Origin of the sequence: Clostridium sp. (assembly GCF_036569345.1) — a bacterium.
In the GTDB taxonomy this organism is placed as follows: domain Bacteria; phylum Bacillota; class Clostridia; order Clostridiales; family Clostridiaceae; genus Clostridium_AD.
The window spans coordinates 1-57,671 of sequence record NZ_DATCQT010000142.1; the positions used below are offsets into that span (position 1 = coordinate 1).

The 57,671-nt window shown below is 30.9% G+C and carries 56 protein-coding genes, 1 pseudogene and 2 riboswitches (1 of these 59 running past the window's edge); of the genes and pseudogenes, 13 read left to right on the top strand and 44 right to left on the bottom strand.

Annotated features, from left to right (window positions below):
- Positions 1 to 157: 157 nt before the first annotated feature.
- From VIM70_RS13640 to VIM70_RS13710, 15 genes are all read right to left on the bottom strand, one after another.
- Positions 158 to 568 (bottom strand): hypothetical protein, encoded by a 411-nt coding sequence (locus VIM70_RS13640; protein WP_331946314.1) that lies wholly within the window; start codon positions 566 to 568, stop codon positions 158 to 160.
- A 30-nt stretch (positions 569 to 598) separates the two neighbouring features.
- The gene (locus VIM70_RS13645; RefSeq protein ID WP_331946315.1) at positions 599 to 1,264 is read right to left on the bottom strand and encodes a DnaJ domain-containing protein; all 666 of its coding nucleotides are present in this window, start codon (positions 1,262 to 1,264) and stop codon (positions 599 to 601) included.
- Positions 1,264 to 2,091: a DUF5685 family protein gene (locus VIM70_RS13650; RefSeq protein WP_331946316.1), complete on the bottom strand. Its 828-nt coding sequence runs from the start codon at positions 2,089 to 2,091 to the stop codon at positions 1,264 to 1,266. Before VIM70_RS13650 ends, VIM70_RS13645 begins: the two co-directional genes overlap by 1 nt.
- A 31-nt stretch (positions 2,092 to 2,122) precedes the next feature.
- Positions 2,123 to 3,883 (bottom strand): molecular chaperone DnaK, encoded by a 1,761-nt coding sequence (gene dnaK / locus VIM70_RS13655; protein ID WP_331946317.1) that lies wholly within the window; start codon positions 3,881 to 3,883, stop codon positions 2,123 to 2,125.
- A gap of 326 nt (positions 3,884 to 4,209) precedes the next feature.
- On the bottom strand, positions 4,210 to 4,905 hold the full coding sequence (locus VIM70_RS13660) for an ABC transporter permease (RefSeq protein ID WP_331946318.1): 696 nt from the start codon (positions 4,903 to 4,905) through the stop codon (positions 4,210 to 4,212).
- Positions 4,898 to 5,821, bottom strand: a complete 924-nt coding sequence (locus tag VIM70_RS13665; protein WP_331946320.1) for an ABC transporter ATP-binding protein — start codon at positions 5,819 to 5,821, stop codon at positions 4,898 to 4,900. Before VIM70_RS13665 ends, VIM70_RS13660 begins: the two co-directional genes overlap by 8 nt.
- Before the next feature lie 134 nt (positions 5,822 to 5,955).
- Complete coding sequence (locus VIM70_RS13670) at positions 5,956 to 6,891, bottom strand: sensor histidine kinase (RefSeq protein WP_331946321.1); 936 nt, start codon at positions 6,889 to 6,891, stop codon at positions 5,956 to 5,958.
- Complete coding sequence (locus tag VIM70_RS13675; protein ID WP_331946322.1) at positions 6,892 to 7,590, bottom strand: response regulator transcription factor; 699 nt, start codon at positions 7,588 to 7,590, stop codon at positions 6,892 to 6,894.
- 365 nt (positions 7,591 to 7,955) lie between these two features.
- Positions 7,956 to 8,162, bottom strand: coding sequence for a heavy-metal-associated domain-containing protein (locus VIM70_RS13680; RefSeq protein ID WP_331946323.1), 207 nt, complete (start codon positions 8,160 to 8,162; stop codon positions 7,956 to 7,958).
- 312 nt (positions 8,163 to 8,474) lie between these two features.
- Positions 8,475 to 9,251 (bottom strand): ABC transporter permease, encoded by a 777-nt coding sequence (locus VIM70_RS13685; protein ID WP_331946324.1) that lies wholly within the window; start codon positions 9,249 to 9,251, stop codon positions 8,475 to 8,477.
- On the bottom strand, positions 9,251 to 10,201 hold the full coding sequence (locus VIM70_RS13690) for an ATP-binding cassette domain-containing protein (protein WP_331946325.1): 951 nt from the start codon (positions 10,199 to 10,201) through the stop codon (positions 9,251 to 9,253). The genes VIM70_RS13685 and VIM70_RS13690 overlap by 1 nt, the downstream gene beginning before the upstream one ends.
- A 99-nt stretch (positions 10,202 to 10,300) precedes the next feature.
- On the bottom strand, positions 10,301 to 11,035 hold the full coding sequence (locus VIM70_RS13695; RefSeq protein WP_331946326.1) for a polymer-forming cytoskeletal protein: 735 nt from the start codon (positions 11,033 to 11,035) through the stop codon (positions 10,301 to 10,303).
- A gap of 36 nt (positions 11,036 to 11,071) precedes the next feature.
- Complete coding sequence (locus VIM70_RS13700; RefSeq protein ID WP_331946327.1) at positions 11,072 to 11,692, bottom strand: YhbD family protein; 621 nt, start codon at positions 11,690 to 11,692, stop codon at positions 11,072 to 11,074.
- Between the two features lie 276 nt (positions 11,693 to 11,968).
- Positions 11,969 to 12,805: a pentapeptide repeat-containing protein gene (locus VIM70_RS13705; protein WP_331946328.1), complete on the bottom strand. Its 837-nt coding sequence runs from the start codon at positions 12,803 to 12,805 to the stop codon at positions 11,969 to 11,971.
- 19 nt (positions 12,806 to 12,824) lie between these two features.
- Positions 12,825 to 13,154 (bottom strand): PadR family transcriptional regulator, encoded by a 330-nt coding sequence (locus VIM70_RS13710; protein WP_331946329.1) that lies wholly within the window; start codon positions 13,152 to 13,154, stop codon positions 12,825 to 12,827.
- A 295-nt stretch (positions 13,155 to 13,449) separates the two neighbouring features.
- Between VIM70_RS13710 and VIM70_RS13715 the strand changes: the two genes are divergently transcribed.
- From VIM70_RS13715 to VIM70_RS13740, 5 genes are all read left to right on the top strand, one after another.
- Positions 13,450 to 14,544 (top strand): lysylphosphatidylglycerol synthase transmembrane domain-containing protein, encoded by a 1,095-nt coding sequence (locus tag VIM70_RS13715; RefSeq protein WP_331946330.1) that lies wholly within the window; start codon positions 13,450 to 13,452, stop codon positions 14,542 to 14,544.
- A 26-nt stretch (positions 14,545 to 14,570) separates the two neighbouring features.
- Entirely contained in the window at positions 14,571 to 16,850 is a 2,280-nt protein-coding gene (locus VIM70_RS13720; protein ID WP_331946331.1) for a glycosyltransferase, read from the top strand.
- Positions 16,843 to 17,457 (top strand): lysophospholipid acyltransferase family protein, encoded by a 615-nt coding sequence (locus tag VIM70_RS13725; protein WP_331946332.1) that lies wholly within the window; start codon positions 16,843 to 16,845, stop codon positions 17,455 to 17,457. The genes VIM70_RS13720 and VIM70_RS13725 overlap by 8 nt, the downstream gene beginning before the upstream one ends.
- Positions 17,458 to 17,542: 85 nt before the next feature.
- Positions 17,543 to 18,172, top strand: a complete 630-nt coding sequence (gene ytaF / locus VIM70_RS13730; protein WP_331946333.1) for a sporulation membrane protein YtaF — start codon at positions 17,543 to 17,545, stop codon at positions 18,170 to 18,172.
- 632 nt (positions 18,173 to 18,804) lie between these two features.
- Positions 18,805 to 19,053 carry a hypothetical protein gene (locus VIM70_RS13740; protein ID WP_331946334.1) on the top strand — a complete coding sequence of 83 codons (249 nt, stop codon included), beginning with the start codon at positions 18,805 to 18,807 and terminating at the stop codon, positions 19,051 to 19,053.
- A gap of 200 nt (positions 19,054 to 19,253) precedes the next feature.
- Here the strand turns inward: VIM70_RS13740 and VIM70_RS13745 are convergent, their stop codons facing one another.
- The 17 genes from VIM70_RS13745 to VIM70_RS13825 form a co-directional block, all read right to left on the bottom strand.
- Positions 19,254 to 20,171 carry a sugar phosphate isomerase/epimerase gene (locus VIM70_RS13745; RefSeq protein ID WP_331946335.1) on the bottom strand — a complete coding sequence of 306 codons (918 nt, stop codon included), beginning with the start codon at positions 20,169 to 20,171 and terminating at the stop codon, positions 19,254 to 19,256.
- Between the two features lie 234 nt (positions 20,172 to 20,405).
- Entirely contained in the window at positions 20,406 to 21,254 is an 849-nt protein-coding gene (locus tag VIM70_RS13750; protein ID WP_331946336.1) for a class II fructose-bisphosphate aldolase, read from the bottom strand.
- Positions 21,255 to 21,525: 271 nt separating this feature from the next.
- On the bottom strand, positions 21,526 to 22,437 hold the full coding sequence (locus tag VIM70_RS13755) for a sugar phosphate isomerase/epimerase family protein (RefSeq protein ID WP_331946337.1): 912 nt from the start codon (positions 22,435 to 22,437) through the stop codon (positions 21,526 to 21,528).
- A gap of 129 nt (positions 22,438 to 22,566) precedes the next feature.
- Positions 22,567 to 23,337 carry a triose-phosphate isomerase gene (locus VIM70_RS13760; protein WP_331946338.1) on the bottom strand — a complete coding sequence of 257 codons (771 nt, stop codon included), beginning with the start codon at positions 23,335 to 23,337 and terminating at the stop codon, positions 22,567 to 22,569.
- On the bottom strand, positions 23,337 to 23,798 hold the full coding sequence (rpiB, locus tag VIM70_RS13765; RefSeq protein WP_331946339.1) for a ribose 5-phosphate isomerase B: 462 nt from the start codon (positions 23,796 to 23,798) through the stop codon (positions 23,337 to 23,339). Before rpiB ends, VIM70_RS13760 begins: the two co-directional genes overlap by 1 nt.
- 25 nt (positions 23,799 to 23,823) lie before the next feature.
- The gene (gene dhaL / locus VIM70_RS13770) at positions 23,824 to 24,459 is read right to left on the bottom strand and encodes a dihydroxyacetone kinase subunit DhaL (RefSeq protein ID WP_331946340.1); all 636 of its coding nucleotides are present in this window, start codon (positions 24,457 to 24,459) and stop codon (positions 23,824 to 23,826) included.
- On the bottom strand, positions 24,459 to 25,463 hold the full coding sequence (locus VIM70_RS13775) for a dihydroxyacetone kinase subunit DhaK (RefSeq protein ID WP_331946341.1): 1,005 nt from the start codon (positions 25,461 to 25,463) through the stop codon (positions 24,459 to 24,461). Before VIM70_RS13775 ends, dhaL begins: the two co-directional genes overlap by 1 nt.
- A gap of 162 nt (positions 25,464 to 25,625) precedes the next feature.
- Complete coding sequence (locus VIM70_RS13780; protein ID WP_331946342.1) at positions 25,626 to 26,543, bottom strand: dihydrodipicolinate synthase family protein; 918 nt, start codon at positions 26,541 to 26,543, stop codon at positions 25,626 to 25,628.
- Between the two features lie 12 nt (positions 26,544 to 26,555).
- Positions 26,556 to 27,866, bottom strand: coding sequence for an MFS transporter (locus VIM70_RS13785; protein WP_331946343.1), 1,311 nt, complete (start codon positions 27,864 to 27,866; stop codon positions 26,556 to 26,558).
- Positions 27,867 to 28,558: 692 nt separating this feature from the next.
- Positions 28,559 to 29,596 (bottom strand): hypothetical protein, encoded by a 1,038-nt coding sequence (locus VIM70_RS13790; RefSeq protein ID WP_331946344.1) that lies wholly within the window; start codon positions 29,594 to 29,596, stop codon positions 28,559 to 28,561.
- Positions 29,597 to 29,946: 350 nt separating this feature from the next.
- On the bottom strand, positions 29,947 to 30,726 hold the full coding sequence (locus VIM70_RS13795) for an IclR family transcriptional regulator (protein ID WP_331946382.1): 780 nt from the start codon (positions 30,724 to 30,726) through the stop codon (positions 29,947 to 29,949).
- Positions 30,727 to 31,186: 460 nt separating this feature from the next.
- Positions 31,187 to 31,360 carry a hypothetical protein gene (locus VIM70_RS13800; protein WP_331946345.1) on the bottom strand — a complete coding sequence of 58 codons (174 nt, stop codon included), beginning with the start codon at positions 31,358 to 31,360 and terminating at the stop codon, positions 31,187 to 31,189.
- Between the two features lie 2 nt (positions 31,361 to 31,362).
- Positions 31,363 to 31,698, bottom strand: coding sequence for a YnfA family protein (locus VIM70_RS13805; protein WP_331946346.1), 336 nt, complete (start codon positions 31,696 to 31,698; stop codon positions 31,363 to 31,365).
- Between the two features lie 29 nt (positions 31,699 to 31,727).
- Positions 31,728 to 33,107 (bottom strand): DUF445 domain-containing protein, encoded by a 1,380-nt coding sequence (locus VIM70_RS13810; protein WP_331946347.1) that lies wholly within the window; start codon positions 33,105 to 33,107, stop codon positions 31,728 to 31,730.
- Positions 33,108 to 33,109: 2 nt separating this feature from the next.
- On the bottom strand, positions 33,110 to 34,306 hold the full coding sequence (locus VIM70_RS13815) for a DUF445 domain-containing protein (protein WP_331946348.1): 1,197 nt from the start codon (positions 34,304 to 34,306) through the stop codon (positions 33,110 to 33,112).
- Positions 34,307 to 34,545: 239 nt separating this feature from the next.
- Positions 34,546 to 35,835, bottom strand: a complete 1,290-nt coding sequence (locus VIM70_RS13820) for an Nramp family divalent metal transporter (protein WP_331946349.1) — start codon at positions 35,833 to 35,835, stop codon at positions 34,546 to 34,548.
- 16 nt (positions 35,836 to 35,851) lie between these two features.
- A complete protein-coding gene (locus VIM70_RS13825; protein WP_331946350.1) occupies positions 35,852 to 37,078 on the bottom strand; it encodes a magnesium transporter in 1,227 nt (408 codons plus the stop codon).
- Between the two features lie 110 nt (positions 37,079 to 37,188).
- Positions 37,189 to 37,357, bottom strand: a riboswitch (M-box (ykoK) riboswitch).
- 231 nt (positions 37,358 to 37,588) lie between these two features.
- On the opposite strand from VIM70_RS13825, the gene VIM70_RS13830 reads away from it, so the two are divergent.
- Positions 37,589 to 38,452: a cation diffusion facilitator family transporter gene (locus VIM70_RS13830; RefSeq protein WP_331946351.1), complete on the top strand. Its 864-nt coding sequence runs from the start codon at positions 37,589 to 37,591 to the stop codon at positions 38,450 to 38,452.
- Between the two features lie 184 nt (positions 38,453 to 38,636).
- Here the strand turns inward: VIM70_RS13830 and VIM70_RS13835 are convergent, their stop codons facing one another.
- The 3 genes from VIM70_RS13835 to VIM70_RS13845 all read right to left on the bottom strand — a co-directional run bounded on the left by VIM70_RS13835 (position 38,637) and on the right by VIM70_RS13845 (position 40,309).
- Positions 38,637 to 39,080, bottom strand: a complete 444-nt coding sequence (locus VIM70_RS13835; RefSeq protein ID WP_331946352.1) for a cell wall hydrolase — start codon at positions 39,078 to 39,080, stop codon at positions 38,637 to 38,639.
- A gap of 138 nt (positions 39,081 to 39,218) precedes the next feature.
- Positions 39,219 to 39,584 (bottom strand): DUF4363 family protein, encoded by a 366-nt coding sequence (locus VIM70_RS13840; protein WP_331946353.1) that lies wholly within the window; start codon positions 39,582 to 39,584, stop codon positions 39,219 to 39,221.
- Positions 39,585 to 39,601: 17 nt separating this feature from the next.
- Entirely contained in the window at positions 39,602 to 40,309 is a 708-nt protein-coding gene (locus VIM70_RS13845) for a DUF421 domain-containing protein (RefSeq protein ID WP_331946354.1), read from the bottom strand.
- Positions 40,310 to 40,399: 90 nt separating this feature from the next.
- Here VIM70_RS13845 and VIM70_RS13850 point away from each other — a divergent pair.
- From VIM70_RS13850 to VIM70_RS13875, 6 genes and pseudogenes are all read left to right on the top strand, one after another.
- Positions 40,400 to 40,963 (top strand): annotated as a pseudogene (locus VIM70_RS13850) (stage V sporulation protein AD); the annotation flags it as partial.
- A gap of 20 nt (positions 40,964 to 40,983) precedes the next feature.
- Entirely contained in the window at positions 40,984 to 41,337 is a 354-nt protein-coding gene (gene spoVAE / locus VIM70_RS13855) for a stage V sporulation protein AE (protein WP_331946355.1), read from the top strand.
- A gap of 140 nt (positions 41,338 to 41,477) precedes the next feature.
- Positions 41,478 to 41,678, top strand: a complete 201-nt coding sequence (locus VIM70_RS13860; RefSeq protein WP_331946356.1) for a DUF1657 domain-containing protein — start codon at positions 41,478 to 41,480, stop codon at positions 41,676 to 41,678.
- 179 nt (positions 41,679 to 41,857) lie between these two features.
- Positions 41,858 to 42,619 (top strand): polysaccharide deacetylase family protein, encoded by a 762-nt coding sequence (locus tag VIM70_RS13865; RefSeq protein WP_331946357.1) that lies wholly within the window; start codon positions 41,858 to 41,860, stop codon positions 42,617 to 42,619.
- A 441-nt stretch (positions 42,620 to 43,060) separates the two neighbouring features.
- On the top strand, positions 43,061 to 44,281 hold the full coding sequence (locus tag VIM70_RS13870; protein ID WP_331946358.1) for an amidase domain-containing protein: 1,221 nt from the start codon (positions 43,061 to 43,063) through the stop codon (positions 44,279 to 44,281).
- Between the two features lie 243 nt (positions 44,282 to 44,524).
- Positions 44,525 to 44,950 (top strand): phosphodiester glycosidase family protein, encoded by a 426-nt coding sequence (locus tag VIM70_RS13875; RefSeq protein WP_331946383.1) that lies wholly within the window; start codon positions 44,525 to 44,527, stop codon positions 44,948 to 44,950.
- Between the two features lie 22 nt (positions 44,951 to 44,972).
- On the opposite strand, the gene VIM70_RS13880 is transcribed toward VIM70_RS13875, so the two are convergent.
- The 7 genes from VIM70_RS13880 to VIM70_RS13910 form a co-directional block, all read right to left on the bottom strand.
- Complete coding sequence (locus tag VIM70_RS13880) at positions 44,973 to 45,650, bottom strand: VTT domain-containing protein (protein ID WP_331946359.1); 678 nt, start codon at positions 45,648 to 45,650, stop codon at positions 44,973 to 44,975.
- A gap of 113 nt (positions 45,651 to 45,763) precedes the next feature.
- Positions 45,764 to 46,783 (bottom strand): lysylphosphatidylglycerol synthase transmembrane domain-containing protein, encoded by a 1,020-nt coding sequence (locus tag VIM70_RS13885; protein WP_331946360.1) that lies wholly within the window; start codon positions 46,781 to 46,783, stop codon positions 45,764 to 45,766.
- Between the two features lie 143 nt (positions 46,784 to 46,926).
- The gene (locus tag VIM70_RS13890) at positions 46,927 to 48,153 is read right to left on the bottom strand and encodes a magnesium transporter (RefSeq protein WP_331946361.1); all 1,227 of its coding nucleotides are present in this window, start codon (positions 48,151 to 48,153) and stop codon (positions 46,927 to 46,929) included.
- Between the two features lie 205 nt (positions 48,154 to 48,358).
- Positions 48,359 to 48,527, bottom strand: a riboswitch (M-box (ykoK) riboswitch).
- 155 nt (positions 48,528 to 48,682) lie between these two features.
- Positions 48,683 to 49,438 carry a protein-glutamine gamma-glutamyltransferase gene (locus tag VIM70_RS13895; protein WP_331946362.1) on the bottom strand — a complete coding sequence of 252 codons (756 nt, stop codon included), beginning with the start codon at positions 49,436 to 49,438 and terminating at the stop codon, positions 48,683 to 48,685.
- A gap of 48 nt (positions 49,439 to 49,486) precedes the next feature.
- Positions 49,487 to 50,245, bottom strand: coding sequence for a hypothetical protein (locus VIM70_RS13900; protein ID WP_331946363.1), 759 nt, complete (start codon positions 50,243 to 50,245; stop codon positions 49,487 to 49,489).
- Between the two features lie 184 nt (positions 50,246 to 50,429).
- Positions 50,430 to 50,669, bottom strand: coding sequence for a hypothetical protein (locus tag VIM70_RS13905; RefSeq protein WP_331946364.1), 240 nt, complete (start codon positions 50,667 to 50,669; stop codon positions 50,430 to 50,432).
- Positions 50,670 to 50,679: 10 nt separating this feature from the next.
- A complete protein-coding gene (locus VIM70_RS13910; protein WP_331946365.1) occupies positions 50,680 to 51,123 on the bottom strand; it encodes a hypothetical protein in 444 nt (147 codons plus the stop codon).
- 209 nt (positions 51,124 to 51,332) lie between these two features.
- On the opposite strand from VIM70_RS13910, the gene VIM70_RS13915 reads away from it, so the two are divergent.
- Positions 51,333 to 54,323 carry a cation-translocating P-type ATPase gene (locus tag VIM70_RS13915; RefSeq protein ID WP_331946367.1) on the top strand — a complete coding sequence of 997 codons (2,991 nt, stop codon included), beginning with the start codon at positions 51,333 to 51,335 and terminating at the stop codon, positions 54,321 to 54,323.
- 74 nt (positions 54,324 to 54,397) lie between these two features.
- Here VIM70_RS13915 and VIM70_RS13920 read toward each other — a convergent pair whose 3' ends face one another.
- Together VIM70_RS13920 and VIM70_RS13925 are read right to left on the bottom strand one after the other, a co-directional pair.
- Positions 54,398 to 56,527, bottom strand: a complete 2,130-nt coding sequence (locus VIM70_RS13920) for an RNA degradosome polyphosphate kinase (protein WP_331946368.1) — start codon at positions 56,525 to 56,527, stop codon at positions 54,398 to 54,400.
- Positions 56,528 to 56,545: 18 nt separating this feature from the next.
- A protein-coding gene (locus VIM70_RS13925; protein ID WP_331946369.1) for an HD domain-containing protein crosses the window boundary here: on the bottom strand, positions 56,546 to 57,671 show its 3' portion. The gene runs 416 nt beyond the window's last position; only the last 1,126 of its 1,542 coding nucleotides appear in the window; the start codon falls outside the window, past its right edge; it ends in the stop codon at positions 56,546 to 56,548.

Sequence of the window (57,671 nt, forward strand, 5' to 3'; positions counted from 1 at the left end):
AGGTACAGGTAGTTGGTTAGACCTTACCTAGTAGGATTCCCCTACTATATGTTAATAACTTACTAATGAAGATAGAATTGCTTCCATTTCCAAGAGGAAACATCACGCGTTTGCGTGCTGCTTCGCAGCTCGCACTACATAAAAATTATAAAGTTACCTACATTAGAATTCGCAGCTCAAATTCCTTATTACAACAAGGACATTTAACTGTATGCTTACCACTCATTCGTGGCAAACGAAGTACCTTCTTGCAATGTGGGCATTTGCGAAAGCGGTGTGTTTTAATTTCTTTGACCCTGCGAATTGTCAAAGAACCTTTCGATTTAACAGGGTTCCAAATCTTCCTAAACTTTTCGTTTTCCAAACGTCTTTTGTCAATATTTCGAGATAATGTTCTAAAAATAATCCAAATCAGAATAACTGACATCAAAAAGCTAATAATTTTAGAACTAATAAAAAAATTAACAACTATCAAGATAAAATAAGCCACAATTAAAGCGGTATACAATTGATCTGTACCATATCTTCCATACATAAAATGTTCTAACTTATTTTTAATATTTCTCATTTTACTCACTCCTCTTTAATACACTCATCATCAACACCCACAGAAAAATTTTGCAAGACAAATACCTAAACATATCTTGTCTAATCCCATTATGGGTATACCAAAGTCTTGGCTTCGCTGCTGATACAAACGACCTCCACTTTGTACTTGACTTAATATTCTTTGATATTCAAGATTATTTGGTTCCATTTGCACTGCTGTTTTTGCATGATTTAATGTTGTGATTTTGTTGCCTAAACTGGAATTTACAATTGCACTGTAATAATACCACTTTGCATTCCTGCTTGTAATATCAGCCAGCACATTGAGTGCTTCATTAAAATATCCTGCATTCAAATAGCTAGTAACCGAATCAAATTCGGAATATTCATGTCTTTGATTCTGACCACCACCGAAAGAACCAAAACCTTCAAAAGGATTGAAGTCCTTAAATGGATCATTTCCTCCATAAGAACTGTTCCTGTCACCATATGAACTTTGGTTATTGTAGCCTCCATTATTACTGTTTTGGGTAGTTTCACCTCTTTTTATCTGTTCATATGCAGCGTTAATTTCGCTCATTTTCCTTGAGGCATCGGCATCCCCTTGATTCAAATCTGGGTGGTATTTTTTCGCTAGTTTGCGATAAGCTTTAGTAATTTCTTCCTTGGAATCATTTGAAGAAACACCAAGCACTTCGTAAGGATCAGATACCATTATTGTTGTGCCTCCTTTTTCTTATTCTTTTCTGCTTCATACTTTGTCCAAACACCTGAGTAAAGGATATTTTCAATCAATTCTTTGTCTTGATTAATTGGCAGTTGTTTATAATTTTCTATGCAATCAGCCATAAGTAGGTTCAAAATATCACCGAAATTTTCAGATGATGACGTAATCAGCGGATTATAGCGTTCATTTTTTATATCAGACTTTAAATCCATACAACCATCCATTATATAAATGAACTTGCCTAGCGATGCTCCAAATATTCGTAATTTTTTCGCATATTCATCTTCCCTTAAAACAAAAATTTCACCCATTAGTTTACCAAAACAATTCGCAGGAACATCTGGGTTCAATTCTCCTGATTTTTCGATTTCGCAAAGCTCAGTAAGACACTTGCTAATTATAGTACATTGATTTGGATATTGTGCTGCAATGCGCTTATATTCCCGTTCAAACAATTTTGCGGCACCGAGTGACAGTATCTTTCTATCATCAGTCCAATCATCAAGAAAATTGTAATAAGCGAGAACAACATTCATGTCTGCGGCATAATTCGTTATTTCATTCTGCCAATATTCATTTGGCTTCAAAGGATGAATGACACACCTTTCAGTTTTTATTGTGTTATCAGTCTTATAAAGTGCAGAAAGAAGCAAGACAAGAAAAGTCATGTCATAAGTAAGAGTGAACCGGCTTATTATTCCATGACGGGTTCCTAGTGTCTTGCATAAACCGCAATAACATGCCCTATATTGTTTTTTTTCTTCAAGTGTCAACTTATCTGTATTCACCACTACATAGCCAAATATACTATTCACCTACCTTATTTATATTCTACATCTGCAACTGTTACTTTTCATTATCTTCATTATTCTTTTTATTATCTGAAACATCATCATGTGGAACTTTATGTTGCATGGATTCTATCACTTTGGATAACTCATTGCAGGCCTCAACCATTTGTGCACTATCTTTGCTCTTTAATGATTTTTTGGTATATTTAACAGCCTCTTTCAGCACTTCACTGTCGGTTTTATCAAGTTTTTTCATAATTGCTGATGCCTGGTAACTCAACTGCTCAGCACGATCCTCTATTGTGGCTTCTTCTTTATTCTTTGCATCCTCTGCAGCGAACTGCTTTGAATCACGAATAGCTTGATCAATTTCTGGCTGACTTAAGTTTGAGGAAGCAGTAATATTAATATTTTGTTCTTTACCAGTTCCCAGGTCTTTTGCAGATACATTGACAATGCCATTTGCATCAATATCGAATGTTACCTCAATCTGTGGAACACCTCTTGGTGCACGCCTGATACCTTTTAGTTTAAATTTACCTAATGTTTTATTGTGAGATGCCATTTCACGTTCACCCTGCAAAACATGAATTTCCACAGATGTTTGAAAACTGCCGGACGTAGTAAAAATTTGGCTCTTTTTTATTGGAAGTGTTGTGTTACGATCAATAATTTTAGAAAAAACTCCTCCCATAGTTTCGATGCCCAGAGATAGTGGTGTTACATCTAAAAGCAACAAACCTTTTACAACGCCTACAAGCACCCCAGCCTGAAGTGCAGCACCCATTGCAACACATTCATCGGGATTAATACCTTTAAACGGCTCTTTTCCTATAAACTTTTTTACAGCCTCATGTACCGCAGGAATACGGCTGGATCCTCCAACAAGTAAAATCTTGCTGATATCTGAGATATTGAGATTAGAATCACGCATTGCCTGCTGTACTGGCTCCATTGTAGCTTTCACCAGATGTGCTGTAAGTTCATCAAATTTTGCTCTAGTTAATGCAATATTCATATGTACTGGACCAGACTTACTTGAAGTAATGAAAGGAAGATTGACCACAGTTGACGTTGTACCACTCAATTCTACTTTTGCTGTTTCAGCTGCTTCTTTTACACGCTGCATTGCTGTAGAATCTTTTGTAAGATCAAAATGATTTTCCTTCTTAAATTCGCGTGTAAGATAATCAACCACGCAACTGTCAAAATCATCACCGCCTAGACGATTATTTCCTGCGGTAGAAAGTACTTCAATAACTCCATTATTAATGTCAAGAATAGACACATCAAATGTTCCTCCACCCAAATCGTATACCATGACCTTTTGCGGTGTTTCTTTATCTACACCATAAGCAACTGCAGCTGCGGTTGGCTCGTTAATGATTCGCTGTACATTTAAACCAGCAATTTTACCTGCATCTTTAGTTGCCTGCCTTTGTGCATCTGTGAAATATGCAGGTACAGTAATCACAGCATCACTTACAATCTCGCCCAGATAACTTTCTGCATCAGTTTTCAGTTTTTGTAAAATCATTGCAGAAAGTTCTTGTGGTGAATATTTCTTACCATCAATATTAACTCTATAGTCACTACCCATTTCGCGCTTTATGGAACTTACTGTACGTTCATGATTGGTAACTATCTGATGCTTTGCAGGCTCACCTATCAATCGTTCACCTGTTTTAGAAAACGCAACTATAGACGGAGTTGTACGGCCACCCTCTGCATTATGAATTATGACGACCTCTCCGCCTTCCATTACAGCCACACAAGAATTTGTTGTACCTAAATCAATACCTATTACTTTTGACATAATATACTCTCCTTTATATTTAAATTGTTCTATTTCAATTTATGTAGATTTCCTATAATTTTTATATTCAAAATTAATGCAATTGCAATCAGTTTGTACCTGATTTCCATCATGAATGACTTAACAATGCTTGAAATCACAAAAATAAGTGTGACTTCCATTATACCACTACTTCCAATAAATGAAGTAATTAGAATCATCAAATACATTTCAATTGTATTACTAGTTTAGTTATAACAGTTTTATAAAAAAAACTGGTAAAGTGACACATTCATCACCTCAACCAGCTGTTAAAATTTTTCTTTGTATATTTAAACCCTCTTTATTTAATTAACGAGATCTGCTTTTTCTACATCTTTTATGGATAAATAAGCAGTAGCTACTCCTATAAATGCAAGGATGATTGGAATTATAATAATCGAGGTTAAAGTATGCCCCTTACTTCCATTATTTAATAAACTTACTAATATAACTGAGGTTATTATTGTGGCAGAACCAGATTTTCTCCTCATACCTAAATATAAAGGAATTAAGCTTACAAAGGCAAAGACTGCTGAATAAACAACAATATTAATTAGGTTTTTTATTAGAACATCGCCAGTTAAAGGTACTGTGATAAAATTTACGAAAATATTTAAAATATATAGACTAAAATTCAAGAAAATACTCGATAATACCATAGCCGCAAAAGTAAATATTACTATAATAGCTAACTTTGCTACCATAATCTTTTTCCTATTTATTGGATATAAAAATAAAATACTTATTGTTTTGCTTTTGTATTCTCCAATTATTATTCTTGAAAGTAATCCAGCTGCAAAAATTGAGAAAGTAGCTCTTACAAAAGTACCTACAACAAAAGCAACATCATTATAATTACTAAGGACCGTATCGGTATTGGTTTTTGATCCATAAACTACAATAAATAAAACACCTAGAATAATTAAATTTGCAATTAGAACTCCTTTTAGGTACCTACTCATTTTAAACTTCTTAATTTCTAATTTCATTAATTTAAGCACTTAACTTACCCCCATTTAAAAGCTTTAAGAAATAATCTTCTAACGAACTTTTCTTCTTATTTATAGCCTCGATGTCAACACCCTTTAAAATTAAAGCTTTTGAAATATCCTTTTGAGCTAACTTTAAATCGTATATTCTTATTAAGGTATTGTCTACAATTTTAAAGTTAGAAATATTCAAATCATTTTCTAAAATAAAGGCTGCTTTTATACAATCCTTAGTAATTATTTCTATATACTCGGTATTCTGCTGTCTAATGCTGTCCATGGTAACTTCTTCTATTAACTCTCCATTATTTATTATCCCTATAGTGTCTGCTATTTGTTCTATTTCTCCTAAAATATGACTTGAGATTAAAATTGTAATTCCGTATTCTTTGCTTAACATTTTTAATAGATTCCTGATTTCCTTGATTCCTATTGGGTCAAGACCATTGATTGGCTCATCTAATATTAAAAACTCAGGCCTCGTTATAATTGCCCTTGCAATTCCTAGTCTTTGTTTCATTCCTAAAGAAAAATCCTTAACTTCTTTCTTAACAATATCTTTTAAATTCACTAAATCTAAAGCTTTATCAATAGCACTTTTATCATAATATCCCATGTACTCACAATGAAGTTCTAGATTCTCTCTACCAGTGAGCTTATCATAAAATATAGGATACTCAATAATGGTTCCTATTCGTTTCAAAGGTTCATAAGCTTGATAGTTTAATTTCTCACCAAAAATTTCAATTTCTCCGCTGCTGGGTTTAACAAGATTTACTATCATCTTCATAATTGTGGTTTTCCCGGCTCCATTGGGACCTAAAAAAACATATATTTCTCCTTTTTTAATGTTCATATTTACATTAGTTATAACCTCTTTATCTTTAAATTTTTTCACTAAATTTGTTGTCCTTAATATATAATTCATATTACATTCCTCTTTTCTTTATTTACTATAATTTTATTATATAATATAGACTTCTCTTTTTTATTAATCAAATCTTACGAAATACTTAAGTTAAAAAACAAGATGCCTTTTACTTAGCATCTTGCTTATATAAACTAATAAGTTATTCTCTTTAACTTAATCGTAAAGCTAGTTTTCACACTGGGTTTGCTCTTAAGAGAAATTTCTCCTCCTAATATTTCAACAAGCCTTTTAGTTATTGTAAGTCCTAGTCCACTTCCCTGATATAATTTATTTCTTGAGTCTTCAAGTGTATACATCCTCTCAAATACTTTATCAACATTAATTTCTTCAATGCCCTTACCTTTATCCCAAATTTCTACATAGGAATAGTTATCATCATAGCTTAATTTAAGTCCTATGTATTTACCTTTGCTCCCATATTTAATGGCATTAGAAATTAAATTGTTCATTATTCTTTGGAGGGCCTCTATGTTCCCAAGTGCATAAATATTTGTTACAGGTATATCTATATTTACTTCATAACCTTTTGCAGTTAAGCTTTCATAAAAGTCTAATATACTTTTTCTACAAAATTCATTCATATTAACCCTTGATATAGGCACATCCTTATCTCCTGATTCTAGCTTTGCTAAATCGAAAAAATTATTAATAAGATCAATTACTTCTAGTGTTTTATTGTGAACTTTACATAACAATATCGCTCTTTCTTCTCCGGGAATATCCTTGTCCAGTTTTATAGTTTCAATATATCCTAATACTACTGTAAGTGGAGTTTTTAAATCATGAGAAATATTTGAAAGCATTTTAGTCATAGATATCTCTTTTTTTCTATATTCTGCCATTAATTTTTGATTGAAATCTAAAAGTCTATTAATTCCTACAAGTACTTCTCGAGTCTCTTTATCCTCAGTAACAACTAATAGCTTTTCGTTTGTATTTTCTCTTATAATTTTATTTAACTTATTCCCAATATATTTTAAGTTCTTACTTCTTACTTTTTCAGCTTTGTATTGTAAAAACATTATGCAAACTAAAATAAGAATAATTATCAATAATAATATAATCATTTACTTACCCTCCAACCTATATCCAATTCCCCACAACGTCTTTATGTATTGTGGATTTGATGGGTCGTCCTCAATCTTTTCTCTTAATCTTCGCATATGGACATTAATTACATTCTCATCACCAAAGTACTCATCTTTCCAAATAGAGCTAAAAATTTGGGCCTTAGTAAATACTCTATTAAGATTCTGGATAAATAATTTTAATATTTCAAATTCCTTGGAAGTAAGCTGAATAGCTTGGTTATCTTTACTAACTAAAAAATTTTCTACATCTATAGTAAGTTTTCCAACTTTGATTACCAACTGTTCTTCTTTTTTATCATTGTTAGAATATTTTGTTGCTCTTCTAATAGCTGCTTTGATTCTTGCAGAAATTTCAATCATAGAAAAAGGTTTAGAAATATAATCATCAGCTCCCAAGCCTAACCCGATAGCCTTATCCACATCACTATCTTTTGCAGACATAATTAAGATAGGTACTGAACTTTTTTCTCTTATTATTTTCATAGTTTCTATACCATCCAACTTAGGCATCATTAAATCAAGAATAATTAAATCAAAATCGTGATTTGAATATTTAACGATTGCTTCTTCACCATCAAAAGCTGTTGTTACTATAAATCCATCCTTTATCAAGTAATTTTTGACCATTTCACTAATGGTTATGTCATCCTCTACTATTAGAATTTTATTATTCATAATTATGATACCCCTTTTTCTAGCTAACAAGCTTTTCTCCTAATTTTTCTTTTCATCCCCTACAAAATTTTCAAAAGCTCACTATACTACCAATTTGAATTAACTCATTAAATTTATTATAACCTTATTCACTATCCATAGATAATCATTTATACAAAATATTACTATTTTATTTTATAAATCACAATATTTAAGTCAGTTTTCAACATCAAGCAGAGAGTAAAAAAATACCCATTCACTTTTATGTTGCTAAAGAGAATGGGTAAGATACTGGCTTTACCTTGCATATTATGTTCTTAAATTGGTATCTATAGTCCAAACATTTTTTTTAAAGTGTCTATTCTATAGATACCAGTATTTCATACTTAGACTATTTGTACAACACCATATCCTACCTCTTCAATAGCCGCCTTAATAATTTCATCAGTAATATTATCATTTATTTCCGCAGTAGCAAGCTTTTTATCAAGATTTATTACCACGTCTTTTGCTCCAATCTGCATTAGTGCCTCTGTAACATGATTTACACAATGTATGCAGCTTATACCTTCTACTAATATATTCTTTTTCATTTTTATTCCCCCTTTATTTATGTTGTTATCATTGGAAATAATAATTTATCTAGCGTAATATCATTATATTGTAATATATTAATATTGTGATGTTTAATTTGAACAAACGTAAAAAACTCCAGTAGAATTTAATTTTCTTTTTCATTCTACTGAAGTCAATTTATATGTTATACCCCTTTTATATGGTTTCGTATAACAAATATATCACATAACCACGATGTCAATGTATATTTATTATCGTTATACTGCTACTGATGTTCACTTCAATAATCATTATTTAAATATTACAATATCCAGTTATTCTATAAAAATTTATGCCATCTTATGCTTGTAAATTTGCAATGAACCAAAATAGGAAGCAATGAGAATACCCGAGCACCATAAAACTGATATTAAAACACCATTTCCAGTAGGCACACCCATAAGCAATGAACGAATGGTTTCTATAATTGGTGTCATAGGCTGATTCTGTGCAAATGAGCGTACGATACCATGCATTGAATTAATCGGCACAAACGCTGAACTTATAAATATCAGAATCATGAATAGATAACTAAAAGCCGATGCTCCTTCGGCACTCTTTGCTAGTAAACCAAACATCATAGATATCCATGTCATTGCGAGCGTAAACAGTAGCAGTATTAAAGTAACAAGGAACCATTCTGTGATTCCTGCATGCGTCCTGAATCCCATTAATACGGCAGAAAGCACGACCAGTACGATTGAAAAAGCGTTAAATACTACTGATGTCAGTACATGCCCACCCAATATTGATGATTCTGCGATTGGCATAGAACGGAACCTGTCAATGATACCCTTAGTTATATCGTTGTTTAAACGTAATGCTGAGTAGGCTGTACCAGTTGAGATGCACATAATAACTATACCTGGCACAACAAAATTTATATAATCTACTGAACCAGTGTTAATTGCTCCACCAAACACATAAACAAGCATAAGCATCATCACAATAGGCATTGCAATTAGTGTGATTAACGTATCCATGCTTCGAAATGCATGGCACATGCATCGATTGGACATAACAATAGTATCACTAAGTTTATTCTTCATTTTTAAACCGATTTGCATTAAGCATCATCTCCATTTCCCTTATTTTGACCAATAATCGTAAGGAATACATCCTCAAGTGTTGGTAACTTTTGCGAAAATACAGCAACAGATATGTTCGCGTTTTCAAGCATATTTAAGATGTTAGTTATCTGTTTTATACTCCCGTCGGTTGCAATCGTAAGCGTTTGATTCTCCTCACTTGGGTTTGAAGTATATTCATGGAGTAAATTACGTGCCAATGCTACTTCTTTTTTATCACGAAATTCCAGTTCAATATGCCCATGTGGTATTAAACTTTTGAGTTCTGCCGAGGTTCCTTCAGCAACAATTTTTCCTTCATTTAAGATTGCAATATGATCTGCAAGCTGATCTGCCTCATCCAGATACTGCGTTGTTAAAAACACGGTAACACCCGTTTGACTGAGATCTTTTATAATCTCCCACATAGCAATGCGGCCTTGTGGATCAAGTCCTGTGGTTGGCTCGTCAAGAAATACGAGGCTAGGACTACCAATCAAACTCATTGCAAGGTCCAGTTTTCGGCGCATACCTCCAGAATAAGTTGCAACACGCCGGTCAGCAGCATCAAACAAATCAAATCGTTTAAGTAATTCATCAGCCTTGCTATTTGCATTGGGCAGATGACGCAGTTTTCCAATTAAGCGCAAATTCTCCCTCCCGGTCAAGATCTCGTCCACTGCAGCAGACTGACCAGTTAAGCTTATTTCGCCCCTTACTTGTTTTGATTGAGTAGAAACGTCAAAGCCACATATCTGAGAGCTTCCTTTATCTGCCTTAAGTAAAGTGGTTAGGATTTTAATTATAGTTGTCTTACCTGCACCATTAGATCCGAGCAGTGCAAATATACTGCCCTTTTGTACAGTAAAATTGATATCCTTAAGTACCAACAGGTTCTTATAGGACTTTTCAAGACCACTTACAGAAATAGCTATACCCGTTTGTATCATGATTACACCACCCCCTAAATTACTGTTACATTAGTCAAGTTTGCTTTGCTACCTTTTAAAACAGCATAAGTCAATTTATCCATTGTAGAAAATATAAAGTTATATCTTGTTTTGATTTGTAACTATAGATTCGTCTGAAACATTAATTTCTCCCTTATACTCTAGGAGACCTACATTACAACCTGTACCTATTGTAATATTATTCCCTCTTACTATTTTCACATTGGTATTTTGAATATAAATATCATCGCCTTCTATTAGCTCCGTATTCAACTCACCTCTAGAATTAAAGATTTTATCAATTACTTTTCTAAATATAGAATTATCGATAGGTCGAACCCTTATTTCAATATGTTCACCAGCAATTTCTTTTACAGTACAGTTCCCACCCAATTTAATATTTACTTGTCCTGCATTTAATGATCCTTGTATTTTAAAATCACCACTAGCATTAAAAGATTCCGCTTCACAATTTTCCCCTATACTAACCGAGCCCGATACACTAACGTCTTCTCCGTATAGGCTTCCATCTATGTGCATTGAGCCATTTATTTTCATGCATTGACTCTTAACATTTCCCATGACATGAGACGATCCACTTATCTTTATATCTTTTACTTCTACATCACCTTCAATCTTAGCAGAGCCGCTAATTTTTATACTTTCTGCTTTTAAATTACCTATAACTTTTGAAGAACCACTAGTTTTAAAGTCTATGCACTCTAAATCACCGCTAATTTTTCCTGACCCACTTATAATTACATTATTATATTTTCCACCACCTGAACTTCCTGACCCAGATATCTTTAAATCATTATCATTCATATTTCCCATATTAAATCTCCTCCATTTTTATATATTAATGAATCATTAAATTTTAGTTTTAAGTTCTTCGATGCACTGTGAAATATTAAGTCTTAATATTATTTTTGCGCCCTTATCTATATAAATTTCATTTGGCACAGTAATTAAAAAACATAGTGCCATTCCAAATTTCCTTAAAAAAATTATCTCGGTATTTTTACCTTCTAACAACTTATAATTTTCTTCTAGGGTTTCTATAATAAGTTTACTTTCTTCTAAAGATACATTCCCAGATACTAGACTTTTCTCCAATAATAAAATATATAATATCTTTTCAAAAGAAAATGTTTTTATTTCTCCATAGACATTTTTATGCATTGTTAACGTCTGTTGTGTAACAATGTTCTTTTCTATTAACTCTAACTCGCTTAAAAATACATCTGCTAACTCTGGTGAAAATATTTGTGCTAGGTCATCTAATGATACATCGTCTTTCATATTAATAATTTTTTCAATTCTTTCTAATATTTTCACCCTAGGGAAATAGGTTTCCTGACCTGTATAGCTAGATTTTTTTATGAACCATTCTTCTGGTATAAGATTTTTTCTTTTCCATCTATACAACTGCCCATAAGAAACATTCGTGATTTCAAGTAATTCTTTTTTTGCTATTAATTCTTCGTCCATGTTACCCCTCCTTTTGTAATTCTAAGTTATAAAACTATTGTTTTTACTATTATATGTAGTGTAACATAACATTGTTACGTTGTAAATAGAAAAACTTAAACAATATGATAATTACAACGGAATTTGCGTAATTTAATTTCGATAAATAGCCCTCTATTTTAGAGAGCTATTTATCGAAATTAAATTAATTATTACTATATTAACTTTAGGGGGTCCATGGCTTTTGCTATTCTATTTAGAATTTATGCCATCTTATGCTTATAAATTTGCATCCTTCTAAATTACTGTTACATTAGTCAAGTTTGCTTTGCTACCTTTTAAAACAGCATAAGTCAATTTATCCATTGTAGCGCCGTCAAAAATCGCTTTTTTTACCTCAACGTTTTTAAAAATAACATTTCTAAAAATAACATTTTTAAACGATGTTCCTTTTAAATAAGTACAATTAAAAATAGTACCAATTAACTTTTGATTATCAAAACATACTCCGGTCAAATCTGAACTGCTAAAATCCGTATAATCAAAGATACAACTTTTAAGACTTGTATATCTCAGACTGACCTGAATTAATTTTACTCCGGTAAGATTAGCACCATCAAATATTACATTAGTCAAATCACAGCCTTTAAAGGAGCTGTTAGTTAAATCTGAATCACTAAAATCTGATCCTTTAAGGGCACTACCGCTAAAGGTTCCATCATGTAATGTTACCTTTTTAAAATCTGAATTCTGTAAATCAGTGCCTTTAAAAGAGCTATTACTTAAATCTGAATTGCTGAAGTCTGATTCTTTGAGGGCGCTACCGTTAAACTTCGCCTCATGTACTTTTACCCCTTTAAAATCAGAATTTTGGAGATTAATATTTGAAAAATCCTGTCTTACCATCTGTAGTTCTCTTTTCTTTGCAGAGATACTTTCTATAATTTCTGATATGTCTCCAATGGATTCTATGGTCATACTATAAGAAGTTACCTCATCATAACCTTGATTTTTCAAATCACTAAACTTATCCTGTAAAGTATTAAACAACTCTTCTTTTAATTCTTTGACTACTTGCGAATCTTCATAGAGTGAAAATATTCCATCTAAATATTTCATTAATTTCTCATTCATCGTTATTACCACCTTCCTCTTATAATAGATGATCTAGAATACGCTTAGCGTTCTCCCAATTTTTTTTGTTTTGAAAATAAGTTTCTTTTCCTTTTTCGGTAATCCTATAATACTTTCTCCGTCCACCCTGGGTCTCATCACCCCAATACGATGTAACACCACCATCATTCTCTTGCCTCTTTAGGCTCGAAAACATAGTAGACTCCTTAAGTTCATACTCACCACTGGAGTTTGAATTTATTGATTTTGATATCTCATATCCATATTTATCACCACTCATTAATAACTTCAAGATAATCGTATCTGTATGTCCTCTGAGTAAATCCGAAGAGATTTTATTGTCGACCACTATATCACCTTCTATAATTAAAATATACATCATATTACCACGACTGTCAATGTATATTCATTATCGTTATACTACTACTATTATGCACTTTGATAATATAATCATTATTTGTGTGCAAATGCCTAAAGCCTATAAAAATAAAAAACTGACCAAAGTGAATTTTCACGTATAGGAATGATTTATAGTGTAGTTCACATATATTGTAAAAGCAATACAATTATAGTTGTGTTCCCCAAAAACATTCTTTGGGAATTGGTTTGTTTAATAAAATAATTATTAATCAAGGAGAATAAACATGAAGGAACTTAAACCAAAGGTCAATTTAGTTCATAATAATTATTTGATTACAAAAACCAAAATATTAACTTACTCAACACTCACACTTATTTTTATAGCAACTTCATATATGTCTGTATTATTTATACAAAAACATTTTGGTGACACAACATTATTTTTCTCATTTAAATCCTTATCTCCTACTATATTATTAGCACTTGGTATCTTATTACTTTTTTATTTCATTTTAGATGCTTTAAGATTCCTATATATTTTAAAAGTCCTACAAATTCATGTTACTCTTGGATATCTCATTAAGCTGACATTCATTAACATGTTTTTATCAAATATAACTCCCTTTGCAACTGGAGGTGGCTTTGCTCAAATATATTTCTTAAACAAAAAAGGTGTTTCCATCGGTGATGCTACTGCAGCAACTACAATAAAAACTGTACTTCCTTTTATTTTTTTCTTTATCACAACACCAATAATTTTAATAAGGGATAAAGCTATTTTAAAAATTGCTCCAAGTGGCAATAATTTGATTTATATCTTAGCCTTAGTTCTTATATATATCTTAGCTACTTACGGCTTTTATAAAATATTGACCAATACAAACATAATAAAAAGACATCTATCTAAAGTATTGGCTATTCTACAAAATAAAAATATTATTTCAAAAATCAAGGTAGAAAAATTTAAAAAAAATAGTTTCTTAGAAATTGATATTTTTGCTCTCAACATTAAAAGATTCTTAAAAGGCAAGAAAAAATATATATTATTATCCATAATATATATGATTTTATATTTGTTTACCTTATTTATATTTCCAGTTATTCTCATTAGAGGGCTTAACTCTAGCATTTCAATAAGTCAAATTATTTCAATACAGATTGTATTAACTTTCGTCACATATTTTGCGCCTACGCCTGGAGCTACTGGCGTTGCTGAAGGTGGATTTACATTGATGTTTTCTGATTTTGTAGCAAAGAATGATATAGTATCATTAACATTTTTATGGCGATTTTTCACCATGTATTTAGGTATGTTAATAGGTTTAATACTTTTTTATTTAGAAATAGCTAAAAACAAACTCAGAAAAATAACAATTTAATATAGGGCGTGTTAGGAGGCAACCTTATGTGGAAGAAAAGAAGTCTAAAAATTATATTATTTCTAGATATTATTTTATTATTAATTTTTATTTCTTATAAGAGTTATTTATTTATTTTTGAATCTGACTTTGTATCAACTAATATTAATAATATACAAAAATTAGATCATATAAATATGAATGATGGAATTTCTTTTGTTGTACTAGGAAATATAAAGAGTTCTATAGATATATTTGATAAAAAAATAGTTAAAGAAATAAATACAGACAAGAATCTGGATTTTGCTGTTTCTACAGGAAACGCTGTGATAAATGGGGATGAATATAAATATAGGATATTAAATAAAAGCTTAAATAAAATAAAAATTCCTACTATAATTGGAATAGGTGATAAAGAAACTTTAAATAATGGTTTCGCAAAATTTTATCATCATTATGGTCCTTATTATTTTTCTTATAGTGTAAATGATACTTACTTTATTTTCCTAGATACAACAGAATTAACCTCTGAACAATGGCAGCGGAAATGGCTAGTAGATGAACTAATTCAAAGTAATAAATATAAGTATAAGTTTATAATTATGAATAAACCTCCCTTTAAACTTGAAAACACTGAATCACTTAATAAACCATATTGTGATTTTTTAACTGATACTTTTTCAAAATACAAAGTTAATGCAGTATTCACCTCTGGTATGGAAGTTTATAATAATAGGAAAATTAAAGATGTTCAATATTTTATAAGTGGTGGTGCTGGTGGTGCTTTACTTCTTAATAATCAAAATAGCTTCTACCACTATATCAAAGTAAATATAAAAAATAATGTAGTGTCTTATAATGTTATAAAAGAGGACACACCCTCCAATTTGGTTATTTATCGTATTTTAAAAAATACTTGGTTTTATATTCATTCAATTTTCTATTTGAACTTTTTCAATTTTATTTTACTACTAAGTGTATTTATATTTTTGGGGTTACTGATTAATTATAGAGTAAGCAAAATCGTTGATTATTATAGTGAATTTGATGAAGGAGAAGAAAACATTATAATCAAAGAAAAATTAAATATTGCTATGTTCACTAATAATTATTTACCATTTATCGGTGGCGTTCCTATTTCTATTACAAGGCTCACAAAAGGCCTTCGCAAAAGAGGGCATAACGTGGTAATATTTGCTCCTAGGTATCCCCTTAAAACCCTAGAAGATGCTAATGTTTTAAGATGCAATTTATTAATCTATTTTAAGACTAAGCCCTTTGACTTTCCAATAGTTAATATTTTCTCTCCAAAGATAGAAAAAGATTTTTTATGCCAAGATTTTGATGTTATTCATTTGCATCACCCATTTTGGATGGGATCAAAAGGACTTGAGCTTGGTAAAAAATATGGAATACCTGTGATTTTAACTTATCATACTAGACTTGAAAAATACGCTCATAATTTACCTTTTTTTAAACAAACCTTCGAAAATATAGTCTCTCATAACTTGATTCGAATATTTTCTCAAAAATGTGATGCTATACTTGCGCCAACTAATTCAGCGAAAAAATACTTAGCAAACATTGGTGTAAGCAGAGATAAAACCGTCTTACCCACGGGACTTGACTTTGATTTTTATAATAATACAGACCTACATTGCATTAACCTTATCCATAAAAAATATAGAGTGCAAAATGAAGTGATCTTATGCTCCGTTTCTCGTTTAACAAAAGAAAAGAATATTTATTTTTTATTAAATGGAATAAGACGTATAAAAGATAATTCCAGTGTACCCTTTAAATGCATTATTATAGGAGACGGACCTGAAAAGCAAAATATATTAGAAACAATAGAGGACCAATGCTTACAAGATACAATACTCCTACTAGGTTCAGTAAGTCCGCAGGAAGTTTGCCAGTATTATATGGCATCTGATATTTTTGTTTTTAGTTCACAATCTGAAACTCAAGGAATGGTAATATTAGAAGCAATGGCTGGGAAATGCGCTGTTGTAGCCATTCGTTCTAGTGGAATAGATGATATGATTCACAATGAATATAACGGATTTAAGACTAAAGCTAATTTAGATTTATGGTCAGAAAAAGTTATTTATTTAATGGAAAACCCTAAAATATTAAAAGAGATGTCTCAAAATGCCTATGACTTTTCTAATAAGTTTTCCTTAGATGTTATGGCAAAAGCAACTGTGGAAGTATACCACAAAGCAATAATTAATAAAAAAATTAATCAAATGGATATTAACAAAGTAGTTACTTTGCCAAATGCAGAAATCCACAAAAATAAAGGGGTGACTATAGATGAATAAAATATCTTGTTTTATTGGAAAACTTATTACACTTATTGCGATTTATTATATTCAATTTGTATATAAAACTAGCAAAATAATTTCTACTGGGCAATATACTTTTTTAGAATCTTCTCATGCTGAAAAATTTATTCTTGTGTTTTGGCATGGAGATAGCTATTCATTATATCCTTACCTTAGTGGGAAAGGACTCTACGTAATTACTACTAAGAATGGAAGAGGAGATTATATTAATATGATATGTAAACATTTTGGATATAAGACAATTCGAGTTCCAGATGAGAGTGAGGGTGGAAACTTCTTGTTTAAAATAAGAAAGGAAATAAATGGGCCTGATTGTGCCAATTTAGCCGTTACTCTTGACGGTCCCTTAGGTCCTTATCATGAAGCAAAACCTTTTCCATTTATTACAGCATTACTTACAAAACGTAAAGTATTACCTATTGCAATCAAATGTAAAAGAAAAATACAATTAAAAAGAAGATGGGACAATTTCACCATTCCCCTACCTTTTAACCGAATAGAAGTGCATGTTCAGGATCCCTTAGATGTACCGACAGCAAAAATGATACTTCGGGATCATAAATATCAACATATTTCTTTATAAATAAGCTCAATAATTCCAAATTCAGTAACCTTTTAACGAGTCATATCATATTATACTCGTGATATCTTTACTTTGGAGGAATTATATGAACATTTTATCGGTTTTTCTTTTTGCTATTTCCTCAAGCAGCGATAATCTTATTGTAGGGCTGAGTTATGGGGCTAAAAAAGTTAGAATAAATTTTATAAATAACTTTATGATATCCTTTATTTCTGGTATAGGTACTTTATTAGCCATGTTATTTGGAAAAACGCTTTTGAGATTAATCCCACTAAAATATTCAAATATAATAGGAAGTGGCATATTATTATTATTGGGTATATTACTGCTAATAAATTGGATCAGAAAAGACATTGGAAGCAAGAAAAGCACAAAAGAAGTTAATGTGGAAGAATCAGGATTTAAGCACTATGAAAATGCACTTAGAAATCCAGAGATAATAGATACGAATGACTCAAAAACTATAGACTTTAAAGAAGCTATTATCCTAGGAATTGTTCTTTGTTTAAATAATATTGGTTTAGGAATAGGGGCAAGTATTGCAGGATTAAACATCCTTTTGACATCTATATCCTCTTTGATTTTCAGCCTCGTATTTATACCAATAGGGTATTACATTGGTGAAAAGGTAATTTCTGATAAGTTATCAAGATATTCAGAAATAATTTCAATATGCATTATTTTAATTCTAGGGATGTATGAGCTATTTGTATGATGCCTTATTTATTAATAGATTTATAAATAAGTAAGACATAAATTACATTCATTCTATGCCTATCATAGGTAGCTAGTTAAGTATATAAAGATGTATATAAACTTAATATTGAGTTCATATACATCTTTATATTTAATTTAACAAACTTTAAATACAGTATTCCGTCTCATTTTCCTTCTTCATTTTTAATTCTATAAATACTTTATCTCGTATTTTCAAGAATTCCTCACTAGTCCTATCTCTTTTCCTTTTTATATTTACATCTATTATACTTTTTACTTTTCCAGGACCTGGCGTCATAATTACAATTCTATCTGCTATTGGACGCGCTAATTTTGAGTAACCTTTACTGAATATATTTTATTTTTCTGATTAAAATTACTTACCATATTCAAAGTGTAAATTTATCTTTTTAAACGAACTTTTAATTTTCTACTATCCTAAAAAATTAATGCTTCACAAAGAATCTAATCCATCATTTTCAGTAATTGCTGATGATATTCTGAAATTAATGGATAAGCTATGTATTGATAAAATAATGGTTGCCCATAAAATATCATTAATTGCCCCAGAAAGAGTATCATCAATGATTCTTACTGGACACTAAAGAGTTTTACGCTTGGTTTGATGTTATGCAATATTATGAAAAGACACATGCCAAAGAACTAATTACCAACATAAATGTTCCCAGAAATTATATTATGGGTACAGAAGATCATATGTTCACAACTATGGTAGATAAATATATTAAAAAAAATGAGACAACAGAAATAGAAATATTAAAAATTTGTGATCATGTGGCAAATATTGATGCTTGTGAACAATTCAATATATCATTATTGTCATTAAGTATCACAAAAGTGGAGAACAATAATAAATAAAGATTTTGATTATGTAAAAATAGATGCCTAAAATATAATACTCTCCAAAAAGGAACATCCATAGATTTGAGCCAATCAGATCTTTGGATGTTTTAGCTATTATTTCATTATCAACCTATCTACTTAGGTAGCATTAGTAAATGTACATTACCTTTCAAATATTCTACAGAGATCAAAATAATGTATTTAAATAAACCATATTATAATTTAGCCCATGCAGCATTTAGCACTCTTTTTGCATTGGCAATTACTAACTCTGGATCTTCATCACCAAATGGTTTAACCTCAAAACTAACGATAGGTCTTTTTTCCTCACTTATAAAACCGATTGACATTAATAGCTTTATGTATTCTGCAAGTTCATTAACATCATTTTCTGAATCAGGAAATCCAAATCTCGGATGCTGATCACCATAACCTGGCAAGTTAGAATTTTCTAACACACAGTTTCCCATATGAGCATGAATTATATAATCCTTTATAGGTAGTATTGCTTCTTGTATAGTCTCTTTGATTAATGGTATATGGCTTAAATCAACCATAAGTCCAAAGTTTTCATATCTATTTCTGATTTCTTTTGCAAACCTTCTAGCAAGGCTAGCCGGACCTATTAATGCATTTTTATCTATATCATAGTCAAATACTTCTAATGCAATTTTTAAGTTTCCTCTTGCCTTCGAATATTCACAAATTTCCATGGTAGACTTTACCAAAGCATTATATGCCTCTTCTTTACCGATTGCATCCTTTGGATACCTACCGCTCAAATATCCAAATCCTTCACAACCATTTTCATACGCCTCATCAATTCCTTCTTCAAGTGTTGCTACTGCCTTTACTCTTCCATCCTCATTTAAATCGTTAATATTTAATCCTTGTTGCATCAATCTAGGCCCTGCCGAATATGCAACACTCATATGTGCTGTTTCAATCATTTTCTTAGCCTTTTTTCTTATTTTTCCATCTTTAATCCATGTAATTTCTACTGCATCAAAGTAATCATCTATTGCAATTTTTTTTAGTGTTTCTTCTATCGGTCCGGTCCCACTTGATACAGAAGGATAAGCCATAAAATGAATTAACCCCACTCTCATATACTTCTTAATTGATTCATTCATTTTCTACCTCCAAGTTTTATTTTAATTAAATTTTTAACTTTTCTTCTAAATATATTGATTTATATCACTTAAAATTGCCTATCTCAGGCTCGTTTTAATTGTCTTTATCCCTATTAGAATATTTTACATACAAATATAAAGATGTAGAAATCAATTACACGTTTGATAGAATAAAGTTTTACTACTATAAAAATATCACCTACATCATTTTTAATTACAAAGGTATTAAAGTTTTTAAGCCCTGCCTTGAGACATGGTCATTTCGATTTTGAGTTTTACAGCATTTTTGATAGCGTCTTTAATTGGCATGAACAATTGATCTGGCAAAGCATCAACTCTTTTTTCTTCAGTAAATGATTTTTTAGCGCCTGATGTCATAGCAGTTCTAATGTCAGAATACAGATTTACTTTTGAAATCCCATTTTTTATAGCTTCTCTCACTTGATCTACTGGTGTCCCTGATCCTCCATGTAATACTAGAGGAACAGTACTAATCTCATTTATTTCTTTTAGCCTTTCTATGTTTAATTTTGGAAGACTAACATATAATCCATGTGAAGTTCCAATTGATACAGCTAAAGCATCTATACCTGTAAGTTCAATAAACTTACTAACATCTTTTGCTTTTGTAAGACTCATTTCCCCAGTATAAGCACCATCTAAATCTGATCCTGCAACCCTACCAAGTTCCGCTTCAACAGAAATTCCCAATGGATGTGCCAATTCAACTACCTCTTTTGTATTTTTCACATTTTCCTCAAATGATAGAGTTGATCCATCATACATTACAGATGTAAATCCATATTCTATTGCTCTCTTTATTATTTCAATATTAGTAGCATGATCTAAGTGCAAAACTATAGGAATATTGTATTCAGCTGCTACCCCTTTAACAATTGAGGATATATAGACAATTCCTTTTTCTTTTAAATCATGCTCTAGTGCCATTAGGATCACTGGTGATCCCATTTTTTCACATTCATCAAGAATTGGCCTTATTAATTCCTCGGTACAATCAAAAGCCGGTACTGAATAATATTCCTTTCTTGCCTTTATCAATACATTATTTAAGTTTACTAACATAAGAATTGCCTCCAAATTGTACTTAATATTTTTGAAGTCTAATATTAACTTTTACATTTTTTGATATCTTAAATGCTTAAACTTGGGCATCAATAGAATCTAAGCACGAATACACTAGGTAAATAACTATTTTTAAAAATTCTGTGTAATCTTTTTAATTTTACTATGGTCATCATCCTTGTTTCTACTAAACCTACTATTACAAACAAACTTATAAAATATATATCTTCTTTAGTTGAATTATTCATATTAAGAGCTTTAATGATCAAGATTAATCATTTGCTAATTCAATTGCCATTTTTAAAAACTCCCTGCTCTCTTTTTCAACTTTCCACAAATCATCAGCTTTTGTGGTACGAATCTCTACTGCTGTGAAGATACCGTCACGCTCTTTGAGTGTATTAAGTGAAACCGCGGTTTTTAACAGTTCTCCTGCAACCTCTATTGTTAAAAATCCAGGTGCACCATACTTCATGTGGTTATCTCCATACAAAGGATCGCTTGGGTTAAGGACTGCATTAGAGAGATGTAGCTCTGCCATAATAGGTGCTGCTTGATGAAGTGTTGTAATCAAATTTTCTCCATCCAATGCTGCATGAGCAGCATCCCACCCAAGATACATATTTGGACAATCTTGGTGAATTGGCATCATCCAGATAACTGTTTCATCAACTGGACCTAATAATTGTTTTTTGTGCACATATCTGTCCAAATGCTCCATGACTACATCCATATCCTTGTTATATCGCTTTACTTCGTTACAAACTACATGTAACGAATCAGCCAAATACTTTTTAGCTTCTTCTCTATATGCCGCCCCAGGATCAGGACCACTGGTTAGGGCAAAAGTCTTTGTGCCACACTCTGCCGAAAAGTGTATTAATTCTTTTACACGTGAAAGTGATTTGTTTCTTATCTCTTTGTTTACACTTGAAAGATTGAGGTTTTCGTTGTTGATGTTAAGGGTCGACCATTGTGTTAGTCGCAATTTTTTATTTTCACATTCAGTGCGTATTTTTGATGCTACTTTGCTATCAAAAATTATACCTGTTTCCACGCCTTCATAAAAACCAAGCTCTCCAGCACGACGTATTACTTCTAGAATATTTTTATCATCATACGAAATAGGGAAAAACATCTCTCCAATTAGCAATGAAGAATGTAATTTTTGCTTTTCTTTCATAGTACCATACCTCCATTTTTTTATTCATTGATGTGAATTTTTAAAATATAAGTATAAAAAATTAACTACCAAATATCAATTGCTTATTTAAAAGTTTCACTTTGTATGTCCAGATAATTTAATTTAAATCTATTTCGCTATCCCTCTGATCAATTTTTCAAATTGATCAGCTTCCCAAGCATATCTTCCAATAAAAAGACCGTCAATTGTCGGCTGGGCTATCAAATCAAATGCATTATCTATATTTACGCTACCCCCATATAAAACGGGTATTTGGTTTCCAGCTTCACCGAAAATTTCTAGTAACGTATCTTTTATTACACCATGTTTCTCTGCTGCATATTCAGTAGAAGCAGGTATCCCATTTACACCTATTGCCCATACTGGTTCGTAAGCGACACGTATTTTGTCAATACAGTCTTTAGGTACGTCAGCAAAATCAATCTTTAACTGCATACGTAAAACTTCATTGCTTACATTGTAGTTTTTCTGTTCTAAAGTTTCACCTACGCATAATAAAACTGTAAAATTGTGATTCAATGCACAAATAACTTTTTTGTTTTCGGAGGTATCGTCTTCTCCAAACACATGTCGACGCTCTGAATGTCCTATTTGTATTATGTCTATATCTAATTCTTGAAGCATGAGGGGAGATATTTCTCCAGTAAATTGCCCTTGTTCTACCCATGACATATTCTGGGCACCAAGCTTAATTAAATCCTTATTCACTATCTTACTAGCTTCACTTAAAGAAGTAAAAGACGGAATTACAAACAATTCAAATTCTTTTCGACTTATATCTTTTGTCTTAGCTGTCAACTCATTAAGATAAAAAACAGTATCTTTAATATTTTTATACATTTTTAGATTTGTCCCTAAAAACAGCTTAGATGTTTTCATTATTTAAAATTCATCCCTTCAATTTCACATATGGCGTCCACTTTGTCTTGTGAAGCTTTAACAACTCCATCCAATTTGAGCCATTCCTTAATATGTTGTTTAGCAACCTCTATACCAATAACCCTTGCACCAAAACATAAGACATTACAGTCATTGCTAAGGCTTGACCTATCTACTGAATAGATATCATGTCCTACTGCTGCACGAATATTTTTAAATTTATTTGCCGTAATTGCCATACCTATTCCTGTTCCACATATCAATATACCCCTCGAATTTTTCAAATCACCTTGTATCTTTTCTGCAACCTTTTTAGCTATATATGGATAAAAGGCTTTATCATCTTCACTATTTACGCCAACATCGCATACTTCATAACCCTGTTCTTCAATAATCTGTTTAACTTGTTCCTTAAAATAAAAGCCTGCATTGTCACAACCAATCATAATTTTATTGCCCATTTTTTGTTAACTCCAATCAAATTTATTATAGTTTTGAAACATATTCCTTCATTGCTCTAAAAATTATCCAAACTGAAGTTGCACCCGCATCTTGAAATCCGATGCTTCTTTCAAGTAGTGACTTGGCTCTTCCAAATTTTGCAACATATTTTTTTGTATCTTCCATACCTTTTTTTGCAGCTTCTTCAGCATTAGTAAGTAATGTCACCAAATCATCATTCTTAACATTTTCCATAGCAATAACAGCCGGCTCAAAAGCATCTATCATTGTTTTATCGCCAACCTCTGCTTTGCCTCTTTTTTTGACTGAGGTTAATGAACCCCTCATGAGTTCAGTTAATGATTGACAATCCAAGACTTCTTTACTATCTATGGTCTTGGCCCCACCCTCGAACATTGTCCCAAAAATTATGCCAGAAGCTCCACCCATTGAAGTAATCATTGTTCTGCCTACAGTTTTAAAAATTAGATTGATATTCTGGAATGATTCCATTTCATTTAATTTTGATTTAACTTTTTCAAAACCACATTCCATTCCTATACCATGATCTCCATCGCCAATTTTACTATCTATTTCCGTTAATAATGGTTTGTTTTCTATAATTGTGTCTGCAACGTAAATTATCATTGCCCTTGTTTGATTAATATCAATAGATCTCATTATTTAATTTCCTCCTTTGCATAATATGGCGAGAAGCAAGGTTTGCAGTAATATTTCTTAATTTCATCATCCAGTCTTAAAATTGTAATAGAAAAGCCACCCATTTCTTGACAAGTACAATAATTCTTAATTTCGCTATCAAATGTTTTAATATTATCCTGTTTTAGTAACTGAGATAATCTTCTGTAAACAATATTAAGTTCTAATAGTGTTGTGGATCCAAGTCCATTTACAAGTATACAAATCTCATCTTTAGACGATAGTTGCATATCTTTTTTTATAGTGTCATACATTGTATTGACCAATTCATCAGCGGATTTCATTGTTGTTCTTTTTATTCCCTGCTCGCCGTGAATTCCCATTCCATATTCTATTTCATTTTCTCCTAACTCGAATGTTGGTTTATCTAGACCGGGAATAGATCCTGCTGATGTTGCCAAGCCTATAGTATTTATATTATCCCTTGCCTTTTCAGTTATTCTAACTACTTCGTCAAGTTCTAACCCCTCGTCACATGCCGCACCAGCAACTTTAATTACGAATACATCACCTGCAATTCCACGCCTATCCTCTATTTTTTCTTTAGGTGCAGAAGCACAATCATCCCATACTCTTACGTGTGCTACTTTAATATTATCCTCTTCACAAAATTCTTCTCCCATATCAAAGTTTAAATTATCTCCCGCATAGTTTCCATAAATAAATATAATACCTTTTCCTTCATCTACTTCTTTTGCCGTTTCATAAATTATCTGGGGGTTTGGTGATGTAAAAATATTTCCACAGACCACCGCATCTGCTAATCCTCTGCCTACAAATCCACTAAAAAGTGGTTCATGCCCAGTGCCACCACCAACTACTAACGACACCTTATTTTTTCTTCTTTCATTAAAGGTAAAAGCATTTATATTAGGTATTTTGGTATAAAACCTTGAGTATGCAGTTAAATAACCCTCCATCATTTCTTCAACAACATTAGAACCCTGATTAATTATTTTTTTCATGATTATTCACTCCTTATGATCATTTCTAACGTATTTGCTCTCTAATAAATTAATCAAAATTTATATAGTTTAATTCTATTTTCTAATAATGTATCCTATAGGGTAGCCATTTCAAAATCCTACCCTATTAGGTACATACTAAATATATTTTTAACTATTTTCTCATTTATTTAATAGCAGCAATTTTTTTAAAGATACTTTTAATAATTCTTTCTTTTCTTTTGATAAGGCTGCAGCAGGTGCTAACACGTGAGTAGAAATGTCTACACCCACCATACGAGCACTCTCTTTTATCACGGCATAAAAAGGAGATTCTAATGGATAAATTTCCTCTGGAACATAGGATAAAAGCCTTTGAAGCTTAAAAGCACTTTCATAATCCTTTTTCAGAAAAGCTTCATATATACCTACAGTTAAATGTGGGGCAAAAACAGCACTTGCAGGTACGCTACCATCACCACCCATAATCAATGTGCTTAATAAATATTCATCAAAGCCTGAAAATACCAGAAAATCTGGGCGAACTGATTTAATTTCCAAAATAACGGATCTAATATGGTTCATTGTATCAACAGTATCCTTTAAACCAATAATGTTAGGGCATTCCAATGCCACTCTCTTTAATATATGAACAGGAAAGTTTTGACCACTCACCCCTGGATAATTGTACACGAGAATGGGTAAATCTAATTCTTTAGATATTTGTTTATAATGATTATATAGATTTTCTTCGCCTATTGATCCATAATAAGGATTGATTACTACAACTCCGTCAGCGCCTATGGATTGAGCATGTTTCCCATACATAATTGTTTCATCTGTGCCTGGTGCTCCAATGCCAATTAATACGGGTACTCGACCAGCTGTGTATTTAACACAAAATTTAGCAACCTCTTTTCTTAATGTTTCGGTCATATTACTAAATTCTCCTCCACTTCCAAGAAAAAACAGACCGTGAACTCCTCCTTGTATAACATGATCAATCAATCGTCCCATTCCACCAATATCCAACTTTCCCTCTTCTGTAAAAATCGTTGGCATTGGAGGAATGATTCCCTTGAATATCTGTTCTTTTTTCATTGCCAATTCCTCCTAATTATTTTGATTTACAGTTATTGGTTCTCTTACAATAAACCAATAACATATAGCAGCCCCAGCAGCAACAATTCCACCGCTTACAAACGCCAGTGTAAATGATCCGGTAGAATCAGCAATTAATCCCACTATAAAAGGTGATAAGGCTCCACCAAAGTAACCACCAAAATTTTGAATAGAACCCACCGAAGCAACTAATTCTTCAGGAGCAACATCACCAGCTAAAGCCCAGGCATTACCTGTTATACAAGCTATACAACCGATTGCAGCTGCCATAAGCAATACTGTCATTTTAATGTTAGTTGCAAACGGGATACATATTGTAACCGCACCTGCAATCACAGCTGCAACACTTATAACTGCACGTTTAGCCACCATAGGATCCATAGATTTTTTTTCTACAAGTCTTGTAGAAATATATCCACCGATTAAGTCTCCAAATATTCCTCCTATCCATGGAATACTAGCCCAGATTCCTAACTGACTAAACGTAATATGCTGTGTCTTAACAAGATATAGAGGCGTAAAAACTATAAAGATATTAAATATCCATATTATACAAAAGAAACCTAAAATCATACCCCAAACACTGCGATACTTAAATAGTTCTTTCCATTTAACTGTACTTTTCACATTACTCTTTTCTTCACCTGCACCACCGGCTTTTATATACTCAAATTCTTCTGTAGAAAGTGACTTAGATTTATTTGGAGTCTTATAAAATTTAGCGAAAACCAAGGCGAAGACAAGTCCAATTGCACCAGTTATGAAAAACAGTGATCTCCAGCCACTTAATAACAATATAGTAACAAGTATGGGTGCTGCTATCGCTGGTCCAACCTTGGATGCTGAATCCCAAACCCCAGATGCTAACCCTCTTTCCTTTTTAGGGAACCAATACGAAGTGACTTTAGCTGATGTAGGCATACAAGGTGCTTCACCAATGCCTAGTACTGCACGACCAACCAAAAGTGTTGATAAATTATTACAAAGACCTGTCGCTGCTGTCGCAAAACTCCACCACGTTATAGCGATAACATACATTTTTTTGGACCCAATACGATCTACTAACCATCCAGAAGGCAACTGCATAAATGCATATGTCCAAGAAAATACTGTACCCAATAATCCAATATCAGCGTTTGTCAAATGCAATTCCTTCATCATTGCAGGAGCTGCTATTGAAAGATTAGAACGATCAAGATAGTTGATGATGCCACCTATAAGCAACCATATAGATATCTTCCATCTTACGTTACCTTTAGGTTTAGTCGAAACTGGTATACTCGATTCTAGATTAGTATTCACAATTAATCCCCCTTAATATAATTATAATTAACTAATAAACGACAGTGTTTACATATATGAATTTAATTCACTTTTAAATATAATAAAAGAAGTATCATTTTCATATAATAAAACTTACTATATTGACTTGCTAAACTAAAATTACTCTAAACATAAATAACTAAAATAATAAAATATTGTTCTTCAATTGATTTTGTAGATTATCCAGATTTCATTTACAAAATAAACACCAACTTTCTTTTTACCAATGATTTTTTCATACCAAGTAAATTCACTTCATATATCCATTAATATCATTGGCAATCCTAAATGCAGATAACTTAACTTGTTTCTAGATTAGTATTCATATTTATAATTAATCCCTAGTCGATAACTTGATTCGCATATATGAACTCAATTCGCAATTGTGCATAAAAAAATATCCTTTTCATAAAATAATACTTACTATATTAACTTGCTAAACTAAAATTATTTTAAACGTAAATAACTAAAATAAAAGAAACATTGTTCTTCAATTGATTTTATGGATCATCCAGATTATCATTTAACAATATAAACACCCACTTTCTTTATACCAATTATTTTCTCATGCCAAGTAAGTTCACTTCTCATAGACTTCTCGTAAAGTTACATGCCGTAATTATTCATAATAATTATCATTAATACTATTGGCAATCTTAATTAAACCTAACTTAATTTGTTACAAAATATAGTGCTGCTTCATCAATCCCATGGTTTGATGCAATTATAATATCTCGATCTTTGCCGTTTAACACATCTATATTACTTGGTCCTGTCCCGGCTTCTATAATTTCAGTTTTAAATTTCAGAGGATTGGTACTTACACATTGAACATAAAACAATTCCTTTCCCAAACTACGATATCCTCCAATGATTGTTGGAATTCCCCTAAGTTTACCGCCCCAAACTACATGTCCAAAGTCCATTTCCTTGGGATATTTATATACAACTTTATATTGGCCTCCTATCTTTTTGTTTATAACAAAATCCCCACCATGAAAGGGTTCAATTGTAACCAGTTCATCCTCACCATCTCCATCAATGTCTATTACTGCAATATCACTTACAGATTTCTCTAATACCGTTTCAATTTTCCACTCGCCATCCTGTATCTGTGGTGGTGTAATAACAAAAACTCCTTCCTCACAAGTTACCATAATAGACATTTTTTCATTCCAAACAGTCTTACAGAAACCATGATTTTTTGTAAGGCCTTCTTTTATAACCTTTAACTTAATAGGCTTAGATAAATCATCCGGAATGATTCCAATGTAAATTTTACCTGGATCTGACCAATCATCCTCAAACTGTTTTGTAGTACAAAGTGTTGCTCCAATAAAATAGTTCACTCCACCTGCTGTTAATATGCTAAAACGATGTACATATGGTAATCCCAATATCGTTTTAACATTCCACTTGCCACCCTTTTGTGGCTGAGCCCATACAATTTCAGCATTCTCAGATTGGTAAATCGGGAAAAAGTTCTGAATAGCTAAAAAATCACCGTTTTTACCCGGTATAGCTACTATAGCCATCGTTCCACCAGGTCCATCCCATACTGTCGATTGTTCAAAATTAGGTCCAGAGTACATATAACAGGGGCCCTTACCCTCTGTTGCTAAAAGAATCTTTCTATCTAAATCTATTACAGTACTGCTCGTGGCATAACATTTATTTACTTTTCCTAAAATTTTCTTTTCAATTTTCATATTACATTCTCCTTACGATAAAGATTTGAATGGCAGTGAAATGTCCATTACTTAAGAATGAACTTATTATAGATTTATATCCTTATTTTTTGCCTCTGGATTTAAACATGTGGGCTGTAGATAACGTTTACATTTTAGTTATAGCCCTTTTATTTAACACCTTATTACAATTTAGCCTTATGTTAAAAAAGAATTAATAGAAAACTTTATATTATTATTTAAATTTAATTTTTTTAACTATTCGCTAAATACCGATTCGCATATGTAAACCCAGTTCGAAGTTTGTGATAAAAATCTTAATCTAATTATGATATGAGTACTTTTAATCATATCATAATTAAGTAATTGTATTAATATATTTCATTTCTTCGATATCCCAATATTTTGGAAATATCTAATGCAGTATCTCTTATCATTTTTCCAAACATTTCGGTCCTTTCCTTATCCATTTTTAAATAGATTGATGATATACTAATCGCGCATACGGCTTTGTCTGTAAGATCATAAATAGGTGCTGCTACACAAAATATATCATCTTCTCTTTCACGGTTATCAATAGCATATCCACGTTCACGAGTAAGCTGAAGGTCCTTAATTAAATCATTATATTTACGAATCGTATTGTTTGTATAATTAGTTTTATTATCTCGCATTTTCCAAACTTCTTTTACTCGTTCAATTGAATATGTAGCTAATAAGGCTTTCCCTAACCCACTACAATTCATTGGTCCTCTCATACCTATTCCTGCAGTATTCGCAAGTGTAGTATGGGTTTCAATTCTATCTATATATATAATTGATCCCTTATCCTCTACTGCCATAAATATTCTCTCACCAGTTTTAACACTAAGTTCCTCTAAAAAAGATCGAGCTATTTTATGAAAATCAACCTTGTCTAAAACAGTCATTCCCATTTCAAATATTTTAATGCCCAATCGAAAAGTTCTTAAGTCCTTATTATCAAACTCCAATATTCCTTTTTCCATTAATGTATATACTAATTCATAAGTACTACTTTTAGGCATATCCAAATCCTGACTAATTTCTAGTTGAGTTAATGCTTTTGGGCTAATTGAAATTAAATTTAGTAAATCAATAGTCCTAGATGCTGATTTGTTTATTTTTAAAATAGAGAGCCCTCCTTATTATGTATATGCGAACCTAATTCGTATATGCCTTTAATTGATTCTATCATTTTATATTTAACTTGTCAATAATAATTTCATTATTTTCAATTAATTTACAATATAGCTCAACCATTTTAAAATAAGTGGTAAGCAATTAATTCAGATTTATTATTTATATATACGCAAAATTTGTATTAAAATAGATTTCAGCTACTAAATATTAGTACCTATACTTCAACATATACATCTATACTGAATTTGGTATGTCTTGTAACCCCGTAGTACTCCCTATCCGTAATAATCTGTGTGTGTGTGTGTGTGTACATTTATATTTAGCTAATTAATTTATTTTAAAATTAATTTATTAGTATTATTTATATGTTAAAATTTATCCCCTACCCACATAATTATATAACTGCTGATTCAATAATTGAAAATGTATTTTTTTCATAATCAATTTCAGCTAGGCGCCATATGGAAGACAAATTTTAGGTTCTGTATGACCAAAATTCATATTATACAAGATTGGTAAATTTTCTTTATTAAATTCTTTCATAACTTTATAAATTACTTCTTTGTATTTAATATAATTTTCTTCATCCTCAGGTTTTTCCCAGATGATGCCATTAATGCACACCTCTATCCTCTTGGATAATACATAATTATTAAAACCCCAATAAGCGAAATAGCTCCTCCGATTAAGTCAAACTTATCTGGAAGAACATTATCTATTTTCCATCCCCATAAAAGTGATAGAACGATAAATATTCCACCATATGTTGCATATACCCGTCCAAAATTAGCACTTGGTGGTTGTAGTGTTGGTACTACTCCATAAACAATTAAACACATAGCTCCAGCTAACCCGTACAAAATGCTTTTACCATCTCTTAACCATTGCCATACAAGATATCCTCCACCTATTTCAAATATTCCTGCTAATACAAAATAAAATATTGATTTAAGTATTTCCATAAAATTATCTTTTTCCCTTCAAATAAGTTTTAAAATTTAAGATTGAATATATTGGGTAATATTAAATTATAAATTAAATGAGTTACAGCAAAAACGGTCCCACCAAATAATGCACCTACTATACAACCATTTATACGAATTCCATGAAGATCATTTCCAGCCTTCTGTTTTATAAAATTATTTAAAGATTTGTCATCCATATTATTTAATACTTGTTTAACTATATGCCCTAGATGATCATACTTTGATTCTATAATTTTAAAAACAGATCTCTTAATAAACTGATCTATATTTTTTTTGTTAACGTTGTTGGTTTTAAACTCATTCCAATATTTTTTTAACTGAATTTTTATCAATGTAACAACCGATATAATATCTTCTTTGCTAAGTGTTTTTCTTTCAACTTTATTACATTCCTCCAAAGTAGTATTGCATAAAAAAACTTCTTTTTCAGTAATGATTTTTATGAAATCTTTAATTATGACATTTAAATCATCCTGTATTGAAATTTCTTTAAGTATCTTTATCTTCCAATTTTCAATATCACTTCTAACCTCATTATCTGTATGCACTTTTTCAAATAACTGTGTAATGTTTTCAATTATTTTACAACGTAACAAATCATTTTCATTTTTTAAACTTAAAAGAAGTTTATTGATTTGTTCTAAAAGTGATATTGTAATATCAGAAGTATTAATTGCATTTACTGATTTTAAAATACTAATAATCTTTTCCATGACAAGACTATTAGCTTCTTTTTTTATAATATCATCTACAAATTTTTCTAATATTTTCTTTGTACTATCGCGATTTACATATTCAATTATGCTTTTTATAATTATATTAAATGTTCGTTTAAATTCCTCACTTTGTATACCATATGAAATACCTTTATTTATATAAACTGATATATCTATTAATTCGATTTTTTGTTTTAATTTAGTCTCCAAAAATTCAGCAAATTTTAAGGTATCTACACTCTCTATCCTTTCTATGAAATAATCTATTAGTACTTCATATAATTCACTTCTGGTGTTTATATTCAAATCAATAAAGTCAATTAAAGCATCAATTATATTAATCTCTTCAATTTTACCTCTCAATACCTTTTCACTTAACAACTCATTTTGAACTACATAAGCTACAGCATTTACTATACTCTCTCTGTTCTTAGATATTATAGCAGTGTGCGATGCAATTATTGGTATTTTCCTTACCAAAAATGGTTCTTCAAATAATGCAGTTATAGCGAACCAATCCGCAATAGAGCCGACTAGTGCTGCTTCAATAATAAAACTCAACACTTCAAGCCATTCATTATTCCCGAAATTCATTTTTGTGAGAGTGATTATAATAATTAATATTATTAAGATAACAACTGATAAATCCGCTATTCTTTTATTCCTCATCACTATACTCCTATACTATACTTGATAATAAATATTATAATACCAACTATACCACCTACAAGAGAACCATTAATACGTATCAACTGTAAGTCATTTCCAACATTTAACTCTATTAGTTCAACTAGCATAGTATCTGTGTATTTACTAAGATTTTCTTTAACAATTTTGCCGACATTTTTATGTTCATCATCAATTAGTTTATATATTATATTTTTAAGAAACACATCCACTTTTCTCTGGGCAACAAAATCTCCATCTAAATCATTCATCCAATTTTTTATAATAAGAAAAATATTATCACATAATGTCTCATTTTTAACTATTTTATTAATTGCAGTTTCAACTATCATATTAATGCATTCCTCAATCTTAATGTTTTTAAACAACTCAATTTTCCACTTCTCAACTTTAAATTTAAAATCATTATCATTTTTAAGTTCATTCAGTTTATCATAAGTCCACTGCTTTAGTATTAACCTATTTTTATTATCACAATTTTTCACACTACTTAGAAATTTCTCGATTTTCTTTTGAGTCTCAATTGCTAAATTATTATTACTACCCTTAAATCCATCAATTATTTTTTTCCTTTTACTACTACCCTCATAAGATGAACGTGACTTATCAATAAAATTAATAAGTATATTTTTGAAATCATCAGTTTGAGAAAACAATATTAATTCATCTAGGATAAAATTATAAACTTTATCCTCATACTCAGTTATTAAACAAATTTCTATAAGTTTAATAATTAATTTATGCAAATCAATTATTTTCAAATTACTTATTATTAAATCAGAAATATTTTTTTTAAGCTCATTGTTGTTTATTTTATTTAAATTTTCTTCAATCATTAATCTAATTGCCGTCTTTATATTTTCAATTTCACTATTATTTTTTACTAGTTTAATAAGAAGTTTTGAAGTATCGTATTTTCCAAGTAATTTCTTAAAGATTTCCTTAGTCAATAACTCCTCACTTACCATATTAGAAAGACCATCAAAAATTTTCTGTTTATTTTTAGGGATAGTCCTCTTTAGTAATTTGTTAATACCCCACCAATCAGCAAAACCGCCAATCATAGAAGCGCAACTTCCACTATACACAAGTCCCCCTAAGAAAGTATTATGAAACGGATAACTAACTACATAAATGCTAGAAGCTAATATTAAAATTAATGTTGCCTTATGACGATTCACTTTAATAAACCTACTTTCCTTACATGATTTTTTTTTATCACGGTTGTTCCTATTTATACTTTCAATTTGTATTCTTGTGTTAACCTCTACCAAAACCCATAGGAATAATATTTAAGAGTGATGGCTTCAACATTCATTGTAAATCAACAAACACCTTTTTTCAATATAACTTTAGCCTTCTCTACAATGTTGGTATTTATTATTATAAAACGTGATTTAAATTGCGGTGGGCGGTTTGCTTAAAAACCTAATATTTTAATTAGAGCCTGGAATAACAACACCATAGTTAATGCTATTAAAATAACTATAGTAATCCAACCAACCCAGTTTTTGAATTTATTGTTTATATATATACCCATAAGGTCTTTTTTGTTTACCATTAACATCATACAGATTAAAACCACCGGTAGAAGCATTCCATTAATTACTTGTGATCCAAGAGAAATCTGAAGTAATGGTGCACCTGGAATGAGAATAATTGCGGCACCTATAATTATTATTGCTGTAAATAGTCCGTAAAATTCTGGGGCTTCCTTCATTGTTTTATCAATACCGGCTTCAAACCCAAAGGCTTCGCAAATGTAAAATGCAGTTGCCAATGGAAGAATTGTTGCCGAGAATACTGAAGCTACCAAGAGACCGAAGGCAAAGATACTTGAAGCTAAATCTCCAGCTAAGGGTTTTAATGCCATTGCCGCGTCTTTAGCTTCATTTATAGTAATACCCTGTTTATTTAAAGTTGCAGCGCAAGCTACAATAATAAAGAAAGCTACAACCACCGTTACGGTACATCCAAGGATAACATCCATAAGTTCATATTTATACTCAGAGATTTTAATACCTTTTTCTATTACAGAGGACTGCATATAAAATTGCATCCAAGGAGCAATAGTAGTACCGATTAACCCAATTACAGTACTAATCCAAGCAGCATCTATGCCTTCTCCATTAGCACCGTTGAATGATGGTATAGGATTAATTAACGAAGTTCCAATCTGATGCCAATCTGGATGAGCAAGAATGGCAGAAAATACATAGGAAAGTAAAAATACACTAAACACTAAGAAAATCTTTTCAACAGACCTATAGGTTCCTTTTACAACAAGTAGCCATACTAAAACTACTGCAATTGGAACTGTAATATATTTTGAAAGATCAAATACTTGCAAACTTCCTGCAATACCCGCAAATTCAGTGGCTGTATTACCTATATCTGCTACTAATAGTCCTAGAAATATAAAGAAAGTTATCTTTACACCAAAATTTTCTCTAATTAAATCAGCTAAGCCCTTTTGAGTTACAATACCCATTCTTGCATTCATTTCTTGTACTACGAGTAATGCAATGAAGCAGGGAATCAATGTCCAAAGCAAAAGGTATCCATAGTGAGCTCCGGCTACAGAGTAAGCTGAAATACCACCGGCATCATTATCTACGCTTCCAGTTATTAAGCCAGGACCTACCACTGATAGAAACACCATGAGACCAACCATCCAAGGCTTTTTATTTGAATTCGTTTTTTCATTCATTCTAAATCCTCCTTATTTAACTAATCTTTCTCTTGTTTTTAAGTAATTCATAAATAATATCATTTATTATAACATTGCCCAGTAACTTCATTTCATTATCTGTAACAGGAATAGCTACAAGATTGTATTTCGAAACATTTTTTATCAAATCATTGATACTATCTGTATCAAACATTGATTTGAATTTTTTCTTCATAATATCACCTATTTTGCTAGTTGGCTCAGAAATGATTAGATCCCTTAGGGAAAGTGTTCCTATTAATTTATCATTTTCATCCACTACATAAAGGCTGAATAATTCATCTTCTTCAGGTTTTAGCTTCCTTAGACTTTCAATTGCACCATTTATAGTTTCATTGTTTTTAAAAGATACAAAATCCGTGCTCATAAGACTACCAACTGCTTTAGGATCATATCCTAACAATTCTCTAATTTCGTCTGAAGCTTCTTTTTCCATGCTATTAAGTAGTTCTTCCACTTTTTCTTCATCCATACCATCAAGAATATCTGCAGCTTCATCCGCAGGCATTTCTTCTAAGACATCTGCAGCTTTATCTGCGGATAGACTTTCAATGAAACTAACTTGTGCATCTTCTTCCATTTGTTCTAAAACATCTGCAGCAGTTGCATTGTCTAGTGATGAAAAAATAGTAAGACCAGTTTTCGCATCAAAATCTTCAATAATATCAGCTAAGTCAGAGGGGTGAAGAATAGATAGAGAATCATAGGTTTTCGATAAAACAATATTTTCATTAGAAGTTACAACAGCCTCTACATCATTCCATAACATAAGCTTAGCAGAAACCTTAAGACCCAATATCTTAAGTGGTTTAGCTATTCCAATTCTTCTTAGAAGACCATCTATGCCAATGTCAACAGCAACTACATAAGCTCCTTTTTCTAAATATGATAGTGAAATATCATTTACACGAACTACTTTTCTCCCATTAACATCTATAATCTGTTGATCTAAAATATTCTTTCTTAAAAACAATATATTGGTTGAAGTATATTCTTCAATTTTGTTACAGACTAAAATATATTGTCCCTTTTGTTTTGTAATTGAAAAATGTTTGAAATTGTAGTCTTTAATTCCATTATTAGTTTTTACTTTTGCAATAGTGACATGAGGGCTTTTTAATTCATTTATAACACCAAGATCAATTAATTTTCCAATAACTTTCAAATCAGATGTATAAACTTTATTTCCTAAAATTCTACTTAAATAAAAGTTGTTTTTCATATTATATCCCTCCATTTCTATACTATTTATGCCCAATTTCAATAAAAAAATCTCTCCACAACGAAGTGAAGAGATTAAAGTGCATAATAAATAAAAGCGCTAAAAAAACAGCTCATCTCCACTCGTTGAGTTTTAGCACTGTACAGCTTAGAGATTTGATACTCAGCTACATTAAGTAAAACCTTAATCCGGTAATACCTGCTGACCCATTGGCGTCTCTCGACATTTCTGGGCAGTAGCGTGTGTCTTATACAGTAACCTCACCTAACAAGAATATTAAATTATAATTTAAAATAATATTTTTCTTACATCATCATACTATGCGTCATATCCAATATTGTCAATGGTTATATATTCTATTAAGAATAATTCTAAGTAAATTTCATTATCAATTGATAATTATTTTTACCAAATATTATCATTAAAAGTGTTGGTTTTAAACAACAATTGCATTATAATAGTAATATTGATTATTATCAATTAATAAAATTTTGAAAGGAATGAATAAAAATGAACAAGCAAAAAGCCGCAGCATTATCTATCTTTTCAAATACTGCGTTAATATTTTTTAAAGTTATAGTTGGAATTTTAATGGGCTCAGTTAGTGTTATTTCTGAAGCAATCCATTCTTCTATAGATCTTTTGGCAAGCATTATTGCTTTTTTCTCCATTAAGATAGCCTCGAAAGCTGAGGATAATGGTCACCCCTTTGGACATGGTAAATATGAAAATGTATCTGGTTTCGTTGAAGCTTTATTGATTTTACTTGCTGCCGCTATAATAGTCTATCAAGCCGTAAAAAGAATATTTGAAGGCGGAACTGTGGAGAATGTAGGTGCTGGTATATTGGTTATGCTTTTAGCTGCTGTAGTTAACTTCTTTATTTCAATGATACTATTAAAAACAGCCAAGAAGACAGATTCGATTGCTCTAGAGGCAGATGCTATGCATCTTCTAACCGATGTATATACCTCCATCGGAGTGCTTATTGGGCTTGTATTATTGAAAATAACAAAAATACCAATTATTGATCCAATTACTGCTATACTTGTCGCAGTACTAATAGTTAAGACATCTATAGGCTTAATCAAAAAGTCTTTAAATGACTTAGTTGATTGTAAGCTCCCAGATGATGATATTTCAAAGATATTAAGTATTCTTGACTCTCATTTAGAGATCACTAGATATCATAGCTTAAGAACTAGGAAAAGTGGCTCCACACGAGAAATAGATGTACAAGTCCATGTTGGAGAAAACGCCACACTAGTTGATGCCCATATACTCTCGGATAAAATTGAAGATGAAATAAAAAATATTTTCCCTGGCGAGTCCTATGTAATGATTCATTTAGAGCCAGAAATCTCTATTAAGTAATATTTGAATACTTTATTGCATTAGAAGCTTCTTTTATATTTTTATTAAATAATTTTTTTCAATAAAAATTGATTAAAATATACAAGGATGGTGTTATTAGTTAAAAACTAATAACACTATCTATAATCTCCTAATGTAAAATTGTTTTGTAATTATGTTACACTCGATATTTAATGATTTTTAATCAGGTTGTATAATAGCGTGCTGTGGGATTGTAAAAGCAATGACTAACAACACTAACTTGAAAGGAACCACTACCATTAAACGGGAATTCATATGGACAACCTGGTAGAAAAGGATTAAAATACCATAAAGATTCACCTGTTGTATATAATCTATTGCCAGCTATCGCCCAGTCAGCAATATCATAATGTATCTGCTCTGGTGGACTTGCCCAAATGGTTTGTGGATTAGCCACGCCAGCAAGTACAGAAGTTGCACAATCAAATTGTCCTGCTTGAAATATAATTTTTCTTATATCGCCTTCACCTGTCCTAAGATACTCACCAGCTGCTACGTTTACTCTGTTCATAATTACAGAAGCAACAGCTTTCATTCCGTTTTCGCCTTCTCCACCAGCTTCACACTTTATTAGTCTAGCTAATAACTCTCTAACGCTATAAGCCATAAATATTCATCTCCTTAAATCACTTTACAGTATTATTATATTCATGATGTGAAGATATGTTAGCATTACTAGGTCTGTTTTGTTGTAAATCTGATAAATCATTTAAATATTTGTTTTAGTTAGGTTAATTGCTTTTAACTATCTTGTTAGTTCATCCCAATTTTCAATAATTTCATTTAATTCTATGAGTGCACTTGCTTTATCCTCGCCAGCTATCGACCCTTTAAGCCTAGCAACGTTTAAACTTATATTATACATTTCATCTCGCTCAACGCTAAATTGAATACGGGGCATAATCTTTTTCCATGCTAAATCAATATTAGCGACATCTTGCTGGAGCATATCCCATTTTTCAACTTTTGCATGTTCTATAGAAAGCTTTGCATAAGCAACTACATTTTCTGAAGGGTTCAGAGGTCTTTTAAAATAATTGCCACCTAACATTAATAATATAAAGGCAGTTAATGTAACTATTGGTATAGCATATGTTAAAAATTTTTTCATAAGTTTAAATTACTCCTTTATATTTTTTTGTTTTGTTTTATATGATCTTTATAAAGATCTATATGTAAGCCACTTTTTGCATTATATATTGCTAAAAAGACCTCAGAAGCATCATTAATACCTCTCTTTTTTAAGTTATTCATTATCCATCTTTCATTTCTATTAATGTTAACTAAATTTTCTTGCACTATAGATCCGTCATAGATTATTTCAACATCAATACTAGCAACTGATGTTTTAATATTTAAATCCTTCGGCGTTACTGGCTCACATTCAGGCTTTTTCAAAATGGACAATTTACCATCCTTCTCTAGTACTGCATAAGCTACATCCGCCAAGTCAAAAATGTCTTTATCTCTTAACTGCGCTAGAAGATCTCCTATTGTATAACGAAATTTTTTCATAGATTCCTCAAGTATCTTTCCATCTGTAATAACAATTGTGGGTTCCCCATCTAAGAATTTTTCAGCAGTCTTTGATTTAAGGGTAATTAATTGCAGAATAAAACATAATACAGCCCATGTAATTAATCCTACCCAATGTGGCCATGCTCTACTAGTTAAATCCGTAGTTAAAGATGATGCTGTTGAGCCTATAGTTATACCAACTACATAATCGAAAAAAGTTAACTGACTAACCTGCTGCTTTCCTAGAATACGAGTAAATATTAATAAGGTAAAAAATCCAATTATTCCTCTCACTAATACCATTAGACCTTCATTCACTATTACCATCTCCTATCAATGCTATTTTATCCAAATTCGTTATTTATATGTTATAACCACTACAAATTTATGTGAAAATTATAAATTTCAAGATATCCTACAGAGTATGGAGGACAAAAACCTCCTACTGCTCAATGGACAGTAACAGGGGCTGGAGCTGTTGTAGTTGGTACAGAAGGAATTGGCCCTAAAATTATTTCTGCCACAATAGGAAGAATAGTAGATATGGGAATTTCAGATCCATTTAACATGGGAGCAGCTATGGCACCAGCAGCCGTAGATACTATTGAAGCGCATTTCAGAGATTTAAATATTGATGCCTCATATTATGACCTTATTGCTACTGGTGATTTAGGCAAGGTAGGACATGAAATCGCTATTAGCTTATTGAAAAGTCATGGCATAGAAATGCCATCAGATAAATTTACAGACTGTGGACTTTTAATATATAAAAAGGATCAACCAGTTTTTTCTGGAGGTAGTGGTTGTGGTTGTTCTGCTACTGTAACTTATGGGCATTTTCTTAACCGTATGCGACGTGGGGAATTGAAGAGAATATTAATTATTGCAACTGGTGCTTTAATGTCCCCCATATCTTATCAACAAAAGGAAAGCATACCTTGCATTGCTCATGCAGTTTCTATAGAAATGTAAAAAAGAGGTGTAAGTTTATTATGGAAAAATTTATTTTTGCATTTGTAATAGGTGGTCTAATTTGTGTTATTGGGCAACTTATAATGGATATTTTGAAGATCACTCCCGCACATACTACCTGTACATTAGTTGTTATCGGAGCAATTTTAGGAGGTCTAGGTTTATATGATCCTTTGGTTAAAATTGCAGGTGCAGGTGCATTTGTACCTATAAGCAGTTTTGGAAATGCTCTTGTAGAAGGGGCCCTAATTGATGCGCATGAAACAGGATTTATAGGCCTATTTACTGGCATTTTCAAGGTTGCAAGTTCGGGCATTTCTGCCGCGATAATCTTTGGGTTTATTGGTGCATTAATATTTAAACCTAAAGGTTAAGTATCTCTTTCAGAGTTGTTAAATCATCTCTTTCAGAGCTGTTAAATCATCTCTTTCAGAGCTATTAAATCATCCCCTGCAGAGCTGTTAGTCTTTCCTTATAAACTGTCGTTTTATATATTTGAAGGGAGGTGAAAACTATGACTGTAGGAACTCAAATGCAACAAGCAATTGCTGGAATTCAAAGCGCGTCTGCTACAATGAAAACTTTTTCTCTAGAAACAGAGGATCAAAAATCAAAAACTGAATTTGAACAAATCTCAGTACAACTTGATTCTGCAATGGACATTTTAAAAGGAAGACAGAAATATATTCAAAAACAGGAACCTCAATATAAGTAATATAAATTAAAATATTTACCAAACAATAAATTATCTCAGTTTTTTTAAAAACCCAGTATATGTTTTTATTATACTGGGTTTTTATATGCAATTATACAATAAATTATACTGTATATAATCCAATAAAAAACCCATAATAAAATAGTAGTCATACTTTATAGATATGGGAGGGTAAAAAATTGAAAAATAAATTTAAATTTTTTTTATACTTTATAACCACTTTCTTTATTATTTTAGCCTATAAACAAACTGTAATGGGTATTGTACTACAAAATTCTACTCTACCAAATAAAAATCTTAATTCATCTATAAAGGATATTTATCTGGGAGAAAAAGTAATTTATTTAACTTTTGATGATGGTCCCAGTATATTAACAGATAAGGTCTTAGACATCTTAAAAGAAAATGATGTTAAAGCAACCTTTTTTATTATTGGGAATCAAATTAAGGGCTTTGAAAATATGATAAAAAGAATTCATGATGATGGACATAGTTTTGGCTTGCATACCTATACCCATAAATTTAAACGAATCTATTCCAGTAGAGATATTTTTATAAAGGAAATGTTAGAGTGTCAAAATGAAATAAATAAATTAACTGGAATTTCTCCTACTGTAATTAGATTTCCTGGAGGAAGCAGTAAACGCCTGACTAATACTTACTTAACTAAATTGCATAGTTATAATTTCAAAATATATGATTGGAATGTGGTAACTTTAGATGGAATAAATCCAAATACATCCCCAAATCGATTATATAAAGATGCTACTAAAGTTAATGAAGAACTAACCTCCATTATATTGCTTCTACATTGTGATTATATGCATAAAAACACTTGCAAAGCATTACCTAATATAATTAAATATTATAAAGAAAAAGGTTATGAATTTAAAACCATATCTAAAAATACACCAGAACTTTATTATCCAATAAAAAAATGAACCTTAAAGTCTCCCCGTTTTTATATTTACAAAATGTGAAAGGCTAATTGCAGATTTTGCAATTAACCTTTTTTGTTTTAATTCATGAGTTTAATAATAGTACTTAAAATTGAGTAGTAATATGTTCCAAATAAAAAAAATGTGTTTAAAACTACCATAATGTGACCTTTAAATAACTTCATTGGCTAATTATTATTTTTTAAGAAAATAATACTGCTTATATTATTTTTTATTATGTAAAAACTAAAATTATGTGATAGTTCGTCTTATTGTTAGTGAAGGACATTCAATTGGAAATCATACTTAGGATCATCCTATTTTATCAAAATTGCCCACTGATAGGGTTATAGAATAAGTATAATTTAAAATTTGTATTTATTATCCTTATATACTTTATTACTTTGCTCTACCATCAGATATAACTTGGAGGTGTATTAATTCATGAAAAAAGATAATTACAAAATTAGTACTTCTATCATTGTTTTGTTTTTTATATTTTTATCGAGTTTATATTTCTATAAACTCGATAATTTTTACACCAATAAAGATAAAACTATTTCTACAATAGCTTTAGTGGATTCCGAAAAAACTGAAGTTACTAAAGTAATAGAAGATATTTATAAAGAACGTTGCTCCATGTTTATTACAAGCGATCTTACTAAACTCCCTAATTATTTTGATACCTCTCAAAAACTTGGAAAATGGAGCTTAGAGCATGAAGTGAAACGATTTAGTTATTTTAATGATTGGTCAAGTCAAAGAGGTATGAATTTTATAAAAGTTGAATCTACTCCCAAAATAAGAAAAATAACAAATACCCAAAGAGGTCTTCGCTTATTGGTGGATGAATATTATAAGTTTCAGTATACTTACAAAAATGATGTAACGCCCACTACAAATATTTTTGGAGTAGGGTTAACACACTCTATGGAATTAATAAAAAAAGATGAAAAATGGATAATTTATTCTGATTGGTATTTAGATTGCTTTGAAGATGCATTAAAATCATATTTAGGAGAAATGAAAGACTTCAAATCTAATGCTTTTAAAGAACCTATTTATACCCTAGGAAGTTGTCCTAAAATGCCATCTGAAGACAAGGTTGTTGCTAAGGGTCATTATGACAAAGTAAATGCTGTTAAATATGCTGATAAATATTGTGGAATACCATGGGCAAGTGGAAACTCAACAAAGTATAATAAAAGATACACAAACTATTCCGGCATTGGTGGAAATTGTACCAATTATGTATCTCAATCAATTGGAGATAAAGAAGGTGGTGGTCTTAGATTTGATGGCACTTGGCACACTACTTACAGAAAATATAATGGATCTGACGGAAGCTCAGCATGGGTTAATGCAGATGCTTTCAAAAATTATTTGCTTTATAGTGGCAGAGGTAAAGTACTAGGAAAAGGAACATTTAAAGAATTAATTTCTCCTATTCCTGGCTATCCATGTGGTGTTATACAAAAAGTGGATTTAGGCGATGTTATATGTTATGCCAAAGGTCGAGATATCGATCATTTTGCTATAGTTACTGGTTTTGATTCTCATGGTTATCCTCTTGTTAATACCCACACTATTGACAGGTATCATGTGCCTTGGGACTTAGGCTGGGGAGATAAAAATATTAATTTCTACTTAATACATGTAAAATAGTTTAAAATATAGTACCATTGAATACAATATAATCTTACTTGCTCAATGGTACTATTTATTTTTATTTTTATTAAAATAAATTTATAGGTTTATATTCTTAACTCAATATTCCATGCTAAAATTTTAATTTATTACCTTTTCTCTACATTAGTTAATGACCCGACTAGATTAAAAGTAGGTTACAGCAATAAGCTTGGCAAGGAGGGGGAGCTTACTAGTGATATTGCAAAAGATAATAACGCCATTGCAGCAATTAATGGTGGTGCTTTTACAGATAAAACTTCTGGATCTCTTTTAACAGGTATTGGAGCAAATCCAGCTGGGGTTATAATATCTAATGGAAAAATTGTTTATGTTGATATGAAAGATGAAAATCAAAAAAGAGAATGTGTAGCATTTACTAAATTGGGCAAGCTTTTAGTTGGTCCGTATTCTATTAAAGAAATGAAAGATTTTGGGGTAACTGAAGCAGTATCATTTGGACCAGCCATAATAGTTAATGGACGAAAAACTATAACTAAGGGTGATGGGGGCTGGGGCATTGCACCTAGAACTTGTATTGCACAAAGAAAAGATGGAGCAATATTATTATTAGTCATTGATGGTAGAGAGTTAAATAGTATCACACTTTTTTATTTTTCTCATGAGCCCCATCCTTTTTCTTATTAGCCAATATTCTATAATTCAAATATCAGATTTCTGTATTTCGGATCTCATTTTCTCCATTTTCATCTTTCTTTCTCTTTTCTTTTATAATAACTATAAGTACTGGCAGTAATGAAATAATTATTATTGCTATTAGCATATAAGAAAAATGATTTTTTATAAAAGTTAGATTACCAAAAAAGTAACCCCCACCTAAAAATAAACTTACCCATAATCCTCCACCAATCATATTGTAAGGAATAAATTTTGAGTAATTCATTTCTCCAATGCCAGCTACAAAAGGTACAAAGGTTCTAATTATAGGAATAAATCTTCCTATAACTATTGCCATTGAGCCATGCTTTTCATAGAACCTCTGAGCTTTTAGCAAATGATCTTTATTAATAAACCTTACTTCTTCTTTCTCTAATATCTTTTTCCCAATCTTTTTACCAATATGATAATTAGCGGTATCTCCAAGTACTGCTGCAAGATACACTACAACTAAAAGAGCAAATATATTCATTGATCCAATTCCTGCTAGTGCTCCTGCTGCAAACAGCATTGAGTCGCCAGGCAAAAATGGCACAACAACCAATCCAGTTTCAATAAATATGATTAAAAACAGAATAACATAAGTTAATACCCCATACTGCTGTATTAGTAACCCTAAATACTTATCAATATGCATTATTCCATTTATAAAGTTGATTAAAATATCCATGTTTTCCCCTTCCGTTATACAACACATCTATATATTTTCCTATATTTTCTATTATATATATGTAAGATTAAAAACAGATTAAAAAACTTTAAACTAAACTTAACAATAATAGCTTACAATTTATCATCATCTTTAATTGTATTTCTTGGTAAGTGGATTGAAAACAATGCACCTATCCCTATACATGAATAGAAGGTTATAATTCTCCATAGAATAATTGCTGGAAATATGTTTTCTTTAAAAAACGCCTTAAAGAGCAAAGCAAATCCGCCCTCAGCCCCACCTATTCCTCCTGGAAGTGGAGTTATTGATACTATCGTCATTACTAAGGTTTGTGCTGCTAGCATATTCCAAAGAGTAGCGGACTGTAATTTAAAGCTTCTATAGATGCAATATGGTATTACATAAAACACTGTGAGTTGAATTGTATTAATAATAGCAACCTTTATAACCGCCTTATAATTTTTAGCAATCAAAGCGGCGTTATTATGAAAGTCCACTAGATTCTTATCAATTTTATGTTTATACCCCCCCACATCCTTTACTAATTTTACTTTCATTAAAAATTTAAGAATATTGAGTAATAAACTCCTAGTAAATTTTTTATTTACAGAAAACATAACTGCAATTAAGATAATTGCTAAATTAAATCCGAATCCTAAAATGCACAAATAAGAAAGATAAGATATCATTGATTTAAAATAATTAAACTTTAAAACTATAATAATAAATGAATATACTGTCAAAATTGTCTGATGAATAATAAATTTCATCATTAAAATAGAGCTAGCTGAACCTGAATCTATACTACTCTCCACTAAAGCGTAATAAATTGCAGGTTGAGCACCTGTCTGAAGTGGTGTTATAGCTCCAAAAAGTTGACCAACCATAGCAGCTTTTATAGATTTCCAGAATTTTCGTCCTGAAAAAAGTATCCGTGTCAACTCATGTAATATCAATGTTTCTAAAATCCAATAAATAAGCATTAACATAATTGCAACTAATATCCATGAGGTGTCTATTATCCTAATTACACTAATTAATTGGTTTAAACCATTTTTATATAAGAAAAAGTATAGTAACATTACTGTAGATACTATAAAAACTGCTATATTGAATATTTTGTTTTTCATAAAAATCTCCTGACTATTCTATATTGTAATACAACTTAAAACTTGCAATTTAGTTTAATGAAATTAACTTAGTAACAATGTTAGTATGCATCAAATTTCTAATATTATTTTTATATTTGCATTTCACTCATATTATACCTCTTTTAACTAATCTTTCTTTTGTTTTTAAGCAATTCATAAATAATATCATTTATTATAACATTACCCAGTAACTTCATGTCGTTATCTGTAACAGGAATAGCTACAAGATTGTATTTTGAAACATTTTTTATCAAATCATTGATACTATCTGTATCAAACATCGATTTGAATTTTTTGTTCATAATATCACCTATTTTGCTAGTTGGTTCAGAAATGATTAGGTCTCTTAGGGAAAGAGTTCCTATTAATTTGTCATTTTCATCTACTACATAAAGGCTGAATAATTCATCTTCTTCAGGTTTTAGCTTCCTTAAACTTTCAATTGCCTCATTTATAGTTTCATTGTTTTTAAAAGATACAAAATCCGTGCTCATAAGACTGCCAACTGCTTTAGAATCATATCCTAACAATTCTCTAATTTCGTCTGAAGCTTCTTTTTCCATGCTATTAAGCAGTTCTTCTACCTTTTCGTCCTTCATACCATCAAGAATATCTGCAGCTTCATCCGCTGGCATTTCTTCTAAAACATCCGCAGCTTTATCTGCAGATAGACTTTCAATGAAACTAACTTGTGCCTCTTCTTCCATTTGTTCTAAAACATCTGCAGCAGTTGCATTATCTAGTGATGAAAAAATAGTAAGACCAGTTTTCGCATCAAAATCTTCAATAATATCAGCTAAGTCAGAAGGGTGAAGAATAGATAGAGAATCATAGGTTTTTGATAAAACAATATTTTCATTAGATGTTACAACAGCCTCTACATCATTCCATAACATCAGCTTAGCAGAAATCTTAAGACCTAATATCTTAAGTGGTTTAGCGATTCCAATTCTTCTTAAAAGACCATCTATGCCAATGTCAACAGCAACTACATAAGCTCCTTTTTCTAAATATGATAGTGAAATATCATTTACACGAACTACTTTTCTTCCATTAACATCTATAATCTGTTGATCTAAGATATGCTTTCTTAAAAATAATGTATTAGTCGAAGTATATTCTTCAATTTTGTTACAAACTAAAAGATACTGCCCCTTTTGTTTTGTAATTGAAAAATATTTAAAGTTGTAGTCTTTAATTCCATTATTTGTCTTTATTTTTGCAGTAGTTACATGAGGACTTTTTAATTCATTTATAATGCCTAGATCACTTAGTTTTCCGATTACTTTCATATCTGGAGAATATACTTTATTCCCCAAAATTCTGCTTAGATAAAAGTTATTTTTCATATTGCATCCTCCTTTTAGAAAGGGATGCAAAACCACCTGTAAAATAGTTTTATAGAGTGACATCCCTTCCAATATATTAAATTTTTTATTTGCTTGGGACCACTGTCCATTAAATAATCACTCTCCTAAAATTAAAATAAAAAAATCTCTTCACAACGAAGTGAAGAGATTAATGTGCGTAATAAATAAAAGCGCGGAAAAACTAGCTCATCTCCACTCGTTGAGTTTTAGCACTGTACAGCTTAGAGATTTGATACTCAGCTACATTAAGTAAAACCTTAATCCGGTAATACCTGCTGACCCGTTGGCGTCTCTCGACATTTCTGGGCAGTAGCGTGTGTCTTATACAGTAACCTCACCTAACAAGAATATTAAATTATAATTTTTAATTAATATTTTTCTTATAATAACATACTATGCGTCAATTACAATATTGTCAATGATTTTCAAATTCATTTAAATGTAAATTATAATATATCCAAATATTTAAGAAATATAATTGTAGAATAAACTCCTGTTAGTGATTAAGCTATTTATAATATATATCAGCTAAAGCTTTAAAATCCAATCGTGCAGCCTCATCTAATAAATTAGCGGATATTTTTGCCTTCTCTATTCTAAATTCATCTAATACACTAATTATTTCATCTGCATTTCCTATCCCTATTCCATGTCCAAAATAATCTCCGTCACCTATATCTATAACATTTTCTCCTTGCCATTCAGGCTTTAATGGATTTACATCAGGATTATAAAAATATCTTCTATCCCCTGGTAAATAATCATCTCGTTTTTCTATATAACCCGCATCTTCAAGCAAATTATCTATATAATGCCAATTCATTAAATGTATTTCGGGAAATAATTCATTAAAAAGTTTATCAGAAAATATTTTAAGCAATGCTTGATAATAAATAATAATTATTGCGGTAGCACATTCAGTACCATATTTAGAACTATTTATAGAAATGTCCTCAATAGCAGCACTTGGAGTTATACCTTTTTTTAATATAAATCCACCTTCCTCAGTTCGATCCCAATAATCAAGATTGCACATTGATTTACGAAAGGTTTCAAATGACATATCGCCTTTATCCATATTTTTAGCAGCAATAACAATATTTCCTCGCAATTCTAACTCAAACTTCAATTGATTTAATGAATTATACTCATACCGTTCTTTGCTTAAATCTATCTTCGTAATAATATCTCTTTCAATACTATTTGGTTTATATTCATTTATAAAAGAATCAACTTTAATGATATTATTAGAAATTATGATCATTTACTACTCTCCTCTATTCATGATATAGGGATTAACAATTATTAATCCCTAATCTCTAAACCTAGCTTCTGCAATGCTTATTTGATTAGTTATGGAATAGTTAATCCATGATTTCCATAAGTATATATTTTTATAATGAATCCTACGTGAGAAATTTGATAGCAACATCTTATTATATTCATCTAAGTTATTAAAATAACTTAACAAGTTGTTTTCATTTTTAGTGTATGGTATGAATGGTTTTCCAGTATAAAGTGATACATCCCTGCACAGATATTTAGCATCTAAAGCTATGATATAGGGTTTAGGCTTACTTGTTCTTTGAAAACTTTCCCCTGTAAAATATAAAAATGGATAATTCTCTTTAATCCAGTAAAAAAAATCTATATATTGTTTTTTATTATCTTTTTCCATAGTTATATCTATGGAAGGTGCAAATTCTAAAAGTTGGTATGCTAATTTAACATCATTTACGTCCTCTGAATTTAAGTAATTTGCGATTAACATTAAGCTATAGGGATCTTTTGCTTGAAAAAAAGTCCAAATTAAATCATGAGTAAAAAGACCTTTCCTGTTTCTATAAAAAATCATGTCTACTATAGCAGGCAAAATTGTTTTATCATTATAAATCTTTATTAAAAGTATTGAGGTACCATCTAAAAATTCATCACCTTTATTGCTTAGCCCTTGCTGAGTTATGCCTCTTTCAAACAAATCTTTCAAAACATGATAAGGTATTTCCCTATAATTAGAATATAAATATTGAATATTTGAAAAACTTGAGGTGTTTACATCATCTAAGCACATATAATCGCCCCCTTCATTTATATTTTGATTTTCAATACAAATAACCATATTATATAATATTATCAATCTAACCATTATGTTAAAGATATTATATTGAAGGAGCAAAAAAACAGATGATTTTATTCATCTGCATCATATTCCCTATTATCTATATTTTATTTTATATAAGGTATCCCCTGGTATTTTACTTAAATATCATACTTTTTACTAATTTCTTATAAATTTCCTTGTTCCCAGTTCGTTCACTTTCTAAAAACAAAAAATCACTTATTTTGGATATGTGTTTTACCCAAAGAGCTGTTATCTCTTTTTCTTTTAACGAATCCTCTTTGATTTCTTCTAAAGACGAAGTGATAACCTTTAATATATTTTCTTGGATATCATCTAAAGATCTTGTAATCGGGTTTATATCTAATGAATTCATTCTACTCTCCTTAATTATCGGTTTCTTCCATGTGCTTCTTCTTATTTTGGTATTGAGCCTCAGCCACTATGTCTTCAAAACCCTCTTTTGCATTTGACATTCCTTCCATTGTTTTGTCCATCATTAGAAAAGCAGATTGTATAGTTCCTACAGCAATTTTCCTTAAGGGATTAATAAACATTTTTTTCATTGAAAAATTCATTTTTTCTTCATTGTCTATATTATTTGATACTCTATTCTCATATTCACTCTTCAAATTGTTTAATTCATTCATAACATTTTCTATATTTTCACTGATATTCTGCACGGCTTCATAAGAGTTTTCAACTTTCTCTTTCATATTATTTTTATTGTCCTCAAGGCATTTTACATCTTTAAGTAGTGTGTCATATTTTTGTCTTAACTCATTAATTTCATTTTGAAGTTTATCCTTATTCATAGTTTCTTCCATCACAATCATCTCTCCCTATTATTTATATTCAATCATATTATTTACCATTTAAAATTAAAATATTCTTAATAAAAAAACAGATGCCTATATTTTACTTTTCACAATAATTCACCAATCTAAATTTTTAATAAGGGAAAAAATATGTAATAATTTCCTTAAATAGTGACATACTAAGTTATGACATTCAACTAAACCAAAAAAGGGGATTTAAAATGCAACCTATCTTGTTAAATAAACAAAAAAATACTACTTCATCTAAAGAATTATTGTATACAAGAGTTCGCATTCCTGTAAGGCTAATCTATAGAAATGAGGATGAAGCAGAAAAATTAGTTACGTATATGCAAATTGTCAAAGGAATAGTTGGAATAAGCGGAAATTATATTACGGGAAAAATTCTTATACTTTTTAATGAGAATATTATTAGCCGGAATGATATAGAAAAGACATTAAAACTTTATTTAATAAAGAGAACAAAAAGTGTTAGTAATAACATAATCGATATTAGTAATAGAAAATTCACTGAAGAATTTAGTGGAGAACTATCTCTCCTTAAAACTTTTGAATACGAAAAGATTTCTGATCAACATGGATGCACTGATTGTTGGCACTCCATGGATGAGCATGAAATAATTAAAAATCTATTAAGTAATTCTAGTAAAGGACTTTCTAACAAAGTGGCTAAACAAAAAATAACAGAATATGGATTAAATGTATTGTCTAAACAAAAAGAAAAATCCATTATATCCAAATTCATTAAAAATATTAATAGTTTTTCATCAAAGCTACTTCTTGGAGTTAGTTTGTTTTCCTTTGTAATAGGTCAAGTAGTTGATGGGGTAGTGGTACTAATAATAGTCCTTATGGAGACCTCCTTAAGTACTGTACATCAACAAAAGGCTGAAAAATCTCTGTATTCTTTAAAAAATATGCTCGTTCATAACGCTAAAACCAAAAGAGATGGAATAGAAAAAGAGATAGAATCTAGATATTTGGTTCCTGGTGATATTATTTATCTTGAAGCAGGTGATAAAGTACCCGCTGATTCAAGATTATTGAGATGTTATGATTTCAAAACTAATGAAGCATCTCTAACAGGAGAATGTTTACCAATTTGCAAGACAAATGAAATTTGTGATATTACTACAGAACTAGCAGACAGATTTAACATGGTATATATGGGTACTAATGTTCTTTCTGGAAGAGCAAAAGCTATCGTAGTGACCACGGGAATGAATTCTAGAATTGGTAAGATAGCATCAATATTACAAGATATCAAAGATCAAAAAACTCCATTGCAAACTAAAATGGAAAAATTCACAAACAAGATAACGAAAATATGTTTAATAATTTTTGTGGGTGTAGGCAGTGCAGCTATATTTATGGGAAGTGGTATTGCTGAGGTATTAACCATAGGTATAGGCTTTTCTCTTTCAGCTATTCCAGAAAGTCTTCCTGCAATAGTTGCTGTTGCTATGTCATTAAGCGTTCAAAAAATGTCTGAAAAAAATGCGATAGTTAGAAAGTTACCTGCTGTTGAAGCTTTAGGTTCTGCAAATGTAATCTGCTGTGATAAAACAGGTACCTTAACCATGAATGAAATGACTGTAAAAAAAATATTTACTGACAATGCAATTTTTTCAGTTAGTGGTAGTGGTTATAGCCCTGTAGGCTCAATAGAATTATTAGAAGGCTCCCCACTAGCCACGAACACTTTAAAAAAGTTACTTATTGCTGGTGTGTTATGTAATAACTCAAAGCTTAATAACTGCAATGACTCCAAATGGTCTGTTCATGGAGACCCTACTGAAGGAGCATTACTCTCAGTTGCAAGAAAATATAATATTGATGAGGAATGTTTAAATGAGGATTACCATAGAATAAAAGAAATTCCATTTGATAGTTCAAAAAGGTATATGACTGTAGTAGTTGATTCTCCTAATGGAAAAGTTGCTTACTGTAAAGGTTCACTAACTATAATTTTAGAACAGTGCAAAACAATCATTGTTAATGGTGAAGAAAGACTTCTTACCTCTGACGACAAGAAAAGGGTTAGGGAAGTAAGCGAAGAAATGGGAGATGAAGCTTTAAGAGTAATAGCTTTCGGATATAAAAATATAACTACTGAAAATGGAGACCGAAGTATTCATAAAAATTTTGTTTTCATTGGACTCGTAGGTATGGAGGATCCACCAAGAGATGGTGTAAAAGAATCAATAAAAAAATGTCATCGTGCCGGTATTAAGGTTGTTATGATAACTGGTGATAATAAAAATACTGCTGCCGCCCTTGGAAAACAGCTTGATCTACTAACTGATGGAATTGTAATTTCAGGATTAGAACTTGACCAAATGTCAAAGGAGGAACTTGATAGTACTATTGATAAAATCGAAGTTTTTGCCAGAACCTCCCCTGAACAAAAACATAGAATAGTTTTGGCATTAAAAAAATTAGGTTATGTGGTTGCAATGACGGGTGATGGTGTTAATGATGCACCTGCAATAAAGGAAGCAAATATAGGAATTGCAATGGGTGGTAATGGTAGTGACATAGCAAAGGATGTTGCAGATATAACTTTGGTTGATGATAACTTTTCAACTATAGTTGCCGCAATAGAAGAAGGTCGTAATGTTACAAACAAAATCAGAAATGCTACAAAATATTTAATTACAGGAAGCATTGGAGAAATATTAGCTCTGCTAATAACTTCAGCAACTATAGGTATACTGCCATTAGTTTCTATACAGCTTCTTTTTATGAATGTTATTTGTGAAACAATCTTAGGTGCGCCACTAGCTATAGAAGCATCTTCAGAAGATGTTATGTTTGAAAAACCATTAAAACTAGATGCACCCCTAATTGATAGAAAATTAGGGGTAAATATTGCAAAAAGAAGTATAGGTATAGGGCTCACAACCTTTACCGCATTTGAAGGTGCCATGCTTTTAGGTTTAGGTATCAACAAAGCAAGAACTTTAGCTTTTACTAATCTTATTGTTACACATATTATTAATGTTTATGATTGCAAATCTGGTGATAAATTGTCTAATAAATATATGAATATAGCTGCCCTTTCTTCTATAGCAATGCTCGCAGGTACAATTTACATACCATTTATAAATTCTTTTTTTAAAATGGTACCTCTAAGGGTTACTGAATTGGCATCAATAAGCATGCTATCAAGCTTGAGTCGGGTAAAGTAAAATAAATAATAAAAATGAAGGATAGATTTTGAATCTATCCTCCATTTTTATTTGTATCTTATATATTTTCTATTTTAATTTTTTTCAGATACCTTTGGAACGAATCCGTTTTCTTCCCAATTTTCCTTCATATTGCGGATTTTCTCCTTAATATTATTATCCTTTTGAAGTACAAGATCGTAAAATGCCTTCTGGCTATTGATTTGTTCTTTTCCTCTTCTATCAATTCTTGTATAAATTCCATCACTATTTAAAATTCTAGCTTTTTCCGTGTCAAATAAAGAAACATCTAAAATTTCTTTTATTCTATTCCTTGCCTTATGATCTTCAATTGGAAATAAAAGTTCCACTCTTCGATCTAAGTTTCTAGTCATCCAATCTGCACTAGATAAATAAATGTCTTCCTGACCATCGTTATAAAAATAAAAAATACGACTATGTTCTAAAAATCTTCCTACAATACTCCTAACAGAAATATTTTCACTTATGCCTTGTATTCCTGGTTTAAGGCAACAAATACCACGTACAATTAGATCGATTTGCACTCCCATAGTTGAAGCTTTATATAGGGTTTCAATAATTTCAATATCAACTAATGAATTTAGCTTTACAATAATTCTAGCCTTTTTTCCTTTTTTAGCGTTCTCAGCTTCCTCAAGTATCATATGTAAAAATCTCTCTCTTAACTGTAATGGAGCTAGACTAAATTTATATAATGATGTGGGCTTAGAATTCCCAGAGAGCATATTAAATAGGGCAGATGCATCTGCTCCGAAATAAGGATTTGATGTAAATAAACCTATATCCGTATAAAGCTTTGCCGTAACATCATTGTAATTTCCTGTTCCCATATGAACATAACGTTTTATTCCATCTTCTTCTCGCCTTACCACAAGTAGTATTTTACAATGTGTTTTTAATCCAACTACTCCATAAATCACATGACATCCTGATTGTTCTAATTGCTTTGCCCAAACTATGTTATTTCTTTCATCAAATCTTGCCTTTAACTCTACCAATACTGTAACTTGTTTCCCCATCTCTGAAGCCATTACTAATGCTCCTATAATAGGTGAATTTCCACTTACACGGTATAAGGTATGTTTTATAGCAAGTACATCAGGATCTACGGCCGCTTGTTTAACTAACTCAACAATTGGGTCAAAGGATTCATATGGATGATGTAATAAAATATCTTTCTCTGAAATTGCTTCAAATATATTGTTATACTTAGAAAACTGTTTTGAATACTGTGGTTTTATAGGCTCATATTCTAATTTTTCATAACCCTTAATTCTTCCCATCTTCATTAAAAAAGTTAAATCTATCTGACCATTTATTATATACTCTTGCTCTTTTGAGATTTCAAGCTCCCTCTCAAGAGTTTTAAGAAGTTTCCTATTCATGCCTTTTTCTATTTCAAGCCGTACAGCCGCTCCCCATTTACGTTGCTTTATAGATTCCTCAATTGCTTCAAGTAAATCTTCTGCACCTTCTTCATCTAATGCCATATCTGCATTTCTGGTAATACGATAACAACTTGCGTCTATAATTTCATGTCCACTAAAAAGAGAATCTAAATTCATTTTAATGATATCTTCTAAAAATATAAATGCTAATCCCTCTTCATCTGGAATTTTTACAAGTCTATCAAAAACAGAAGGAACTTTTATTGTTGCAAAAATTTCTTCACCCTTATTATCCTTAAGAAGAACTGCAATATTCAAGCTTTTATTTGATATTAATGGGAAAGGACTGCTTTGGTTAACCACCATTGGTGTAAGTACTGGAAAAATATTTTTCAAGTAATAATTTTCAACATAATTAATCTGTTCTTGACTTAAGTCTCTGAATTTTAAAAATCTAATTTTTTCTTTCTTAAGACCTTTTTTTAAAGAACGATTATAACAATTAAATTGATCATAAACAAGTTTATGTACTAATATTCCTATTTGCTTCATTTGCTGCACAGGTGTTAGCCCTGATGGGTCCTTTTTATCAAATTTAGCTGTAACTTGATCCGACAATGAACCAACTCTTACCATAAAAAACTCATCTAAATTTGAGCTTACAATTGCCGCGAATTTTAACCTTTCGAACAATGGATTTGTTGTATCCTGTGCTTCCTCAAGTACACGTTCATTAAACTGGATCCAGCTTAATTCCCTGCTAATAAAATATTCAGGCAATGAATAAATGGTCATTTCTTCGCACTCCCTCTTTTATATTATTGGTTTTACACCAATTACTTCTTCAAAAAAATCCACATGTTTTAAAAAATTCCATTCTTCTAAAATAATATCACCTTCAGATTTTATATTGAAAAACATACTATCCCTAGTTCCTAACAATTTGATTTCTTTTATCTTTTGCATGTGTGATATATCTAAAGCTTCTGAAAGTTTTAATATTGCAGCTAATGTAGATACAACCATTTTATCTTTATCACTTAAGTATTTATAATTCTTATGATCTACTGTAGGAATATCCTCTGAATGGTACATTGTTGCATTTGCGATAAGCTCAAGTGCTATATCTGAAAACCCAATAATACTCTGCGCTCTTATTATATTATAAGAATGTAAATTATGATCATTTGCGCTTATATAACCACCCACATCATGAAGTATAGCTGCAACCTGTAAATAAAGCCGTTCTCTATCCCCTAACTTATGTAACCTCTTAGTGTGATCAAAAATTTCAAGCGAGAATTTTTCAACAAAAGCCGCATGTTCTTTATCGATTTGATATTTTTCCCCTATATACCAGACAGAACTAATGATATCATTTATTAATTCTTTTCTTCGAGGAATATTTAGTATTTCGTCAGATAAATCATATAGAATTCCTTGCCTTAGTGATAACTTAGGAATTTGAATTCCCTCAGCTTTAGTCATTTTAAGAAAACAATAAAAAATAAGTATAGAAGGTAGAAGAAGTTCTGCTGTTTTATTAGAAAGTCCAAAAGTGGTTTTAATTTGAAAATTATCCATATTACTAATTTCTTTTGTAAGTGCTAATAACGCTTCCTTTTTAATATAATAATCTTTCTTATTAACACCTTTCTTTTTTCTTATAATTCCACAAATTGTATTCAATTCTCCACCTAATCCCCAAAAGTAATGAATTTCAAAATTTTTAATTTGAGATTTTAGTCCATATATCTTACTTTCTATGTACTGCTCCATAGTCTCTGAAAACTCAATTGTCTTTGTTTCTAAATCAGATAAAGCTTCTCTTATTCTGAGAGATCCTATTTTAACATGTTCAGTAAACTTCAATTTACCACCTTCATAAATTGATGTCTCTACTGCACCAGAAGTAATATTTACAATTAAAGATTGTTCT

What these genes read in the sequence shown, in the direction of transcription:
- VIM70_RS13640 (WP_331946314.1), bottom strand. Translation starts at nt 568, where the DNA reads ATGAGAAATATTAAAAATAAGTTAGAACATTTTATGTATGGAAGATAT.
- VIM70_RS13645 (WP_331946315.1), bottom strand. Translation starts at nt 1,264, where the DNA reads ATGGTATCTGATCCTTACGAAGTGCTTGGTGTTTCTTCAAATGATTCC.
- dnaK (WP_331946317.1), bottom strand. Translation starts at nt 3,883, where the DNA reads ATGTCAAAAGTAATAGGTATTGATTTAGGTACAACAAATTCTTGTGTG.
- VIM70_RS13665 (WP_331946320.1), bottom strand. Translation starts at nt 5,821, where the DNA reads ATGAATTATATATTAAGGACAACAAATTTAGTGAAAAAATTTAAAGAT.
- VIM70_RS13670 (WP_331946321.1), bottom strand. Translation starts at nt 6,891, where the DNA reads ATGATTATATTATTATTGATAATTATTCTTATTTTAGTTTGCATAATG.
- VIM70_RS13675 (WP_331946322.1), bottom strand. Translation starts at nt 7,590, where the DNA reads ATGAATAATAAAATTCTAATAGTAGAGGATGACATAACCATTAGTGAA.
- VIM70_RS13680 (WP_331946323.1), bottom strand. Translation starts at nt 8,162, where the DNA reads ATGAAAAAGAATATATTAGTAGAAGGTATAAGCTGCATACATTGTGTA.
- VIM70_RS13685 (WP_331946324.1), bottom strand. Translation starts at nt 9,251, where the DNA reads ATGCAAATCGGTTTAAAAATGAAGAATAAACTTAGTGATACTATTGTT.
- VIM70_RS13690 (WP_331946325.1), bottom strand. Translation starts at nt 10,201, where the DNA reads ATGATACAAACGGGTATAGCTATTTCTGTAAGTGGTCTTGAAAAGTCC.
- VIM70_RS13695 (WP_331946326.1), bottom strand. Translation starts at nt 11,035, where the DNA reads ATGGGAAATATGAATGATAATGATTTAAAGATATCTGGGTCAGGAAGT.
- VIM70_RS13700 (WP_331946327.1), bottom strand. Translation starts at nt 11,692, where the DNA reads ATGGACGAAGAATTAATAGCAAAAAAAGAATTACTTGAAATCACGAAT.
- VIM70_RS13705 (WP_331946328.1), bottom strand. Translation starts at nt 12,805, where the DNA reads ATGAATGAGAAATTAATGAAATATTTAGATGGAATATTTTCACTCTAT.
- VIM70_RS13715 (WP_331946330.1), top strand. Translation starts at nt 13,450, where the DNA reads ATGAAGGAACTTAAACCAAAGGTCAATTTAGTTCATAATAATTATTTG.
- VIM70_RS13720 (WP_331946331.1), top strand. Translation starts at nt 14,571, where the DNA reads ATGTGGAAGAAAAGAAGTCTAAAAATTATATTATTTCTAGATATTATT.
- VIM70_RS13725 (WP_331946332.1), top strand. Translation starts at nt 16,843, where the DNA reads ATGAATAAAATATCTTGTTTTATTGGAAAACTTATTACACTTATTGCG.
- ytaF (WP_331946333.1), top strand. Translation starts at nt 17,543, where the DNA reads ATGAACATTTTATCGGTTTTTCTTTTTGCTATTTCCTCAAGCAGCGAT.
- VIM70_RS13740 (WP_331946334.1), top strand. Translation starts at nt 18,805, where the DNA reads ATGCAATATTATGAAAAGACACATGCCAAAGAACTAATTACCAACATA.
- VIM70_RS13745 (WP_331946335.1), bottom strand. Translation starts at nt 20,171, where the DNA reads ATGAATGAATCAATTAAGAAGTATATGAGAGTGGGGTTAATTCATTTT.
- VIM70_RS13750 (WP_331946336.1), bottom strand. Translation starts at nt 21,254, where the DNA reads ATGTTAGTAAACTTAAATAATGTATTGATAAAGGCAAGAAAGGAATAT.
- VIM70_RS13755 (WP_331946337.1), bottom strand. Translation starts at nt 22,437, where the DNA reads ATGAAAGAAAAGCAAAAATTACATTCTTCATTGCTAATTGGAGAGATG.
- VIM70_RS13760 (WP_331946338.1), bottom strand. Translation starts at nt 23,337, where the DNA reads ATGAAAACATCTAAGCTGTTTTTAGGGACAAATCTAAAAATGTATAAA.
- rpiB (WP_331946339.1), bottom strand. Translation starts at nt 23,798, where the DNA reads ATGGGCAATAAAATTATGATTGGTTGTGACAATGCAGGCTTTTATTTT.
- dhaL (WP_331946340.1), bottom strand. Translation starts at nt 24,459, where the DNA reads ATGAGATCTATTGATATTAATCAAACAAGGGCAATGATAATTTACGTT.
- VIM70_RS13775 (WP_331946341.1), bottom strand. Translation starts at nt 25,463, where the DNA reads ATGAAAAAAATAATTAATCAGGGTTCTAATGTTGTTGAAGAAATGATG.
- VIM70_RS13780 (WP_331946342.1), bottom strand. Translation starts at nt 26,543, where the DNA reads ATGAAAAAAGAACAGATATTCAAGGGAATCATTCCTCCAATGCCAACG.
- VIM70_RS13790 (WP_331946344.1), bottom strand. Translation starts at nt 29,596, where the DNA reads ATGAAAATTGAAAAGAAAATTTTAGGAAAAGTAAATAAATGTTATGCC.
- VIM70_RS13805 (WP_331946346.1), bottom strand. Translation starts at nt 31,698, where the DNA reads ATGGAAATACTTAAATCAATATTTTATTTTGTATTAGCAGGAATATTT.
- VIM70_RS13810 (WP_331946347.1), bottom strand. Translation starts at nt 33,107, where the DNA reads ATGAGGAATAAAAGAATAGCGGATTTATCAGTTGTTATCTTAATAATA.
- VIM70_RS13820 (WP_331946349.1), bottom strand. Translation starts at nt 35,835, where the DNA reads ATGAATGAAAAAACGAATTCAAATAAAAAGCCTTGGATGGTTGGTCTC.
- VIM70_RS13825 (WP_331946350.1), bottom strand. Translation starts at nt 37,078, where the DNA reads ATGAAAAACAACTTTTATTTAAGTAGAATTTTAGGAAATAAAGTTTAT.
- VIM70_RS13830 (WP_331946351.1), top strand. Translation starts at nt 37,589, where the DNA reads ATGAACAAGCAAAAAGCCGCAGCATTATCTATCTTTTCAAATACTGCG.
- VIM70_RS13835 (WP_331946352.1), bottom strand. Translation starts at nt 39,080, where the DNA reads ATGGCTTATAGCGTTAGAGAGTTATTAGCTAGACTAATAAAGTGTGAA.
- VIM70_RS13840 (WP_331946353.1), bottom strand. Translation starts at nt 39,584, where the DNA reads ATGAAAAAATTTTTAACATATGCTATACCAATAGTTACATTAACTGCC.
- spoVAE (WP_331946355.1), top strand. Translation starts at nt 40,984, where the DNA reads ATGGAAAAATTTATTTTTGCATTTGTAATAGGTGGTCTAATTTGTGTT.
- VIM70_RS13860 (WP_331946356.1), top strand. Translation starts at nt 41,478, where the DNA reads ATGACTGTAGGAACTCAAATGCAACAAGCAATTGCTGGAATTCAAAGC.
- VIM70_RS13870 (WP_331946358.1), top strand. Translation starts at nt 43,061, where the DNA reads ATGAAAAAAGATAATTACAAAATTAGTACTTCTATCATTGTTTTGTTT.
- VIM70_RS13880 (WP_331946359.1), bottom strand. Translation starts at nt 45,650, where the DNA reads ATGGATATTTTAATCAACTTTATAAATGGAATAATGCATATTGATAAG.
- VIM70_RS13885 (WP_331946360.1), bottom strand. Translation starts at nt 46,783, where the DNA reads ATGAAAAACAAAATATTCAATATAGCAGTTTTTATAGTATCTACAGTA.
- VIM70_RS13890 (WP_331946361.1), bottom strand. Translation starts at nt 48,153, where the DNA reads ATGAAAAATAACTTTTATCTAAGCAGAATTTTGGGGAATAAAGTATAT.
- VIM70_RS13895 (WP_331946362.1), bottom strand. Translation starts at nt 49,438, where the DNA reads ATGATCATAATTTCTAATAATATCATTAAAGTTGATTCTTTTATAAAT.
- VIM70_RS13900 (WP_331946363.1), bottom strand. Translation starts at nt 50,245, where the DNA reads ATGTGCTTAGATGATGTAAACACCTCAAGTTTTTCAAATATTCAATAT.
- VIM70_RS13905 (WP_331946364.1), bottom strand. Translation starts at nt 50,669, where the DNA reads ATGAATTCATTAGATATAAACCCGATTACAAGATCTTTAGATGATATC.
- VIM70_RS13915 (WP_331946367.1), top strand. Translation starts at nt 51,333, where the DNA reads ATGCAACCTATCTTGTTAAATAAACAAAAAAATACTACTTCATCTAAA.
- VIM70_RS13920 (WP_331946368.1), bottom strand. Translation starts at nt 56,527, where the DNA reads ATGACCATTTATTCATTGCCTGAATATTTTATTAGCAGGGAATTAAGC.